The 55,576-nt window shown below is 73.2% G+C and carries 54 protein-coding genes and 2 pseudogenes (1 of these 56 cut by a window edge); 23 read left to right on the forward strand and 33 right to left on the reverse strand.

The window, feature by feature from the left end; genetic code table 11:
- Positions 1 to 363, reverse strand: a pseudogene (locus tag ACFOYX_RS08530) (hypothetical protein); the annotation flags it as partial.
- 531 nt (positions 364 to 894) lie between these two features.
- On the opposite strand from ACFOYX_RS08530, the gene ACFOYX_RS08535 reads away from it, so the two are divergent.
- Positions 895 to 1,911, forward strand: coding sequence for an NAD-dependent epimerase/dehydratase family protein (locus tag ACFOYX_RS08535; RefSeq protein ID WP_322443988.1), 1,017 nt, complete (start codon positions 895 to 897; stop codon positions 1,909 to 1,911).
- 60 nt (positions 1,912 to 1,971) lie between these two features.
- On the opposite strand, the gene ACFOYX_RS08540 is transcribed toward ACFOYX_RS08535, so the two are convergent.
- Complete coding sequence (locus ACFOYX_RS08540; RefSeq protein WP_322443989.1) at positions 1,972 to 2,946, reverse strand: Acg family FMN-binding oxidoreductase; 975 nt, start codon at positions 2,944 to 2,946, stop codon at positions 1,972 to 1,974.
- Between the two features lie 187 nt (positions 2,947 to 3,133).
- Between ACFOYX_RS08540 and ACFOYX_RS08545 the strand changes: the two genes are divergently transcribed.
- On the forward strand, positions 3,134 to 3,772 hold the full coding sequence (locus ACFOYX_RS08545) for a response regulator transcription factor (protein WP_322443990.1): 639 nt from the start codon (positions 3,134 to 3,136) through the stop codon (positions 3,770 to 3,772).
- Between the two features lie 30 nt (positions 3,773 to 3,802).
- Here the strand turns inward: ACFOYX_RS08545 and ACFOYX_RS08550 are convergent, their stop codons facing one another.
- The 10 genes from ACFOYX_RS08550 to ACFOYX_RS08595 form a co-directional block, all read right to left on the reverse strand.
- Positions 3,803 to 5,527 (reverse strand): GAF domain-containing sensor histidine kinase, encoded by a 1,725-nt coding sequence (locus ACFOYX_RS08550; RefSeq protein WP_322443991.1) that lies wholly within the window; start codon positions 5,525 to 5,527, stop codon positions 3,803 to 3,805.
- 42 nt (positions 5,528 to 5,569) lie between these two features.
- Complete coding sequence (locus ACFOYX_RS08555; protein WP_322443992.1) at positions 5,570 to 6,580, reverse strand: Acg family FMN-binding oxidoreductase; 1,011 nt, start codon at positions 6,578 to 6,580, stop codon at positions 5,570 to 5,572.
- Positions 6,581 to 6,766: 186 nt separating this feature from the next.
- Positions 6,767 to 7,633: a universal stress protein gene (locus ACFOYX_RS08560; protein WP_322443993.1), complete on the reverse strand. Its 867-nt coding sequence runs from the start codon at positions 7,631 to 7,633 to the stop codon at positions 6,767 to 6,769.
- A gap of 31 nt (positions 7,634 to 7,664) precedes the next feature.
- Positions 7,665 to 10,067: a phosphoketolase family protein gene (locus tag ACFOYX_RS08565; protein ID WP_322443994.1), complete on the reverse strand. Its 2,403-nt coding sequence runs from the start codon at positions 10,065 to 10,067 to the stop codon at positions 7,665 to 7,667.
- Between the two features lie 128 nt (positions 10,068 to 10,195).
- On the reverse strand, positions 10,196 to 11,026 hold the full coding sequence (locus ACFOYX_RS08570; RefSeq protein WP_322443995.1) for a universal stress protein: 831 nt from the start codon (positions 11,024 to 11,026) through the stop codon (positions 10,196 to 10,198).
- Positions 11,027 to 11,116: 90 nt separating this feature from the next.
- Positions 11,117 to 11,488: a hypothetical protein gene (locus ACFOYX_RS08575; protein WP_322443996.1), complete on the reverse strand. Its 372-nt coding sequence runs from the start codon at positions 11,486 to 11,488 to the stop codon at positions 11,117 to 11,119.
- Positions 11,431 to 12,765 (reverse strand): transposase, encoded by a 1,335-nt coding sequence (locus ACFOYX_RS08580; RefSeq protein WP_322443997.1) that lies wholly within the window; start codon positions 12,763 to 12,765, stop codon positions 11,431 to 11,433. The genes ACFOYX_RS08575 and ACFOYX_RS08580 overlap by 58 nt, the downstream gene beginning before the upstream one ends.
- A gap of 73 nt (positions 12,766 to 12,838) precedes the next feature.
- The gene (locus tag ACFOYX_RS08585; protein WP_322443998.1) at positions 12,839 to 12,991 is read right to left on the reverse strand and encodes a hypothetical protein; all 153 of its coding nucleotides are present in this window, start codon (positions 12,989 to 12,991) and stop codon (positions 12,839 to 12,841) included.
- Complete coding sequence (locus ACFOYX_RS08590; protein ID WP_322443999.1) at positions 12,988 to 13,323, reverse strand: hypothetical protein; 336 nt, start codon at positions 13,321 to 13,323, stop codon at positions 12,988 to 12,990. The genes ACFOYX_RS08585 and ACFOYX_RS08590 overlap by 4 nt, the downstream gene beginning before the upstream one ends.
- Before the next feature lie 110 nt (positions 13,324 to 13,433).
- Positions 13,434 to 14,231 carry a PP2C family serine/threonine-protein phosphatase gene (locus ACFOYX_RS08595; RefSeq protein WP_322475161.1) on the reverse strand — a complete coding sequence of 266 codons (798 nt, stop codon included), beginning with the start codon at positions 14,229 to 14,231 and terminating at the stop codon, positions 13,434 to 13,436.
- 122 nt (positions 14,232 to 14,353) lie between these two features.
- Between ACFOYX_RS08595 and ACFOYX_RS08600 the strand changes: the two genes are divergently transcribed.
- From ACFOYX_RS08600 to ACFOYX_RS08625, 6 genes are all read left to right on the forward strand, one after another.
- Complete coding sequence (locus ACFOYX_RS08600) at positions 14,354 to 14,590, forward strand: HTH domain-containing protein (protein ID WP_089010418.1); 237 nt, start codon at positions 14,354 to 14,356, stop codon at positions 14,588 to 14,590.
- Positions 14,590 to 15,168: a Clp protease N-terminal domain-containing protein gene (locus ACFOYX_RS08605; protein WP_322442737.1), complete on the forward strand. Its 579-nt coding sequence runs from the start codon at positions 14,590 to 14,592 to the stop codon at positions 15,166 to 15,168. Before ACFOYX_RS08600 ends, ACFOYX_RS08605 begins: the two co-directional genes overlap by 1 nt.
- 237 nt (positions 15,169 to 15,405) lie before the next feature.
- On the forward strand, positions 15,406 to 16,407 hold the full coding sequence (locus tag ACFOYX_RS08610) for a diacylglycerol kinase family protein (protein ID WP_322442736.1): 1,002 nt from the start codon (positions 15,406 to 15,408) through the stop codon (positions 16,405 to 16,407).
- Complete coding sequence (locus ACFOYX_RS08615; RefSeq protein ID WP_322442735.1) at positions 16,400 to 17,401, forward strand: YihY/virulence factor BrkB family protein; 1,002 nt, start codon at positions 16,400 to 16,402, stop codon at positions 17,399 to 17,401. Before ACFOYX_RS08610 ends, ACFOYX_RS08615 begins: the two co-directional genes overlap by 8 nt.
- An 80-nt stretch (positions 17,402 to 17,481) precedes the next feature.
- Positions 17,482 to 18,972 (forward strand): phosphatase PAP2 family protein, encoded by a 1,491-nt coding sequence (locus ACFOYX_RS08620; RefSeq protein ID WP_322442734.1) that lies wholly within the window; start codon positions 17,482 to 17,484, stop codon positions 18,970 to 18,972.
- A 9-nt stretch (positions 18,973 to 18,981) separates the two neighbouring features.
- Entirely contained in the window at positions 18,982 to 19,785 is an 804-nt protein-coding gene (locus ACFOYX_RS08625) for an endonuclease/exonuclease/phosphatase family protein (protein ID WP_322442733.1), read from the forward strand.
- 99 nt (positions 19,786 to 19,884) lie between these two features.
- Here ACFOYX_RS08625 and ACFOYX_RS08630 read toward each other — a convergent pair whose 3' ends face one another.
- The 10 genes from ACFOYX_RS08630 to ACFOYX_RS08675 form a co-directional block, all read right to left on the reverse strand.
- Positions 19,885 to 20,214, reverse strand: a complete 330-nt coding sequence (locus tag ACFOYX_RS08630) for a GAP family protein (protein WP_322442732.1) — start codon at positions 20,212 to 20,214, stop codon at positions 19,885 to 19,887.
- A 150-nt stretch (positions 20,215 to 20,364) separates the two neighbouring features.
- Entirely contained in the window at positions 20,365 to 20,514 is a 150-nt protein-coding gene (locus ACFOYX_RS08635) for a hypothetical protein (protein WP_322442731.1), read from the reverse strand.
- A gap of 177 nt (positions 20,515 to 20,691) precedes the next feature.
- A complete protein-coding gene (locus ACFOYX_RS08640) occupies positions 20,692 to 21,585 on the reverse strand; it encodes an alpha/beta hydrolase (RefSeq protein ID WP_322442730.1) in 894 nt (297 codons plus the stop codon).
- On the reverse strand, positions 21,582 to 22,544 hold the full coding sequence (locus tag ACFOYX_RS08645; RefSeq protein WP_322442729.1) for a TIGR03557 family F420-dependent LLM class oxidoreductase: 963 nt from the start codon (positions 22,542 to 22,544) through the stop codon (positions 21,582 to 21,584). Before ACFOYX_RS08645 ends, ACFOYX_RS08640 begins: the two co-directional genes overlap by 4 nt.
- 217 nt (positions 22,545 to 22,761) lie before the next feature.
- The gene (locus ACFOYX_RS08650; protein ID WP_377533869.1) at positions 22,762 to 23,985 is read right to left on the reverse strand and encodes an RNA polymerase sigma factor; all 1,224 of its coding nucleotides are present in this window, start codon (positions 23,983 to 23,985) and stop codon (positions 22,762 to 22,764) included.
- A 69-nt stretch (positions 23,986 to 24,054) separates the two neighbouring features.
- A complete protein-coding gene (locus ACFOYX_RS08655; RefSeq protein WP_322442740.1) occupies positions 24,055 to 24,447 on the reverse strand; it encodes a YciI family protein in 393 nt (130 codons plus the stop codon).
- Positions 24,448 to 24,573: 126 nt separating this feature from the next.
- On the reverse strand, positions 24,574 to 26,796 hold the full coding sequence (locus ACFOYX_RS08660; RefSeq protein WP_322442728.1) for an alpha-galactosidase: 2,223 nt from the start codon (positions 26,794 to 26,796) through the stop codon (positions 24,574 to 24,576).
- Positions 26,793 to 27,704 (reverse strand): carbohydrate ABC transporter permease, encoded by a 912-nt coding sequence (locus tag ACFOYX_RS08665; protein ID WP_322442727.1) that lies wholly within the window; start codon positions 27,702 to 27,704, stop codon positions 26,793 to 26,795. The genes ACFOYX_RS08660 and ACFOYX_RS08665 overlap by 4 nt, the downstream gene beginning before the upstream one ends.
- The gene (locus ACFOYX_RS08670; protein WP_109801818.1) at positions 27,701 to 28,657 is read right to left on the reverse strand and encodes a carbohydrate ABC transporter permease; all 957 of its coding nucleotides are present in this window, start codon (positions 28,655 to 28,657) and stop codon (positions 27,701 to 27,703) included. Before ACFOYX_RS08670 ends, ACFOYX_RS08665 begins: the two co-directional genes overlap by 4 nt.
- A gap of 20 nt (positions 28,658 to 28,677) precedes the next feature.
- The gene (locus tag ACFOYX_RS08675) at positions 28,678 to 30,009 is read right to left on the reverse strand and encodes an ABC transporter substrate-binding protein (RefSeq protein WP_322442726.1); all 1,332 of its coding nucleotides are present in this window, start codon (positions 30,007 to 30,009) and stop codon (positions 28,678 to 28,680) included.
- 279 nt (positions 30,010 to 30,288) lie between these two features.
- On the opposite strand from ACFOYX_RS08675, the gene ACFOYX_RS08680 reads away from it, so the two are divergent.
- The 5 genes from ACFOYX_RS08680 (at position 30,289) to ACFOYX_RS08700 (ending at position 36,225) form a co-directional block, all read left to right on the forward strand.
- A complete protein-coding gene (locus ACFOYX_RS08680; RefSeq protein ID WP_322442725.1) occupies positions 30,289 to 32,355 on the forward strand; it encodes a beta-galactosidase in 2,067 nt (688 codons plus the stop codon).
- 421 nt (positions 32,356 to 32,776) lie between these two features.
- Positions 32,777 to 32,977: a hypothetical protein gene (locus tag ACFOYX_RS08685; RefSeq protein ID WP_322442724.1), complete on the forward strand. Its 201-nt coding sequence runs from the start codon at positions 32,777 to 32,779 to the stop codon at positions 32,975 to 32,977.
- A 74-nt stretch (positions 32,978 to 33,051) separates the two neighbouring features.
- On the forward strand, positions 33,052 to 34,389 hold the full coding sequence (locus ACFOYX_RS08690; protein WP_322442723.1) for a transposase: 1,338 nt from the start codon (positions 33,052 to 33,054) through the stop codon (positions 34,387 to 34,389).
- Between the two features lie 15 nt (positions 34,390 to 34,404).
- Complete coding sequence (locus tag ACFOYX_RS08695; protein ID WP_238453612.1) at positions 34,405 to 35,181, forward strand: DeoR/GlpR family DNA-binding transcription regulator; 777 nt, start codon at positions 34,405 to 34,407, stop codon at positions 35,179 to 35,181.
- A gap of 96 nt (positions 35,182 to 35,277) precedes the next feature.
- Positions 35,278 to 36,225: a sporulation protein gene (locus ACFOYX_RS08700; protein ID WP_109801822.1), complete on the forward strand. Its 948-nt coding sequence runs from the start codon at positions 35,278 to 35,280 to the stop codon at positions 36,223 to 36,225.
- Positions 36,226 to 36,295: 70 nt separating this feature from the next.
- Here ACFOYX_RS08700 and ACFOYX_RS08705 read toward each other — a convergent pair whose 3' ends face one another.
- Both ACFOYX_RS08705 and ACFOYX_RS08710 read right to left on the reverse strand, forming a co-directional pair.
- Entirely contained in the window at positions 36,296 to 36,673 is a 378-nt protein-coding gene (locus ACFOYX_RS08705) for a hypothetical protein (RefSeq protein WP_109801823.1), read from the reverse strand.
- A gap of 170 nt (positions 36,674 to 36,843) precedes the next feature.
- Entirely contained in the window at positions 36,844 to 38,886 is a 2,043-nt protein-coding gene (locus ACFOYX_RS08710) for a glycerophosphodiester phosphodiesterase family protein (RefSeq protein ID WP_322442722.1), read from the reverse strand.
- 185 nt (positions 38,887 to 39,071) lie between these two features.
- Here ACFOYX_RS08710 and ACFOYX_RS08715 point away from each other — a divergent pair, with 185 nt between their 5' ends.
- Positions 39,072 to 39,494 (forward strand): hypothetical protein, encoded by a 423-nt coding sequence (locus ACFOYX_RS08715; protein WP_109801831.1) that lies wholly within the window; start codon positions 39,072 to 39,074, stop codon positions 39,492 to 39,494.
- Positions 39,495 to 39,597: 103 nt separating this feature from the next.
- On the opposite strand, the gene ACFOYX_RS08720 is transcribed toward ACFOYX_RS08715, so the two are convergent.
- A complete protein-coding gene (locus ACFOYX_RS08720) occupies positions 39,598 to 41,817 on the reverse strand; it encodes an AAA family ATPase (RefSeq protein ID WP_322442739.1) in 2,220 nt (739 codons plus the stop codon).
- Positions 41,818 to 42,290: 473 nt separating this feature from the next.
- Complete coding sequence (locus tag ACFOYX_RS08725; protein WP_322442721.1) at positions 42,291 to 43,421, reverse strand: sigma-E factor regulatory protein RseB domain-containing protein; 1,131 nt, start codon at positions 43,419 to 43,421, stop codon at positions 42,291 to 42,293.
- Positions 43,422 to 43,517: 96 nt separating this feature from the next.
- Here ACFOYX_RS08725 and ACFOYX_RS08730 point away from each other — a divergent pair, with 96 nt between their 5' ends.
- On the forward strand, positions 43,518 to 44,174 hold the full coding sequence (locus tag ACFOYX_RS08730; RefSeq protein ID WP_109801828.1) for a response regulator transcription factor: 657 nt from the start codon (positions 43,518 to 43,520) through the stop codon (positions 44,172 to 44,174).
- Positions 44,171 to 45,922, forward strand: coding sequence for an ATP-binding protein (locus tag ACFOYX_RS08735; RefSeq protein ID WP_322442720.1), 1,752 nt, complete (start codon positions 44,171 to 44,173; stop codon positions 45,920 to 45,922). The genes ACFOYX_RS08730 and ACFOYX_RS08735 overlap by 4 nt, the downstream gene beginning before the upstream one ends.
- 4 nt (positions 45,923 to 45,926) lie before the next feature.
- Here the strand turns inward: ACFOYX_RS08735 and ACFOYX_RS08740 are convergent, their stop codons facing one another.
- Both ACFOYX_RS08740 and ACFOYX_RS08745 read right to left on the reverse strand, forming a co-directional pair.
- On the reverse strand, positions 45,927 to 47,525 hold the full coding sequence (locus tag ACFOYX_RS08740) for a tetratricopeptide repeat protein (protein WP_322442719.1): 1,599 nt from the start codon (positions 47,523 to 47,525) through the stop codon (positions 45,927 to 45,929).
- A gap of 57 nt (positions 47,526 to 47,582) precedes the next feature.
- Positions 47,583 to 48,044, reverse strand: coding sequence for a MarR family transcriptional regulator (locus ACFOYX_RS08745; RefSeq protein ID WP_322442738.1), 462 nt, complete (start codon positions 48,042 to 48,044; stop codon positions 47,583 to 47,585).
- Between the two features lie 50 nt (positions 48,045 to 48,094).
- Between ACFOYX_RS08745 and ACFOYX_RS08750 the strand changes: the two genes are divergently transcribed.
- A complete protein-coding gene (locus ACFOYX_RS08750) occupies positions 48,095 to 48,616 on the forward strand; it encodes a VOC family protein (RefSeq protein ID WP_109802278.1) in 522 nt (173 codons plus the stop codon).
- A gap of 24 nt (positions 48,617 to 48,640) precedes the next feature.
- On the forward strand, positions 48,641 to 49,531 hold the full coding sequence (locus ACFOYX_RS08755) for a hypothetical protein (protein ID WP_322442718.1): 891 nt from the start codon (positions 48,641 to 48,643) through the stop codon (positions 49,529 to 49,531).
- Positions 49,532 to 49,633: 102 nt separating this feature from the next.
- On the opposite strand, the gene ACFOYX_RS08760 is transcribed toward ACFOYX_RS08755, so the two are convergent.
- The gene (locus ACFOYX_RS08760) at positions 49,634 to 49,813 is read right to left on the reverse strand and encodes a DUF4236 domain-containing protein (protein ID WP_322442717.1); all 180 of its coding nucleotides are present in this window, start codon (positions 49,811 to 49,813) and stop codon (positions 49,634 to 49,636) included.
- Between the two features lie 183 nt (positions 49,814 to 49,996).
- Here ACFOYX_RS08760 and ACFOYX_RS08765 point away from each other — a divergent pair, with 183 nt between their 5' ends.
- Entirely contained in the window at positions 49,997 to 50,137 is a 141-nt protein-coding gene (locus tag ACFOYX_RS08765; protein WP_322442716.1) for a putative leader peptide, read from the forward strand.
- Positions 50,138 to 50,652: 515 nt separating this feature from the next.
- The gene (locus ACFOYX_RS08770) at positions 50,653 to 51,069 is read left to right on the forward strand and encodes an LLM class flavin-dependent oxidoreductase (RefSeq protein ID WP_322442715.1); all 417 of its coding nucleotides are present in this window, start codon (positions 50,653 to 50,655) and stop codon (positions 51,067 to 51,069) included.
- 147 nt (positions 51,070 to 51,216) lie between these two features.
- Here ACFOYX_RS08770 and tnpA read toward each other — a convergent pair.
- Positions 51,217 to 51,632: pseudogene (tnpA, locus tag ACFOYX_RS08775) on the reverse strand (IS200/IS605 family transposase).
- 23 nt (positions 51,633 to 51,655) lie between these two features.
- Between tnpA and ACFOYX_RS08780 the strand changes: the two are divergent.
- Positions 51,656 to 52,888: a transposase gene (locus ACFOYX_RS08780; protein ID WP_322442714.1), complete on the forward strand. Its 1,233-nt coding sequence runs from the start codon at positions 51,656 to 51,658 to the stop codon at positions 52,886 to 52,888.
- Between the two features lie 17 nt (positions 52,889 to 52,905).
- Here ACFOYX_RS08780 and ACFOYX_RS08785 read toward each other — a convergent pair whose 3' ends face one another.
- Positions 52,906 to 53,070 (reverse strand): hypothetical protein, encoded by a 165-nt coding sequence (locus tag ACFOYX_RS08785; protein ID WP_322442713.1) that lies wholly within the window; start codon positions 53,068 to 53,070, stop codon positions 52,906 to 52,908.
- A 53-nt stretch (positions 53,071 to 53,123) separates the two neighbouring features.
- Here ACFOYX_RS08785 and ACFOYX_RS08790 point away from each other — a divergent pair, with 53 nt between their 5' ends.
- Positions 53,124 to 53,462 carry a hypothetical protein gene (locus ACFOYX_RS08790; protein ID WP_322442712.1) on the forward strand — a complete coding sequence of 113 codons (339 nt, stop codon included), beginning with the start codon at positions 53,124 to 53,126 and terminating at the stop codon, positions 53,460 to 53,462.
- A gap of 82 nt (positions 53,463 to 53,544) precedes the next feature.
- Here ACFOYX_RS08790 and ACFOYX_RS08795 read toward each other — a convergent pair whose 3' ends face one another.
- Both ACFOYX_RS08795 and ACFOYX_RS08800 read right to left on the reverse strand, forming a co-directional pair.
- Complete coding sequence (locus ACFOYX_RS08795; RefSeq protein ID WP_089010393.1) at positions 53,545 to 54,000, reverse strand: Rrf2 family transcriptional regulator; 456 nt, start codon at positions 53,998 to 54,000, stop codon at positions 53,545 to 53,547.
- Positions 54,001 to 54,007: 7 nt separating this feature from the next.
- Positions 54,008 to 54,922 (reverse strand): AraC family transcriptional regulator, encoded by a 915-nt coding sequence (locus ACFOYX_RS08800; RefSeq protein WP_322442711.1) that lies wholly within the window; start codon positions 54,920 to 54,922, stop codon positions 54,008 to 54,010.
- 157 nt (positions 54,923 to 55,079) lie between these two features.
- Between ACFOYX_RS08800 and ACFOYX_RS08805 the strand changes: the two genes are divergently transcribed.
- A protein-coding gene (locus tag ACFOYX_RS08805; protein ID WP_322442710.1) for a glucose 1-dehydrogenase crosses the window boundary here: on the forward strand, positions 55,080 to 55,576 show its 5' portion. It continues 280 nt past the right edge of the window; 497 of the gene's 777 nt are visible here — the first part of the coding sequence; its start codon is at positions 55,080 to 55,082; its stop codon lies beyond the right edge, outside the window.

The following is a 55,576-nucleotide window of genomic DNA, read 5'->3' on the forward strand; positions in this document are numbered from 1 at the left end:
CAGCGAGTCGTGGTCGTTGCGGTCACCCAGGTGACCCAGGTTCTCCAGCTTCGACTCCTGCAGCGAGGTGGCGATCGAGATGACGGCGGCCCGCTCCGGCAGACCGGCCTTCTTCGTCGCCGCGATGATCGCCTTCGCGTTGGCGGTCTGCTCGTCGTTCAGGTCAATGTGCGACTGGGCGCCCTGCACACCATGCGGAATCAGCTTCGAGCTGTCCGGCTTGTCGGCCTGCACCGCCACGGCGGCGGGCTTGGCGGTGACGGGGCCGGTGTCGGCGTGCGCGGCGATCGGACCGGCGAACACACCACCGGTGAAAGCCAGACCAGCAATACCGAGAACGCTCTTACGCAGCATCGTGTTCATGACAAAGCTCCTTGGGGGGTTGGCGCACACCCGGTGGGGGCCGGGAGGTGCGCAAGCACCGTCAGGCGCTCAAAAAGAGTGCAAGGGGGAAAGTCTCTGCCCGGTGCCAGCCGCGGGGCGGGGGCCTCGTCACGGCGCCGGGACCATCTGTAACGACCACCGGCCCGCTATCATTCCGGGGCCCGTCCGACCCGGTCGAGCGGGCCAGGTACTCGGTCGTACGCGAGATATAACGACCCGGGCCCCGCCACGATTCCGGCCTCAGGATGCCGCCGGTCACACCCGGAACGGACATCCGGCGCACCCGGGCAGCCGCCAGCCGGCCGGGACCGGACAGCCCGGACCATATCCCCGATCCGGCGGTATCCACGCCCAACGGACACCGCCACATCGGCGACACGGAGCCGATGTCGCCATCGGGAGGCCCCGTGCCCGGCGACATCCCCCGGACCGGCTCCCTTCTGCCCAGGGCAGATCCGCTCAACGTGAACACCCCTCCCCGTTGACCGTGGCCACCGGCAGGCTGGACGCATGAGACTGCTGGTGCTGGGCGGAACGGGATTCGTGGGTGGGGCCACCGTGGCCGAGGCGGTACGCCGCGGCTGGTCGGTGACGGTGTTCAACCGGGGGCTGCACGGCGACGCGCCGGCGGGCGTACACCGGTTGCGGGGTGACCGGACCGCGCCGGGCGGGCTGGCGGCGCTGGTTGGTGGCGAGTGGGACCTGGTGGTGGACACCTGGGATGGTGCGCCCCGGGCGGTACGGGACGCGGCGCGGGCGCTGGTGGATTCGGTGCCGCACTACGTCTACGTGTCCAGCGGTTCCGTCTACGCCGAACCCGTCGAACCGGGCTCGGACGAGGACGCGCCGACGGTCGAGGCGGCCGCCGACGCGGTCGACGGCGACTACGCGCAACTGAAGGCCGGCGGTGAGCGGGCGGCGGTGGAGGTCTTCGGTGATCGGGCGTTGCTGGCCCGGGCCGGGCTGATCCTCGGGCCGGGGGAGGACATCGGGCGGCTGCCCTGGTGGCTGGGGCGCGTCGCCCGGGGCGGCGAGGTGCTGGCGCCTGGGCCGCGCGACCTGCCGCTGCAGTACGTGGACGTGCGTGACCTGGCCAGGTGGCTGCTGGACCGGGGCGCGGAGGGCGTCGGCGGGGCGTACAACGTGGTGGGTCGCACCGGGCACGCGACGATGGGTGAGCTGCTCGACGCGGCCGTGGCGGTCACCGGCTCGGGCGCGGTGCTGCGCTGGACGGACCCGGAGCCGATCCTCGCCGCCGGCGTGGTGCCCTGGAACGACCTGCCGGTCTGGATCCCGCTCGGCCATGAGTACCGCTGGCTGCAGGAGCGCGACGTGACCCGGGCGTACGCGGCGGGGCTGGTCTGCCGTCCGGTGGCCGAGACGGTCGCCGACACCTGGCGCTGGCTGCGGGAGGTGGAGCGGGTCCCGCCGCGCGCGGGCCGACCGGCGCGGGCGGCGGTGGGCCTGGCCCCGGAGCGGGAGGCCGCGCTGCTGGCCGCCGTGTCGGGCGGTGTCATGCCGGCCTGACCGGTCCCCGCACCCGGGCTCCCGCCGGCGGCGGCCGGAGCGGGGCCGTCGCGGTCCGGGTCAGGCCGGCACCACCGGCAGGTCGAGCACCTCGTCCACGGAGCGGCGCGGGGTGGCGGCGGCGGGCTGCCCGTACCCGATCCGCGTCACCATCTGCGGCATGCCGAACCGGCCGAGGGACAGCCGCAGCGCCTCCCGCGCCCCCGGCACCTCGATCGGCTGGGAGAGCATCGACACGCTCAGCCCGGAGTCGGTGGCGGTGAGCAGCACCCGCTGCAGGGCCTGGCCGGCGACGACCTGGTCGGTGGCGGTGTTCCCCGCCGATCCGAGCACGGCGACCAGGGGCTCCGGTTCGAAGTCCCGCCCCGGCGCGCGGTTGCGCCCGCCGAAGCCGCGCTGCGGCAGCAGGTCCTGCGGTTCGCTCCGCGGACCGCCGGCGGCGGCCGGCACCCCGTCCGGGGAGGGCTCCGAGCGGATCCACGCGCGCCGCTCGGCCACGTACGCGGGGTCGCGTTCGAGCACCCGGTGGGCGCTGCGGGCGATCTCGGCGAACGCGTTGACCGCGCTGGTGCCGATGACCAGCTCCAGCCAGCACTGTTCGGCCCGGGCCGCCTCGCCGAGCCGCCAGCGGGCGTCGGCGGGGACCGGGTCGGGCCAGAACGGCGCGCGGTTGCTGAACCGGCGGCGGATGGCCCCGTGCAGGCTCTGCTCCGTCGGGGTGGGGCGGCGCGGCAGGTCGGGGACCAGCCGGGCCACCACGTCCGGCTCCGCCGGGTACGGGCGCAGCCGGACCGTGGCCGGCGTGCCGGCCACCGCGAGGGCCAGCCGCAGGTTGAACAGGGCCGCCCCGCAGGCGATCCGGGCGCCCCAGCCGGTCGGGTCGGTGGCGGGCAGCCGGCGCAGCGGGTCGACGGAAAGCTCGATCCCGCCGTCCCGCAGCCGGAACCGCCACGGCTGGGTGTTGTGCAGTGACGGCGCCCGGACGGCGTCGGAGACGGCGGCCCTGAGCTGCTCGACGGTGAAGCCGGTGTTCATGGTCTTGCTCCTTCCGTGGCAGGTCGTGCCGCCCTCCGGGTGTTCCATCCCCACGGTGCGGCAGACCGGGCCGGCCCGGGCAGGGCCGGAGGTCCCCCCTGGTGGGGCCGACCGCCCGGCGGCGGGGCGGCACGGTAGGGACCTTCGGCCCGTGCGGAAGTCGGCGGCGACCGGGTAGAAACGAGGGATGATCCGGGTGTTCCTGCTCGACGACCATGAGGTCGTCCGTCGTGGCCTTGCCGATCTGCTCCAGAGCAGCGGCGACATCGAGGTGGTCGGTGAGTCCGGCTCCGCCCAGGAGGCGGCCCGCCGCATCCCCGCGCTCCGTCCCGACGTGGCGATCCTCGACGCCCGGCTGCCCGACGGCAACGGCATCGACGTGTGCCGGGACGTCCGGGCCGTGGACTCCTCGATCAAGGGATTGATCCTCACCTCGTACGAGGACGACGAGGCGCTCTTCGCGGCGATCATGGCGGGCGCCGCCGGGTACGTGCTCAAGCAGATCCGCGGCACCGACCTGGTGGACGCGGTGCGCCGGGTGGCGGCCGGGCAGTCGCTGCTCGACCCGGCGATCACCACCCGGGTGCTGGAGCGGATCCGCAACGGCGTCGAGCAGCCGCGCGAGCTGAAGTCCCTCACCGAGCAGGAGCGGCGGATCCTGGAGTACGTGGCGGAGGGGCTCACCAACCGGGAGATCGCCGGCAAGATGTTCCTGGCGGAGAAGACCGTGAAGAACTACGTCTCCAGCGTGCTGGCCAAGCTCGGCCTGGAACGACGTACCCAGGCCGCGGTGCTCGCCACCCGGCTGCTCGGCAAGACCCACTGACCCCGGCCCGGCCCCGCCCGGACACCCGGATCAGTCGCGCAGCGGGACGCTCCAGCGCACCTCGGTGCCGTGCGGGATCACCCGGCTGAGCTGGAAGTCGCCGCCGAGGCGGTCGGCCCGCTCGCGGAGGTTCACCAGGCCGCTGCGGGCCGCCTCCGGGTCGCAGCCGACGCCGTCGTCGGTGACCGTCACGCTCACCCAGCCGGCGTCGGCCTTGACCGCCACCGTCACCCACTCGGCGTGCGCGTGGCGTACCGCGTTGGACAGCGCCTCGCGGAGCACGGCGGTGAGTTCGGGGCGCAGCGCGTCCGGGACGGCGCTGTCGATGGGGCCGGTCAGCTCCAGCGCCGGCCGGTAGCCGAGGGACTCGGCGGCCACCTCGATCGCGTCGCGGATCTCGGTGCGCAGGGCCGCGCTCATCGGGGTGCGCAGCTCGAAGATGGTGCGGCGGATGTCCCGGATGGTGGCGTCCAGGTCGTCGACGGCCGCGTTGATCCGCTTGGCCACCTCCGGGCGGACGTTCATCGGGGCGGCGCTCTGCAACTGCAGCCCGGTGGCGAAGAGCCGCTGGATCACCACGTCGTGCAGGTCCCGGGCGATCCGCTCGCGGTCCTCCAGGACCACCAGCAGCTCCCGTTCCTCCTGGCCCCGGGCCCGCTCCATGGCCAGCGCCGCCTGGCCCGCGAAGCTGCCCAGCAGCGCGACGTCGTCCTCGGCGGCCCGGCCGCTGTCCGGCCGGTGCGCGATCACCAGCACACCGTGCAGGACGTCCGCCGCGGCGAGCGGGGAGACCACCGCCGGACCGGCGACCACCGGCGCCGGCCAGGGCGCGGCGCCGGCGAGATCGTCCAGCAGCTGGTGGCGGCGCTCGGTGACCGAGCCGGCGAAGCTGGTCTCGGCGGCGGGCAGCACCGCGCCGACCAGCTCCCGGGCCCCGTCGTCGGCCCCGTCGACCACCTCGACGGTGAACTGGCCCTCGTCCTCGTCGTAGAGCAGCACCAGCGCCAGCTCCGCCTCGGCGACCTCGCGGGCGCGGCGGGCCACCAGGGTCAGCGCGTCGGTCCGCCGGACCTCCCCGAGCAGCACCGAGGTGATCTCGGCGGTGGCGGCCAGCCAGCGTTCCCGCCGGTGCGCCAGCGCGTAGAGGCGGGCGTTCTCGATCGCCACGCCGGCCGCGGCGGCGAGCGCCACCACGATCTCCTCGTCGTCCTCGGTGAACTCGGCCGCGCCCTGCTTCTCGGCCAGGTAGAGGTTGCCGAAGACGTGGTCGCGGATGCGGACCGGCACGCCGAGGAAGCTGTGCATCGGCGGGTGGTGCTGCGGGAACCCGTACGACTTGGGGTGCTGGGTGATGTCCGGCATGCGCAGCGGCCGGGGGTCGTCGATGAGCAGGCCGAGCACGCCCCGACCGTGCGGCAGCTCGCCGATCTTGGCGTGCAGCTCGTCGTCGATCCCGTGGATGATGAAGTCGTGCAGCAGCCGGTCCGGGCCGATCACACCGAGCGCTCCGTACCGGGCCCCGACCAGCTCGCACGCCGACTGCACGATCCGCTGGAGGGTGCTGCGCAGGTCGAGGTCGGAGCCGATGCCGACCACCGCGTCGAGCAGGGCGCGCAGCCGCTCCCGGCTGGCCACCACGTCACCGACCCGGTCCAGCATCTCCTGGAGCAGCTCGTCCAGGCGGACCCGGGACAGCGGGCTCAGGCCCAGCGACGGGGTCACGTGCTCGGGCCGGGGGTTCGGTGCGCTGGCCATCGGGCGATGCTATCGCCCGGTGACCGTACGGGACGAGCCGTGTTACGAGAGCTGGTCGCGTACCGCCGAGGTGTCGACGGTCAGCGCGGCGTCGAGCCGCGGGGTGTGCGGGGGCCCGGCGTGCGTCGGGTCCGCGATCCCCAGCCGCAGCGCGAGGTACGGGAAGCCGAGACCGGACAGCGTCTGGCGCAGCACCTGCCGGGTGCCCTCCACCTCGACCACCCCGCTCAGCGGCACCAGCGAGACCCCGAGCCGGGTGGCGGTCAGCCAGGCGGCGGAGAGCGTCTCGCCGGCCCGCAGCCAGCTGTCCGGCTCGTCCTCGGTGCCCCAGAGGATCCCGTAGACGGCGGCGCGGTCGTGCCCCGGGCCGACCGGCAGGCTGCCGGGGCGCCCGAAGTCGCGGGCCGGGACGGTGGTCTGCGGCGCCTGCTCGGGCAGCACCTCGGGCGGCAGCCCCGTGCCGGTGCCGGCCCGGCTGGTCCAGTACGCCAGCTCCTCGCGCAGCTGCGGTTCCTCCGCCTCGACCTCGGCGGCGTGCTGCGCCGCGGTGGCCAACTGGAGCTTCTGCCCGTCGTCGAGCAGTTGCAGGTTGACGCCCTCCCGGGTGGCCGCCCGGTCGATCTCGCCGAGGGCTGTCGTCGGCACCGGTTCCTCGCTGACCGGTCGCCGGTCGGTGTGCCGGACCTGCATGCACTGCACCAGGTGCATCGCGTCCGGGTCCGCCCCGGTGTGCCCGAACCCGGTCAGCCGGGCCATCAGGTCCGGCTGGGCGGGGTCGGGCAGCCGCTCCACCACCGGCGTCCAGCCCTCGGCGGCGAGCGCCACCCGGGCGTGGTGCAGCGCGGTGCCACAGCTGATCGTCAGCAGTCGGCCCTCCGGGTCGGTGGCGGTGAGCTGGCGGTCCCGGACCATCCGCAGCTCCAGCGCGTCGGGGAGGACCTTCCAGCGCCACGGCTGGGTGTTGTGCACCGAGGGCGCGTGGCTCGCCGTCCCGGCGGCCTCCGCGAGGGCGGTGGTCAGCGGGCGGTTCGTGGCCGGCGTCTGGTGGCTCATCGTCACGACCTTTCCGTCTCTCCCGGCCCCCGGGCAGGGGGCGGGGTTCCGGTTCCATCCTCGGGTGCGGGGCGGCCGGTCGCACGGTGCGCAGGTCCCCCGCCACCGGGCCCTTCGACCCCTCCCAGCTGGTCGACTTGTTCCCGCGAGCCCGGCGAGCGGTGGGCCGGGCTGCTGGCGGCGTGTTCAGCGTTCCCGGACCACCGCGACCGGGCAGTGCGCGTGATGCAGCAGCTGCTGGCTCACCGAGCCGAGCAGCATCCCGCGCAGCCCGCCCCGACCGCGGCTGCCCACCACCACGAGCTGCGCCTCGCCGCTCGCGTCGACCAGCAGGCCGGCCGGGTTGCCGGGCGACACCCGCAGGTCGACCTCGACGTCCGGGAAGCTCTCCCGCCACCGGGCCAGCTCCTCCTCGGCCGCCGCCCGCTCGGTGGCGGTCGCCTCCTCCGGGTCGAAGCCCGGCGGCACCCACCGCTCGTCGGGCGGCTCCCACACCCGGATCACCCGCAGCGGCACGTCCCGCTGCGCCGCCCGCTCGACGGCGAAGCCGAGCGCCCGGAGCGAGGACTCCGAGCCGTCCACGCCGACCACCACCGGCCCGGAGGTGGCGGTGTGGCCGTCCCGGACCACCACCACCGGGCAGTGCGCGTGGGCGGTGACGGACACCGCGGTGGAGCCGGCCAGCAGGCCGCCGAATCCGCCGCGCCCGCGGCTGCCGAGGACCAGCATCCCGGCCTCGGCGGACCGTTCCTGCAACACCAGGGCGGGTGGGCCGTCGTAGACCTCGGCGTGCACGGTGAGCCCGGGCCGCTCGGCGGCGGCGTCCGCCGCCGCCTTTCGGACCAGTTCCTCGACCTGCCGCCGGGCGTGCTCGTCCGGCCAGACGCCGGGCGCCAGCCCGGGACCGATCCAACCGGCCACCGTCAGCCATTCGAAGACGTACGCCAGGCGGATCGGCCGGCCGGAGCGGCCCGCCTCGTCCAGGGCCCAGTCCAGGGCGACTGTGGCGTCGGCGGAGCCGTCGTAGCCGACCAGGATCTCGTCCCCGCTCACCGGGCTGCCCCCGGTTCGCCCGCGAGCCCGCTCACTGCCCGCTCCGCAGGCCGGGTTCGGTCTCGCGGATCCAACGCCACTCGGCGACCAGGGGGGCGTCCTCGCCGTACCGGCGGGTGTAGTCGCGGCAGGCCTGCCGGGCGTCGACCATCTTCTGGCGGAGGTGGGCGGCGCGCGAGGCGAGCCCGGGCACCCGGTCGATGACGTCGATGACGAGGTGGAAGCGGTCCAGGTCGTTGAGCATCACCAGGTCGAACGGCGTGGTGGTGGTGCCCTCCTCCTTGTAGCCGCGTACGTGCAGGTTGTCGTGGTTGGTGCGGCGGTAGGTGAGCCGGTGGATCAGCCACGGATAGCCATGGTACGCGAAGATGATCTGCCGGTCGCGGGTGAAGATGGTGTCGAACTCGCTGTCCGGCAGGCCGTGCGGGTGCTCCGAGGGCGGTTGGAGGCGCATCAGGTCGACCACGTTGACCACCCGCACCTTCAGCTCGGGCAGGTGCTGGCGGAGCAGGCCGGCCGCGGCCAGGGTCTCCAGGGTCGGCACATCGCCGGCGCAGGCGAGCACCACGTCCGGCTCGGTGCCCTGGTCGGTGCTGGCCCAGTCCCAGATGCCCAGGCCCCGCCTGGCGTGCTGGACGGCCTCGTCCATGCTCAGCCAGTTCGGCGCCGGCTGCTTGCCGGCCACCACGACGTTGATGTAGTGCCGGCTGCGCAGGCAGTGGTCCATGGTGGAGAGCAGGGTGTTGGCGTCCGGCGGCAGGTAGACCCGGACCACCTCGGCCTTCTTGTTGACCACGTGGTCGATGAAGCCCGGGTCCTGGTGCGAGAAGCCGTTGTGGTCCTGCTGCCACACGTGGCTGGAGAGCAGGTAGTTGAGCGAGGCCAGGGGCTGCCGCCACTGGATGCCGCGGGTCACCTTCAGCCACTTGGCGTGCTGGTTGACCATCGAGTCGACGATGTGGATGAAGGCCTCGTAGCTGGTGAAGATGCCGTGCCGGCCTGTGAGCAGGTAGCCCTCCAGCCAGCCCTGGCAGAGGTGCTCGGAGAGCACCTCCATCACCCGGCCGTCCGGGGAGAGGTGGTCGTCGCCGGGGACCGTGTTGCCGACGAACGCCCGGTCGGTGACCTCGAAGACGGCGCCCAGCCGGTTGGAGGCGACCTCGTCGGGGCCGAACAGGCGGAAGTTCTGCGGGTTGGCGGTGATCACGTCGCGGACCCACTGGCCAAGCACGCCGGTGGAGCCGACCATGGGCTCGCCCGGCTGCTTGACGTCGACCGCGTAGGCGCGGAAGTCCGGCAGGTCCAGGTCGCGCAGCACCTGGCCGCCGTTGGTGACCGGGTTGGCGCTCATCCGCCGGTTCCCCCTCGGAGGCAGCGAGGTCAGCTCGGCGACCGGGGCGCCGGTGGCGTCGAAGAGTTCCTCCGGCCGGTAGCTGCGGAGCCAGCGCTCCAGCTCGGCCAGGGCCTCCGGATCCTTCCGCACCCCGTCGATGGGCACCTGGTGAGCGCGGAAGGTCCCCTCGACCTGCTTGCCGTGGACCTCCCGCGGGCCGGTCCAGCCCTTCGGCGTCCGGAGGATGATCATCGGCCAGCGGGGGCGCTCGACATCACCGCCTGAGCGGGCCCGGCGCTGGATCTCGGCGATCTCGTCGACCGCCCGCTCCAGCGTGGCGGCGAGGCTCTGGTGCACCCGCGTCGGGTCGTCGCCGGAGACGATGTACGGCTCGTATCCGTAGCCGCGCATCAGACCGAGCAGGTCCTCGGTGGGGATCCGTTCCAGCACCGTCGGGCTTGCGATCTTGTAGCCGTTCAGGTGCAGGATGGGCAGCACCGCGCCGTCGCGGGCCGGGTTGAGGAAGACGTTGGACAGCCAGCTTCCGGCCAGCGGGCCGGTCTCCGCCTCACCGTCGCCGATCACGCAGGCGACCAGCAGGTCCGGGTTGTCGAACGCGGCGCCGTACGCGTGGCTGAGCGCGTACCCGAGCTCTCCGCCCTCGTGGATCGAACCCGGCACCTCCGGCGCCACATGGCTGGGGATGCCGCCGGGGAAGGAGAACTGGCGGAACAGCCGCTGCATGCCCACCTCGTCCCGGCTGACCGAGTGGTAGAGCTCGCTGTAGGTACCCTCCAGCCAGGTGTTCGCCACCAGGGCCGGCCCGCCGTGCCCCGGGCCGGTGATGTAGATGACGCTGAGGTCGCGGTTGACGATGATCCGGTTGAGGTGCGCGTAGATCAGGTTGAGGCCGGGGCCGGTGCCCCAGTGGCCGAGCAGCCGGGGCTTGACATGCTCCGGCTTCAGTGGCTCGCGGAGCAGCGGGTTGTCGAGCAGGTAGATCTGCCCGACGGTGAGGTAGTTCGCCGCCCGCCAGTAGGCGTCAATCCGGCGCAGCTCGTCTTCGGCCAGTGGGCTGTGCAGGTCGAGAGCGGTGTCCATGCTGCGTTAGCCTCTCGCGGCTCGGGGTCTTCTGCCACCCGAAGGCGGGAATCCGCCCCCGGGCCCGTCCAGCTTCGCCCCAGGCCCGGGGATCTGATCAGGGTCGTTGGTCCCGGGACCGGAGGGCGTCATGTCCCGACCGGCGGTGCGGGGTCCAGTCCACGGACGACGATCACCGGGGCCGGTGAGTGGTAGAGCAGGGCCTGGCTGACCTCGCCGAGCATGCCCCGCCACGGTTCGTCCCCGCGCGCGCCGACGAGCGCCACCTGCGCGGACCGGGACTGTTCGATCAGGACGGCGCCGGGGTCCCCGCGGACGGTGTGGCACTCCGCGGCCACGGACGGGTACCGCTGGGCGTGCCGGGCCACCGCCGCGGTGAGCACCTCTTCTCCGTCGTCCGGCCGGTCGGGCTCGACCACCCGCACGGCGAGCAGCCGGGCGCACCGGCGTCGGGCGCAGTCGAAGGCGAAACCCAGGGCAGCCTGGGAGCTCGACGAGCCGTCCACTCCGACCAGCACCGGTCCCTGCGGTGCCGGCCCGGCCCGGCCGACCAGCACCGGGCAGCCGGCCCGGGCGGCGAGTTGCACGGCGGGCGCGTCGGCCGGTACGCAGTCCGGGCAGTCGGCCATCCCGCCGTCACCGAGTGCCACCATGAACGCCGAATCCGAGGCGCGGATCAGGGCGTCGACGGGGGAGCCCTCGACGATCTCGCCGCTCACCGGGACCGCCGGCTCGACCTCGCCGGCGACCTGGCCGGCCCGTTCGAGCAGGTCCTCCGCCGCGGCGCGCGACCCGGCCACGGACGGCGCCTCCAGCGCCGCCGTCCAGTTGAAGGCGTGCAGCAGGTGCAGCGGGCGGTCGTGGGCGGCGGCCTCGCCAGCGGCCTCCCGGACCACCTGGAGGTCCTCCCCCGACGACCCGACGCCGACCACGACGGCCCCGTGGGTGGGTGCGGCCATCCCGCCTCACCTCCCCGGCGCCGCGTACGGCACGACCACGATTTCCTTACCCACGGTAGTCGGGGCCGTGCCCACCCGGGGCGGGATCGGTCAGCGGAACTGGAGCCGGTTCACCGCGTCGAACACCCGGGCGCCGAGGAGCCGCCGGGTGTGCACCATGGCCCAGGCGGCGGCGGTGACCAGGTAGCGGGTGCGCGGCCGGCGGGCGGTCACCGCCCGTTCGATCACCCGGGCCACCGTTTCCGGCGTGGCCGACAGGGCCCGGTTCCGGTACGACTTCGCCATCACCGCGTCGACGGCGGCGACCATCGTCCGATACGGCCCGGTCGGGTCGGAGCCGGCGCCGAGGGAGGAGCTGGCGACCGCGCCGAAGCCGGTCCGGATCAGCCCCGGCTCGACGATCGTCACGTCGACGCCGAACGGTCGGACCTCCTGCCGCAGCGCGTCGGAGATCGCCTCCACCGCGTACTTGCTGGCGTGGTATTGACGTTCTCTCCGCCCTGACGGGCAGAGATTCCCTCCACGCTGCGCGCGGAACAGCGCGCAGCGCCCGGGTGGATTCCTGCTTCTCGGCGCGGTGCCGGCACGGGTGCCGGTCTTACCTGCGCTCCACAGGCGTTTAGGCTCTCCCAGCGTCCCTGGGCGAGGATGTTGATCGCCGCGTTGATGTCCCGGTCGTGGGCCGCCCCGCAGGGGCAGGTCCACGACCGGACGGACAGCGGTTTGGGTCCGTCGAGCCGCCCGCACGTGGAGCATGTCTGCGATGTGGGCGCGAACCGGCCGGTGCGGCGGAAGGTGCGACCGTACCGTGCGGCCTTGTACTCCAACATCGCCGTGAACGATGCCCAGCCGGCGTCGTGCACCGACTTCGCCAACCGGGTACGGCCCAGACCGGTCACGCACAGGTCCTCGACGTACACCGCTTGGTTGTCGCGGATGATCCGTGTCGAGAGCTTGTGCTGCCAGTCCCGCCGGCTGTCGGCCACCCGGGCGTGCGCCTTGGCGACCTTGACGACGGCTTTGGTGCGGTTGGTGCTGCCCCGCTGCTTGCGGGACAGGTCCTGCTGCAGTCGGCGCAGCTTGCGCGCCGCCCGGCGCAGGAACCTCGGCGCGGTGATCTTCTTGCCGTTGGACAGGACCGCGAAGTGCGTCAGCCCCAGGTCGATGCCCACCTCGGGCTCGACCCGCGGCAGCGTCTCCTCCTCAGTCGTTTGCACCACGAACGAGGCGAAGTACCGACCCCCCGCATCCTTGATCACCGTCACTGAGCTCGGCTCAGCCGGCAAGGCCCGGGACCAACGTACCGGCACGTTCCCAACCTTCGGCAACCTGAGCCGGCCGTTGTCCAGCACAGCGAATCGAGAATTTCTGGTGAACCGGATGGCCTGCCGGTTGTCCTTGCGAGACCGGAACCGCGGCGGCGCGACAGTGCGGCCCTTCCGCTTACCGGACAGCGAGGTGAAGAAGTTGCGGTACGCGTTGTTCAGGTCCGCGAGGGCCTGCTGGAGCACGACTGCGGACACCTCGCCCAGCCACGCCCGTTCCGGCGTCCGCTTCGCTTGGGTGATGACCCGCTTTGACAGCTCACCATCGGGCAGGTACGCCTCGCCCGCCTCGCGGGCTTCCTGGCGTGCGCGCAGCCCGTCGTTGAACACCACCCGCGCGCACCCGAACGCCCGCGCCAGCGAAGCCTGCTGGCCGGGCGTCGGGTAGACGCGGTAGTTGTACCGAAGCTGCACATCGGACAGTCTGGCATCGGCATATGACAGACAGCGGCAGCGTCCGCACTGCCAGGCACTGCGTCTTCGTCCTTCACGCCCACTTGGCCTTCGTGACGAAGTTCCGGTACAAGGTGTTCACCCTGGTAGCGGTGGCGTAGACGGTCAGGTCGGGGCGGCGGGCCAGGCGGCGGACGGTGGCCCGGCCGATGCCGGAGGAGGTGCCGGTGATCAGGACGGTGGTCATGACGGGGCTCCAGGGTGGGGGGCGAGGCCCGCGACGACCAGCGCGACACCGTCGCGAAGCCGCCGTCGGGGCAGGTCGGGGTCGGTGAGGTCGGCCTCCAGGCCGCGGGTGAGCGCGACCAGCACGTCGGCGACGGCCCGGGCCCGCGGCCCGGCGGCGTCGGCCAGCGCGCCGGCCACCACGTCGGTCAGTTCCCGGGTGTACGCCTCGGCGAGGTCCCCGGTGAGCCGGGTGCTGGTGTCGAGCAGTTCGGCGGCGTGCCGGCTCTCCCGGTGCAGGCGCAGCGTCAGCTCCAGCTTGGCCGCGAGCACGTCGTGCAGCCGTTGCGTCACTTGCACAAAACGTCAGAGCGTCAATGGCGGTCGCGGTCACGCCCGGACCGCGACGGTCGGGACCGGTGCGGGTGGTGCGGTGGAGGGCGGGCGGCGGGGGAGGGCTGCCCTCAGCGCGAGGTGGGGATGGCCGGGTGCACCCGGACGAGCACGGCGGTGGCGTTGTCGTCGCCGCCCGCGGCCAGGGTGGCGGCGAGCAGGGCGCGGGCCGCCCGCGCCGGGTCCCGGTCGGCCAGCAGGTCGCGGAGGCGGTGGTAGTCGACCTGGTCGCTCACCCCGTCGGTGCAGAGCAGCCAGGTGTCGCCGGGGCGCAGTGGGACGGCGAGCAGGTCCGGGTCCGGCCGGTCGGGGTGGCCGACGTAGCGCAGGAGCTGGTAGCGGGCGCGGGCCGCCTCCGGGGACGTCGCCGGCCACCAGCCGTGCAGCACGCCCAGCCAGGCCATCGTGTGGTCGACGGTGAGCAGCTCCAGGAGCCCGCCGTGCAACCGGTACGCCCGCGAGTCGCCGAGCTGGACGATCCAGGCCTGCTCGCCGTCCGGCTCGGCGACCAGGGCGGTGATCGTGCAGCCGGTCAGCTCGGCCAGGCCGGCGCCGGCCTGGCGTACCCGGGTCTGCGCCGCGGCCGTCGCGGCGCGCAGCTCGCGCGGCCCGACGGTGGGCCAGCTCTCGCGGAGCCGTTCGGTCAGGGTGTCCATCGCGGTGCGCCCGGCGACCCGGCTGCCCTCGCCGGCGCCCATCCCGTCGGCCACCGCGGCGATCGGCAGCTCGGGGTCGACGTGCAGTACGTCGAAGTTCTCCGGGTAGCGGTGCCCGACGACGCTGCCGGCGACGATCTCCAGCGTGGCGTGGCCGACGGTCAGCCGGCGGGTCGCCTCGACGGGTCGGTCCAGAAAGCGGCGACGGAACACCAGCGGACGTTAGCACCGCCGCAGGTCGCGGCCGGGGTGTCCGACGCGTGTCGGTGCGCGCCCGGCGAAGAACCCTGTCAACCACGGTTGACGGGGTTGCGGCGTCAACGTAAGTTGACACCATGAGTCAGGCAACGGAACTCGCGGCGGCCGCCGGCAGCACCGACCCCAAGGTCGGGCTCCGGGCCGTGCTCGCCCTGCGCCGGCTGCTCGAACGGCTGGAGGTGGTCCAGGTGGACAACGCCCGTCGACAGGGCTGGTCCTGGCAGGAGATCGCCGACGCGCTCGAGGTCAGCCGGCAGGCGGTCCACAAGAAGCACGCCGGGCGACCGGCGGTCCGAGGCAGCTGGGAGGCGTGATGTTCGAACGGTTCACCGACCGCGCCCGGGACGTCGTGCGGCGCGCCCGCGACGAGGCCCGGGCCGAGGGGCAGCGACCGGTCGGCACCGAGCACCTGCTGCTCGGCGTCCTCGCCGACGACGGCAACCTCGCCGTGCGGGTCCTCACCGACCTCGGTGTCCGGGCCGACGACCTGCGGGCCGCCGTCCGGCGGCACGTGGCGCGCGGTGGCGTCGGGCTCGGTGACGCCGACGCGGCCGCGCTGCGGGAGATCGGCATCGACCTGGCCGCCATCGTGGCCCGGATCGAGGAGTCCTTCGGCCCCGACGCGCTGCGCGAGGCGGTGCCCGCCCCGCGTCGCCGCTGGGGCCGCCGCCGGTACGCCGGCGGTCCGTTCTCACCCAGGTCCAAGAAGGTGCTGGAGCTGTCGCTGCGGGAGGCGATCCGGCTGCGGCACCACCACATCGGCACCGAGCACATCCTGCTCGGCCTGCTCCGCGAGGGGCAGGGGCTGGCCGCGCTCGTCCTCACCGAGGCGGGTGTCGACCTCGACGACCTGCGCCGGCGGGTGGAGACGGCACTGCGGACGGCGGCCTGACGCCCGAGGACGCCGAGCGGTACCACCCGGCGAGCGCCGCGGAGTGGGGCGAGGGGCGACCGGCTGGCTCGGCACCACCAGCGGCCGACGATCTCGCGACCGCTTGTGACCGAGGCCGCCGAGCGCACCACCCGGCGCGAGCGGCCACGGTGACCGATTCTGAAACCTTTCCGCCGTGCGCGCATCATCACCGTCGGCCGAGTCGCCGCCCCACCGGAGTTGCTGCACACTGACGCCGTGGACAGCGGACAGGACAAGCCGACGGCAGCTGACGCCGGGCTGCGCTCGGCCGTGGTGGTCAACCCGGTCAAGGTGGCCGATCTGGACGAGTTCCGCCGCACCGTGGACGGCGCCCTCACCGCCGCCGGCTGGCCGGCGCCGACCTGGTACGAGACCACCGTCGAGGACCCGGGGCGCGGCCAGACCGAGCAGGCCGTGCGGGCGGGCGCCCAGGTCGTCTTCGCCTGCGGCGGCGACGGCACGGTGATGGCCTGCGTCACCGCGCTGGCCGGCACCGACGTCGCGCTCGCCGTGCTGCCCCTGGGCACCGGCAACCTGCTCGCCGCCAACCTGGGCCTCTCCAACGACCTGGCCGCCGGCCTGCAGATCGCCGTCGAACGCGGACGCCGCCGGCTGGACGTCGGCGTCGTCGACGACCAGTGCTTCGCCGTGATGGCCGGGATGGGCTTCGACGCCCAGATGCTCGACTCCACCTCCGAGACCACGAAGGCGCGGATCGGCTGGCCGGCGTACATCGTGGGGGCCGCGAAGCACCTGCGGGACCGGCCGATGCGGGTCTCCATCCGGATCGACGACCGGCCGCCGCTACGCCGCCGGGCCCGTTCCGTGCTGGTCGCCAACGTCGGCCGCCTCCAGGGCGGCGTACGGCTGCTCACCGACGCCGAGCCGGACGACGGCTGGCTCGACGTCGCCGTGCTCACCCCCCGCACGCTCGGGCACTGGCTGGCGATGGGCTGGGCCCTAATGCGCCGGCGGGGCAGCGTGCCCCGGATGGAGGTCCTCAGGGGCCGCAAGGTCGAGATCACCAGCAACCGGGCCCAACCCCGGCAGCTCGACGGAGACCTGATCGAGCCGGGCCGGTCGCTCAAGGCCGAGATCAAACCGGCGTCGCTCTGGCTCTGCGTGCCGCGTCCCGCGCAGCACCCCGACCTGTCGGTGGACGCCGACGCGGCGGCCGAGCGCGGTGAGCGCCTGGTCGAGGAGGCCCGACGTGAGTAGCACCCGGATGGTGCCGGAGACCCGGCTGATGGCCCAGGAGGAGCTGTCAGCCGACGACGCCTGGCACACCCTGCGCCGCCACGGCGGCTGGCGCCTGCTGCGGGACGCCTTCATCCGGTTCCGCTACGGCGACGGGTTCAGCCACTCCCGAGCGTTCGCGCTCCAGTTCTGCCTGGCCGTGGTGCCCTTCCTGATCGCGCTCACCGGTCTGATCACCGACCTGGGCGCCGACGAGGGGGGCAAGGTCGTCGCCGACACCGTGCTCGCGCTCACCCCCGGGCAGAGCGAGTCGGTCGTGCAGGACCTGCTCGGCGACAGCGAGCGGACCGAACGCGCCGGCGAGCTGGCGCTGACTCTCGGCCTGCTGACCGGCCTCGTCGCGCTCACCACGACCATGGCCCAGATCGAGCGCGGCGCCAACCGGATCTACGGGGTCGAGCGGGACCGTCCGGCGCTGGCCAAGTACGTCCGGGCCGCGATCCTCGCGGTGACCGCCGGCGTGCCGGCACTGATCGGCTTCCTGATCCTGGTCGGCGGCCGGGCGATGGGCGACTCGGTGCAGCGGCACTACGAGTGGGGCGGCCTCGCCAACGCCGCCTGGGACGTGGTCCGCTGGCCGCTGAGCCTGGGGCTCACCGTGGTCGCCGTGGCGGTGCTCTTCCGGCACGCGCCCCGACGCAACCAGCCCGGCCTGTCCTGGCTCTACTTCGGTGCCGGCATCGCCACCGTGCTGTGGTGGCTGGCCAGCCTGCTGCTGGCCGCGTACGTCAAGCTCAGCGGCGGCTTCGGGCAGACCTACGGCGCGCTGACCGGGATGATGGCCCTGCTGCTCTGGGCCAACCTCACCGGGATGGCGCTCTTCGGCGGGCTGGCCTTCGCCGCCCAGCTCGAGGCGATGCGGATCGGCGTGGCGGAGCCGGCGCAGCCGGACCTGTGGGAGCCGGAGGCCGAACGCGAGGAAGTCCTCGACACGGGGGAAATGACCTCGCTCTGACCCGGACGCGCCGCGGGCCGCGTGTATCCGGTGCGCGAATCGGGTACTGCGCGCCTCGCAGAGGACAAGGGAGGTGCGGGGTGACCGCGGTCAAGGAGACGATGCGACGGCCGCTGGGGCATTTCGCGGAGCGGAGCGTCGCGGGGCTGCTGGCCGTCGTCGGCGCCGGCGCCGGGTTCGGCGTGCTGCTGATGCTCGTCCGGTTCAAGTGGGGCCCCCTGTACCACGCCGACCACGAGGCGGCCGAGTGGTTCAACGGTCTCGTCGCGCCGCACCACGCCCTGGTCACCGTGCTCCAGGCGGTCACCGACCTCGGTGGCCGTCCGGTGCTCATCTGGCTGGTCACCATCGCCGTGGTCGGCCTGCTGATCCGCCGGCAGTCCCGGCTGGCGGTCTACCTGATCATCACCGGGGTCGGTGGCCTGATCCTCGACCCGTCGCTGAAGGCGCTGGTCGGTCGGCTCCGGCCGGTGGTCGACGTGCCGATCACCCACGCGCCGGGCAACAGCTTCCCCAGCGGGCACGCGCTCGGCTCCTTCGTCGCGTACGGGGCGCTGCTGCTGGTGTTCCTGCCGGCCATGTCGCCCCGCTGGCGCAAGCCCGCCGTCGCGCTCGGCGCGGTGCTGGTGGCGCTGATCGGGCTGACCCGGATCGCGCTGGGCGTGCACTTCGTCTCCGACGTGATCGCCGGCTGGCTGCTCGGCGCGCTGTGGCTGGGCGTCACCGCGTACGCCTTCCGGCTGTGGCGCCGCGAGCGGGGCCGGCCGGTGCCGCCGCTGACCGAGGGCCTGGAGCCGGAGGCGGGCGAGGAGATCAGCCCCGCGCCGGCCGAGGAGCACGTGCTGGAGCACCCCCGCTCCGCCGTCGCCGAGCTGCTGGTCGGCTGGGTGATCGTGTTCGGCGCCCTGTACGCCTTCGGCATGTTCGTCAGCTATCACGCCAAGGGCACGTTCTTCGACACCCTGGACACCGCGGTGCCGCAGTGGTTCGCCGCGCGGCGTACCGACTCGCTGACCGGGTTGAGCTGGTGGTGGAGCAAGTTCGGTGACACCCACGCGATCCTGCTGGTGTCGCTGGTCTTCTGCCCGCTCGTGCTGGCGGTCTGGAAGCGCTGGCGTCCGGTGCTCTTCGTGGTGCTGGCGATGTTCGGCGAGCTGAGCCTCTTCCTCGCCTCGGCCCGGGTGGTGCAGCGGCCCCGCCCGGCGGTGGAGAACCTGGACGGCCACCTGCCGACCTCGTCCTTCCCGTCCGGCCACATCGCCGCGACGATCTGCCTGTGGAGCGCGATGGCGATCATCGTGTTCGCCCGTACCGACCGCTGGTGGCGCTGGCTCTTCGTGGCGCTGGCCGTGATCATGCCGGTCGGGGTGGCCACCTCCCGGATGTACCGGGGCATGCATCACCCGACCGACTTCATGGGCGCGATCCTGCTCGCCGCGCTCTGGATCGGGCTGCTCTACTGGGTGGTGCGGCCCAACGCCGACGTGCACCGGGGCAACCAGCCGGCCATCAAGTCCGAGCAGGTGCGCGAGCTGGACGACGAGCTGGCCAAGGCCGGCCGGGAGGACTGACCGGCGCCCATGCTGCGGGTGATGACCTGGAACATCCGGACCGGCGGCCGGGACCGCGGCGGGGACGACCGACTGGACCGGATCGTCGCGGTCGTCACCGCGCAGCGGCCCGACGTGCTGGCCCTCCAGGAGCTGCGCGACTTCGACCGGGGTGGGCTGCTGGCCGACGTGGCGGACCGGCTGGGCATGGCGCCCCACCTGGCCCGCTCCTGTCTCGGGCAGCCGGTCGCGGTGCTGGTCCGCCCGCCGCTGCGGGTGCTGACGTCGGGCCGGGTCCGCCGGCCGTTCCACCACGCCGCCGCGAAGGCCGTGGTCGCCACCGTGGCCGGACCGTTGACCGTGGTCAGCACCCACCTCGACCCGTACTCCGGTGGGCGGCGGCGGATGGAGGCCGACTGGCTGGCGGCGGCGGTGCGGCGCGCCGACGGCCCGTTCACCCTGGTCGCGGGCGACCTGAACACCCTCGACCCGACCGTCGACCACACCGAGCGGCTCGCCGGCCTGCCCGACCGCTACCGCCGTCGGCATCTGCGCCGCGACGGCCGTACCGTCGACACCCGCGCGGTGTCCCGACTGCTCGCGGCCGGCCTGGTCGACCTCTGGCCGCACGCCGGCGGCGCGGAGCCGGACGGGCAGACCGTGCCGACCCGGCACGGCGGGGCCGAGTTCGCCGCGATGCGCCTGGACTATCTGCTCGCCACCCCGGCGGTGGCCGCGCTGACCCGCCAGGTCCGGGTGGTCCGCGACGGGGAGACCGACCGGGCCTCCGACCACTACCCGGTGGTCGCCGAGCTGGAGCTGGCGCCCGGCTGAGCGGGATGGCGGCCGTTGCCCCGACCGACGACCGTGCTCGACCCGATCCGGCTCGCCTCCTGCGAGGCGCTGACCGCCGTCCGCTTCCGGCGGGGGAGGTCACCTCGCCAGGTCCGCGGCCACGATCGCGACGAAGACCAGCGTGACGAGTCCGCTGACCACCCAGGAGTGTGCGTTCGCCCAGCCGCGCACCCTCGGCAGGGCCGCCCTCGCGCGGTGGCCGAGGAGCAGCAGCGCCAGCAGGGGCAGGGCCAGCAGGAGCAGGGTCAGCACCAGAAAGGGGAGCAGGTGCCACCAGGGCCGGTCGTGCCCGGCCAGGCTGCCCGCGACGGAGGCCATGATGACCTCGTTGCTCGGGGTCGCGGCGAGGAGCAGGAGACCCAGCCCGAACGCGAACCGCGGCCCGGGTCCTCCAGCTTCGTCATCCACGCCGGCGTCTGGTCACGATGCCGGCGGAGGAAGACGATCACCAGCAGCACCAGCAGCAGTGCCAGGACGAGTCGACGAGGCGCCGGCCGCTGCCCTCCTGGTCGCCGCCGACGCTGCGCTTCACCCGGCGGAAGACGACGTACCAGACGGTCAGCGCGACGAGGAGGCCCAGCGCCGCCCCGACAGGTACGCCACCGAACTGCGGCGCGGTTGCCGGCCGGCGGCCAGGAAAACGGCGCTGATCAGTTGGGGTCCGGCGACCATGACCAGCGCCAACGGCAGGACGGTCAGCAGGTTCATCCGGTCGTCGCCTCCTCACCCACGCTGGGCCCCGGCCGGGGCGGGGCCGTGGTTCAGAGCAGCAGGTTGAGCAGGACGGTCAGCACGACCGAGGCGACGATCGAGAAGAGGATCATCAGGAGGCAGCCGAGGCCGCCGCCCAGGGGACGGATCTCCGTGTTGCCGATACGCATGGACTCAGCCTCCCAGCGCGGGCGCCAGCAGGGCGCGGATCGCGTCGGCGACCTGCGCCGGGGCGGTGGTGGCGACGTTGTGCGCGGCGGCCGGCACGGTGACCGTACGGGCGGCGGGGACGAGCCGGGCGACCTGCCGCCGCCAGGCCGGCGGGACGACCGGATCCCGGTCGCCGAACACCACCAGGGTGGGGGCGGTGACCTGGACCAGGTCCGCCTCGATCGCGTTGCGCACCGAGTGGGTCAGGGAGGCGTACACCCGCCACGGGCGGGCGTCCCGGACGTCCCGGAGCAGGATCGGGGCCTGCAACGGGGCCTCCCGCAGGGTGTCCACCAGCCACCGGCCGAACTGCCCGAGGCGGGACCGGGCCGCCGGATCGCTGGTCGGGCCGGCCAGCACCAGCGCGTGGACCAGGTCGGGCCGGTCGGCGGCGAGCCGGGCGGCGACCTCGGCCCCGAAGGAGTGCCCGAGCAGGCAGACCGGGCCCAGCCCGTACGCGGCGAGCCAGGCGGCCAGGTGCGCGGCGTGCCGGGACACGTCGTACGCCGTGCCGGGGCGCTCGGTCAGCCCGAAGCCGGGCAGGTCCGGGACGTACACCGGATGGGTGGCCGACAGGGTCAGCGCCAGCGGGGTGAGGTAGCGGTGCGAGACGGCGAGGCCGTGCACCAGCACCACGGGCGGCACGCCGGCGCCCGGGTCGGCCGACCGCCGGGTGTGCGTCCGCAGCCCGTCGACGAGCCGGAACTCGCTGGTCAGGCCGGCGGCGGGCCGGGGCGCCGCCAGCGCGAGCCGCAGCTCGGCCACGCCGAACCGCCCCGGCGCGGACACCGCCCCGAAGCCCGCCGCCCCGAAGCCCGCCGGCCCGGTGCCCGCCGGCCCGGATCGCGTCAGGCTCACAGCTCGCGCAGTCGCGGCAGCAGCTGCTCCTGCGCCCAGTCCAGGAACATCGGCTGGGTGTCGCCGCCCACCTGCACGATCGCCACGTGGGTGAAGCCGGCGTCGACGAACTTCTTGAACGCCGCGACGTGCTTGTCCAGGTCCGGGCCGCAGGGGATGCCCTCGGCGACGTCCTCCTCGCGGACGAACTGGGTGGCGGCGGCGAACGACTCGGGGCCGGGCAGGTCGGCGTTGACCTTCCAGCCCATGCCGAACCAGCGGAACTGGTCGTGCACGAGCTTGCGGCATTCGGCCTCGTCCGGGCCGTAGCAGATCGCCACCTGGCCGTAGCGGGGCTGGCCGGCGCCGCCCGCGTCGTCGTACATCTGGATGAGGTGCGGGTCGGGCTCGGTGGCGACCAGGCCGTTGCCGTACTCGGCGGCGAGGGTGGCGGACTGCCGGCCGGAGGCGGCGACGGCCATCGGCACCGGGCGGTCCGGCCGGTCCCAGAGGTACGCGTCGGGGACGTCGAAGTGGTTGCCGGAGAAGGTCAGCGTCTCGCCGTTGAGCAGGGGCCGGATGATCTGCAGGGCCTCCTCGAACATCTCGTGCCGCTGCTGCACGTGCGGCCACCCGCCGATCACGTGCTCGTTGAGGTTCTCCCCGGCGCCGAGGCCGAGGGTGAACCGGCCGTCGGAGAGCACACCGATGGTGCTTGCCTTCTGCGCGACCACGGCGGGGTGGTAGCGGCGGATCGGGCAGGTCACGAAGGACATCAGCTCGGCCCGGTTGGTGGCGTGCGCGACGGCCCCGAGCACCGACCAGGCGTACGGGGAGTGGCCCTGGGAGTCCAGCCACGGGTAGTAGTGGTCGGACATCACGAGCTGGTCGAAGCCGGCCGCCTCGGCGCGTACGGCGTGGTCGACCAGCTGCTTCGGGCCGATCTGCTCGCACATCAGGGTGTAACCGACCTTGACCATGGTGTGGCCCTCCTTCCGGGCGGATCGTCACCGGATACCCCGCCGGCGGGCGGTCAACCCTGGCGTCCGCTTGCCCGGCCGGACGTCTTACCGCACGGCCGATGCTGCCTACAGTCCCGCCTTGACCGGGTCAGGGAGCGGCGCAACATCGTGTGGTGGGGATGATCGCCCGTGTGGCGGCCCGCGATGTCCTTCGAGGAGCGCCGGTCGACCCGCGTCAGGGCAGCTGTCCGGCCGGCGGCTCACCGTCGGTCGTCCCGCTCGCCAGGCGGGCGGCCCGCATCGTCAGGTAGCGCTGCTCGGGCAGGCTCGTGGTCCGCGCGGCCGCGGCCCGGTAGTGGGCCGTCGCCCGGGGCGGGTCGCCGGCCATCTCGTGCAGGTGGGCGCGGGCCGCGTCGAGCCGGTGGTGCCCGGCCAGCCGGGGGTCGGCGTCCAGCGCGTCGAGGGCGGCCAGCCCGGCGGCGGGGCCGTGCACCATCGCGGTCGCGACCGCCCGGTTGAGCGAGACCACCGGGTTGGCGGAGAGGCGCTCCAGCACCTGGTAGAGGGCGAGGATCTGCCGCCAGTCGGTCGCCGCGGCGGTGGGCGCCTCGTCGTGCAGCGCGGCGATGGCGGCCTGGAGCTGGTACGGCCCGACCGGTCCGTGCGCCATCGCCCGGGTGACCAGCGCGGTGCCCTCGGCGATCGCGGCCGGGTCCCACCGGTTGCGGTCCTGGTCGGCGAGGGAGATCAGCTCGCCGGACGGGCCGGTCCGGGCCGCGGCCCGGGCGTCGGTGAGCAGCATCAGCGCGAGCAGCCCGGCCACCTCGCTGTCGTCGGGCAGCAGCGCGTGCACGCCCCGGGTCAGCCGGATCGCCTCCTCGGACAGGTCCACCCGGCGCAGGTCCGCACCGCCGCTGGCGGTGTGCCCCTCCGTGAAGATCAGGTAGAGCACGTGCAGCACCGTCGCGAGCCGGTCCTGCCGCTCACCCTCGTCCGGCATCCGGAAGGGCAGTCCCGAGGCGCGGAGGCCCTGCTTGGCACGGCTGATGCGCTGCGCCATGGTGGCCTCGGGGACGAGGAAGGCGCGGGCGATCTCGGCGGTGCTGAGCCCGCCCACCGCCCGCAGGGTCAGCGCGATCGCTGACGCCGTCGACAGCGACGGGTGGCAGCAGAGGAAGAGCAGGACCAGGGTGTCGTCCCGGTCCGCGATGAGCGGCTCGTCCGCGGCCGGCGCGGTCCGCCGGTCGTCGCCCTCCCGCCGGGCGGCGCGGTCCTCCCGGTCGCGGCGGGCCGCCTCGGCCCGGACCAGCTCGATCATGCGGCGGTACGCGACCTGGACGAGCCAGCCGCGCGGATTGTCCGGCAGCCCGTCGACCGGCCACTGCGTCGCCGCGGCGAGCAGCGCCTCCTGCACCGCGTCCTCGGCGGTGGCGAAGTCACCGAACCGTCGGGTGAGCACGCCGAGGACCTGCGGCGCCAGCTCGCGCAGCAGGTCCTCGACGACGATTGGTTCCGGCGTGTCCAGGCGTCAGATCTCCTGCGGTGGCGCCGACATGACCGGGTGCACCTCGATCGGCATGTTCAGCGGCCGGCCGCCCGGACCGGGCGCGGTGGAGATGTGCGCGGCGATCTCGACCGCCCGCTCCGGGGTCTCGCAGTCGACGATCCACCAGCCGGCGAGGAACTCCTTGGTCTCCGCGAACGGGCCCTCGGTCACCACCGGCGCGCCGCCGGCGCCGGCCCGGACGATCCGCGCCTGCTGCGGCCCGCCCAGGCCCTCCGCCTGGACCCACTCGCCGTCGGCGGTGAGCTTCGCGTTGACCTCGTGCATGAACCCGATGTGCGCCTGGATCTCCTCCGGCGTCCAGGTGTCGATCGACGGGAAGTCTGTCCCGGCGGCGCTGAACTGCATCAGCAGCATGTACTTCACGGTTCGCTCCTCACGCCTGTGCACCGATTCTCGGTGCTTCCACCCTCCGGTAGAAGCTGCCACCCCGGTTCTCGACATCCGTCGGCGAAGATTCCGAAAAACTTCGTCGGGAACCCCTCACTCGACCGCCCTGGCCTCCAGCAGCAGCGCCTGCTCCGGATGCAGGGCGGGCAGCTGAAGCCCCACGGAACCCAGCACCGACCCGCTCAGCGTCACCCCGTCGTCGGAGGCGAGCCACCCCGGCGGGCTGAGCTGCAACAGCGCCGGTTCCGGCACCCCGCCCGGCGGGCGGACCAGATAGCGGCGGGACGGGTCCAGGCCCGGCAGGCGCACCATCCCCGGCACCTGCGCCACGGAGGTGGTGAGCCGGGAGACCGCGTACACCGCGTGGGAGCGGTCGTGGGCGACCACGCCGTGCGCCTGGACGGCCGGGTCGGGGTGGTCGACCCGGACCACCCGGCCGCCGTGCAGCAGCGGGCGGAGCCGCTTGTGCAGCGCCACCCAGGCGGCGAGTTCCGCCCGCTCGGTCGCGGTGATCCCGCTGATGTCCCACTCGATGCCGTGGTGGCCGAAGAGCGCGGTGACCGCCCGGAAGCCCAGCTCGTGCACCCGGTGGGTGGTGTGCGAACGCTGCGGTCCGATGTGGGTGCCGATCAGCTCGGGCGGGAGCAGCAGGCCGGTCCAGCGCTGGATGGCCAGCCGTTCCAGGGCGTCGTTGCAGTCGCTGGCCCACACCCGGTCGGTGCGGCGCAGGATCTCCAGGTCGACCCGGGCGCCGCCGGAGGAGCAGCTCTCGATCTCCACGCCCGGGTGCCGGGCGCGCAGCTCGTCCAGCAGCCGGTAGACCGCCAGGGTCTGCGCGTGCACCCCGGGCCGGCCGGCGTGCCCGGCCTCGGTGAGGTCCCGGTTGTGGTCCCACTTCAGGTAGGCGATCCCATCGTGCTCGCGGAGCACCGCGTCCAACCGGGACAGCAGGTGGGCGTACGCGTCGGGGTGGGCCAGGTCGAGCACCTGCTGGTGGCGCCACTCCGGCGGCAGCCGCCCGGGCACCTGGAGCAGCCAGTCCGGGTGGGCGCGGAACAGGTCGGAGTCGGGGTTGACCATCTCCGGCTCGACCCAGAGCCCGAACTGCATCCCGTGCTTGCGGACGTGGTCGATGAGCGGTTGCAGGCCGTCCGGCCAGACGTCGTCGTCGACCCACCAGTCGCCCAGGCCGGCCCGGTCGTGCCGGCGGCCCCGGAACCAGCCGTCGTCGAGGACGAAGCGTTCCACGCCCACCTCGGCGGCCCGGTCGGCGAGGTCCTTGAGGCGGTCCAGGTCGTGGTCGAAGTAGACCGCCTCCCAGACGTTGAGGGTGACCGGCCGGGGGGAGTGCGGGTGCTCGGGACGGGCGCGCAGGTGGGCGTGCAGCACGTCGCTGAGCCCGTCCAGCCCGGTGGTCGAGTGGACGGCGTAGAGCAGGGGAGTGGCGTACTCCTCGCCGGCGGCGAGCACGATCTCGCCGGGGGCGAGCAGTTCCCCACCGCCCAGCGTGGATTCGCCGGTGGGGCGGCGTTCGGCGACGGTGACGTGGTCGCCGCTCCACGCGGTGTGCACCGCCCACATCTCGCCGTGGCCGAAGCCGAAGCCGGCCGTGCCGGCGACCAGCAGCAGCGTCGCGTCGTGCCCGGTCCGCCCGTGCCGGCCCTCCCGTACCCAGGCGCCCATCGGCCACGGGTGCCGCTGCGGCGCGCGTTCCCGGCACCAGCGGCCGGTCAGGTCGAGCAGTTCGGTGGCGACCGCCGGCACCGGCAGCACCGGGGTCAGCTCGCGCACCTCGTAGGGGGCGTCGCCGTCGTTGCGCAGCCGGTGCCGGACCGTCAGCAGGCCGTGCGGGTCCAGGCTGATCTCGATGGTCAGCGACAGCGTCGCACCCGGGTCCGAGGCCCGCACGGTCACCCGCGCGGCGCCGGGCCCGTCGTGCGCACCGCCCTTCCCCGGTACGCCCACCGCGCCGCCGCCCCGCGCCACGCGGCTCGGGTCCGGGCCGGGGTCGGCCACGTCGAGCCGGTCGAGGCGGTCGAGGCGGAAGGCCGTCGACCAGTCCCGGCCGTTCCGGTGGCCGGCGAGACCCGGTCGCCCGCTCCAGCCGGCGCTCGCCTCGGGCAGCAGGGACAGCACGGTGGGCGCGTCGAAGCTGCTCGGTACGACCGGTGGGATGGTGGCGTCGACCAGCGCCGCCAGGTCGTCGTCGTGGAGCGGGCCCAGGTCGGCGCCCCAGTGCACGACCCGGGGCAGGCCGGGGCCGCGCGCGTCGAGCACCAGGCTGGTCCGCGCGCGGCGCAGGTGGACGATGGTCATCCCTTGCTGGCTCCCAGAGTGAGGCCCCGGACGAACTGCTTCTGCAACAGGAAGAAGATCACCAGGGTGGGGACGGCGACCAGCACCGAGCCGGCCGAGACGAGGTTGTTGTCGGTGAAGAACTCGCCGCGCAGGTTGTTCAGCGAGCTGGTCACCGGGAACTTGTCCCCGCTACGCATCAGCACGGTGGCCCAGAAGAACTCGTTGTAGATCCAGGTCACCTCCAGGGTGGCGAGCGCGGCCAGGGCCGGCCGGCACAGCGGCATCGTGACCTGCCAGTACTGCCGCCAGACGCTCGCCCCGTCGACCATCGCCGCCTCGTACAGCTCGTGCGGCAGGGCCTTCATGTAGTTGCTCAGCACGAAGACGCAGAAGCCGCACTGGAACGCGACGTTGACCAGGATCAGCCCCCAGTAGCTGTCGTACAGCAGTTCCGAGTCGCTCATGAACTCCGGCAGCGGCACCTCGGTGAAGAGCCGGAACAGCGGGATCAGCAGGGCCTGCTGCGGCAGCAGGTTCGCCGCGGTGAAGAGGCCGAGCAGGACGATGTTGATCTTCCAGCTGAACCGGGCGATCACGAACGCCACGCAGGAGGCCAGGAAGAGGGTCAGCAGCACGGCCGGGACGGTGATGTAGACCGAGTTGAGGAAGTGCTTGCCGAACTCGGCGGTCTGCCAGGCGGTCACGTAGTTGTCGAGGGTCCAGCCGCCGAACGAGACGTACCCGTGGCTGGCGGTGTACTGGTACGAGCGCAGCGAGGTCAGCACCGCCCAGAGGATCGGGAAGAGCCAGCCGACAGCGACCGCGGCCAGGAAGAGGTGCAGGACCACCCGGGCGGGCCGCAGCGGCCGGCGGCGGGGCGCCGAGGCGGTGGCCGCGGACTCACGGGTCAGGGTCGCGGTGCTCATCGCCGGTCCTCCCTCATCACGGTGGCCAGGTAGAGGGTGATGAAGACCAGGGAGACCACCAGCATGATGGTCGCCAGCGCGGAGCCGAAGCCGATCCGGCTGGCCTCGCCCACCACATTGGAGGTGACCAGCGCGGAGATCAGCTCGAGCCCGTTGCGACCCTTGTTGATGACCCAGACCAGGTCGAACGCGCGCAGCGACTCGATCACCGTCACCACCAGCACGATGATGTTGATCGGCCGCATCACCGGGAAGACCACCCGGAAGAAGGTGCTCGCCTCCGAGGAGCCGTCCACCGCTGCGGCCTCCCGCAGCGACGGGTCGACGCCCTTCAGGCCGGCCAGGTAGAGAAGCATGATGTAGCCGACGTGCCGCCAGCCGGCGGCGACGAGCACCGCCCAGATGTTGACGTTCGAATCGCCGTACCAGTCGGTGCTCGTGCCCAGGACGGCGTTGAGCAGACCCTGGTCACGGCTGTAGATGAGCTGCCAGACGAACCCGATCAGGGCCAGCGAGAGCACCACCGGCAGGTAGAGCGCGGTCTGGTAGAACCGGCTCCCGCGCAGCTCCTTGTCCAGCAGCACGGCGAGGAACATGCCGAACGGCGTCGCCACCACGAAGAGCGCGGCCAGCCAGAGCAGGTTGTTCTGCACCGCGGGCACGAACGGCGGGTAGATGTTCACCACGTCGTCGTAGTTCTTCAGCCCGACCCAGTCGATCTCGCTCACCGGCCCGATGCCGTCCCAGTTAGTGCCGGAGAGCAGCACGGTGGCCAGGGCCGGCAGCCAGACCAGAGCGATGACGAGCAGCAGGGGTACGAGCACCATCAGCGTGATCACCACGCGGTCGGTGCGGGACAGGAGCCGTAGCCGGCGGCCACGACCACCCGTGGAGGTGGTCGCGGCCGGCGGCGGCACGGCGCGATCCGCTTGGATCAGGGGCAGGTCGGACACGATGTCCTCCCCTCTCGCCGTCAGCTGGTGAAGATCGACTTCTTCTGGTTCTCGACGCTGGTCAGCAGTCCGCCGATGTCCTTCGGGTTCTTGATGAACTGCTGCAACGCCGGGATGATCACGGTCGAGGCGAAGTCCGGCCGCGTGTCCCGGTCGAGGAACTGCGCGATCTCGGTGGCCGAGCCGACCAGTTCCGCGGCCTTCTTCTTCAGTGCGGTGTAGCCGCTGGTGTCCGCGCCGGTGTTGGCCACCAGGGTGCCGGGGTCGTTCTTCACGGTGATGTTCGCGGCGTCGACGCCGCCGATGTACTCGAGCAGCTTCTTGGCGTTCGCCTCGGACTTCGGCTTGCGGGCCATCATGTAGCCGTCGATCGGCGCGTCCAGGGCCTTGGCCCCGATGGTCGAGTCGACCTCGGGGAAGGTGAAGAAGTCGATGTCGTCCTGCTCGTCGTTGTTGAACTGCTGGGCGACGAAGAGACCGAGCAGGTACATGCCGCTCTTCTTCTGCTGCAACGACTGGGCGGCCTCCTGCCAGGTCCGGCCCAGGGCGTCCGGCTGGTGCAGCGGCAGCAGCCCGGCCCAGGTGTCGAAGACCTTCTTCACCTTGTCGGAGGTCCACGCCTCCTTGCCGGCCATCAGGTCGACGTGGAACTGGTAGCCGTTGATCCGCAGGTTGAGGATGTCGAAGGTGCCCATCGCCGGCCAGCCGTCCTTGTCGGCGAAGGCGATCGGGTTGAGGCCGTCCTTCTTCATCTGCGCGCCGAGCGTGTTCAGGTCGTCGAGGGTCTTCGGCACCTGGTAGCCGTGCTGCTGCCAGACGGACTTGCGGTAGAAGACCGCCCACGGGTAGTACGACATGGGCACGAAGTACTGCTTGCCGTCGTCACCGGTCGAGGCCTTCTTGAAGGCGTCGGAGTAGCCGGAGAGCTTGCCCCAGACGTCGCTGACGTCGCCGGCCAGGCCCTTGGCGGCGAAGAACCGCATCCGGTAGCCGGCGAACCAGGTGAACACGTCGTCCGGCTTGCCCTGCAGGTAGTTGTTGATGTTCTCCTGGAACGTGTTGTGGTCGACGGTGTTGACCGCGACCTGGATCCCGGACGAGCTCTGGAAGCCCGCCGTCACCTTGGCGAGTACGTCCTTCGGCGTCGGGTCCGAAGCGTTCGAGCCGAGCGAGACCGTCTTCGAGCCCGCGCCGGAGTCGGAGTCGGAGCCGCCGCAGCCGGCGAGCAGTCCCGTGCCAAGCAGCGCGCCGGTGCCGGCCGCGCCGGCCAGCAGCGAGCGGCGGTTCAGGCCGGCGACGGACGGGGGTACGAGTCGGGCGAGGTACTCGGCTTGCGATCTGGGACGGGACATTGTGCCTCCTGCGTGGAAGAGGTGCGCTGCGCCCAAGGGCCGTGAGTGGTGGCGGGGATCGGTGTTCGCGCGGGCCAGGATAGATCCACCGTGAATCCACATGTCCGAACACAAACAGCCGGTGGCTCGTCAAGCTACCCCTCCGTGCGGCGCTGTCAAGAGGGTCGACGGGCACTGATAACCCAGTCGTGACACGGCCGGGACAAGGTAAACGTTGGAAAATCCGTCGATGTTGGAAAGTGTTGACTTGGGTGTCGTCGAGGTGCACGCTCTGCTCTCATGCGGAGCTGGCACGGCGACGGAATCTGGTACGGCGCGGACTACAACCCGGAGCAGTGGCCCGAGCAGACCTGGCTCGAGGACGTCGCGCTGATGCGCCGGGCCGGGGTCAACCTGGTCTCGGTCGGCATCTTCTCCTGGGCCTTGCTGGAGCCCGCCCCCGGCGAGTTCGACTTCGGCTGGCTGGACCGGGCCCTCGACGTGCTGCACGACGGGGGGATCCGGGTGGACCTGGCCACCGCCACCGCCAGCCCGCCGCCGTGGCTGGCCCACCGGCACCCGGAGACGCTGCCCCGCCGGGCCGACGGGGCGATTCTCTGGCCGGGCGGCCGGCAGGCCTACTGCCCCAGCTCGCCGGTCTTCCGCGAGCGGTCGCTCGCCCTGGTCGAGGCGGTGGCCGGCCGGTACGCCGCGCACCCGGCGGTGGTGATGTGGCACGTCTCCAACGAGCTGGGCTGCCACAACGTGCACTGCTACTGCGACGTCAGCGCCGAGGCGTTCCGCCGCTGGCTGCGCGACCGCTACGGCGACCTGGCCTCGCTCAACGCCGCCTGGGGCACCGCCTTCTGGAGCCAGCGCTACCACGACTGGGCCGAGATCAACCCGCCGCGCACCGCGCCCACCTTCGCCAACCCCACCCAGCAGCTGGACTTCCTGCGCTTCTCCTCCGACGAGCAGCGGGCCCAGCTCCGCGCCGAGCGGGAGCTGCTCACCCGGCTGGCCCCGCAGCCGGTCACCACCAACTTCATGATCGGCACCGGCGTCAAGTACCTGGACTACCACTCCTGGGCCGCCGACGTGGACGTGGTCGCCAACGACCACTACCTCGTCGCCGCCGACCCGCAGCCGCAGGTCAACCTCGCGCTCGCCGCCGACCACACCCGCGGCGTCGCCGGCGGTGACCCGTGGCTGCTGATGGAGCACTCCACCAGCGCGGTCAACTGGCAGCCGCGCAACGTGGCGAAGACCCCCGGTCAGTTGCGCCGCAACAGCCTCGCGCACGTGGCGCGCGGCGCCGACGGGGTGCTCTTCTTCCAGTGGCGGGCCTCCCGCGCCGGCGCCGAGAAGTTCCACTCGGCGCTGGTGCCGCACGCCGGCCCGGAGACCAAGGTGTTCCGCGAGGTCTGCCGGCTCGGCGCCGACCTGAAGGCGCTCGCCGAGGTACGCGGCAGCCGGGTCGACGCCGACGTGGCGATCCTGTTCGACTACGAGGCCTGGTGGGGCGCGGAACTCGACTCGCATCCGAGCGTCGACGTCACCTATGTAGACCGGCTCGCCGCCCTGCACGGCGCGCTCTGGCGGGCCGGGGTCACCGCCGACGTGGTGCACCCGTCGGCCGACCTGTCCCGCTACCGGCTGGTCCTGGCGCCCACCCTGTACCTGGTCCGCGATGCCGACGCCGAGGCGCTGCGCCGGTACGTCGAGGCCGGCGGGACCGCGCTGGTCACCTACTTCAGTGGCATCGTCGACGAGCACGACCACATCCGGCTCGGCGGCTACCCCGGCGCGTTCCGGGAACTGCTCGGCCTCCGCACCGAGGAGTTCTTCCCGCTGCGCGAGGGCGAGCAGGTGACCCTCGACGACGGCGCCACCGCCGACGTGTGGACCGAGTGGCTGCACCCGGAGGGGGCGGAGGTGCTCGCCTCGTACACCGACGGGCCGCTGCCCGGCGTGGCCGCGCTGACCCGGCACACCGTCGGCGCCGGCGCCGCCTGGTACGTCGGCACCCGGCTCGACGAGGCGGACACCGACCGTCTCGTGGCCCGGCTGCTCACCGAGTCCGGCGCCCGCCCGCCGGTGGCCGCGCCCCCCGGCGTCGAGGTGGTCCGCCGCCGCGACGCCGACCGGAGCTGGCTGTTCGTCATCAACCACACCGACGCCGACGCCCGGCTGGCGGTCACCGGCGCCGAACTGCTCGGTGGCGGCCGGTGCGACGGCGAGCTGGTCGTCTCGGCCGGCGATGTGGCGGTGGTCCGCGAGGTGTCGGAGCGCGCCGCCGAGCAGCAGGCGCCGAGCGGGGCGCAGCCCGGCGATCCGGTGTTGGGCCGGACGGTCGAGGCTGCCTGACCCCGCATGCCGTACCCGCGCCCGAAGGAGGAGTGATGAGTTGTCGACTTCCTTTACACACCTATTTTGCTCGTTTGTTGTGGTTGGCATCCATCGGGTCGATGGATTTCGCGGGGTCGGGAAGAACTGGCCGGGGACGCCGAGCGGGTGGGCTCGGTGAGCATGATGCGTCGGTGGGAGGCGGAGGGCCGGATCAAGCCTCGCTTTCTGCCGTCGGGGCAGCGGTATTTGGACGATTCCGACACGGGCAGGGTGCTGCAAGCCGGGTTTCGATGTCGGGCGGCGGAAGGTGGTGCCCCGGTCTTGTCACCCGGCCAGTAACCCCGCCCGGCCTCGCAGGTCGCGCTTATATCGCAGTTTGTCTGGCTCGCGGCCTCGCCCCGGACGGGTGGGCCGCGGCGAGGTTGGCGGTGGGACCAACTTGCGCGGCGAGAGGTTTCTGACGTTGATGGACGCGTGCGCTCGGGAGGAGGTCGCGATACTCGTGGTGGGCACAGGGATCGGCTGGTCCGGTTCGGCTTCGATTTCCTGCGGGCCCGTGGCGGTGCGCGGCGGCTGTGAGATCGTCGTCGCCAAGGAGGAACTCGACGGGGCGGACCTGACCGTGGAGGGTGACCGGTGAAGATCACCCGGATTGCTTACTCGACAGGCCTGAACCCGGGTAAGTACGCGGCTTTGCTGGAGCAGGCTCGCCGTTTGGGTCAGGTTCGCGGCGAGGTGTGGCAGCGGTACGGCTCGATCGCGGGTGTCGGGTCCGGGTTGAGGGACCGGCAGGTGCGGGACCGGTGGTTGGCCGACGGCACGCACGTCCGTTTCGGCGTGCTGGCGAATGCGTGGAAGGAAACCGTCCGCGATGCGACGGCGGACATCGCGGCGAACCTGGCGTCGGCCAAGGTCGAGGTGCGCCGGGCGATCTCCCGGCGCGCCGGGGATCCGGCCGAGCGCAGGCGGCTGCTGACCGCGCTGAAGGCCGACCGGTGGGCCGGCGACCCCTTCCTAGCTCGACAGATGCGCAAGCACTGGAAGCGTGGCCAGAACCGCACGCACGATCAGATCGTTGTGCGCGCCGATCAGCACAACACCGCCACCGACGGGCGCGGCCAGTTGTGGCTGGCGGTTCCGGGTCTCCAACGCCGCCAGATGGTCAGAATCCCGCTGTCCACGACCGTCGCCCCGATGGGCACGCTGCGGCTGATCCTGCGCGGTGGCCGGGTCGAGGTGCACTACCAGACCGACGCATCGCAGATGCGGTCGTCGCAGCGGCCGTGCGGCGACCGGACGATCGGCGTCGACAAGGGCTACACCGAAGCCCTGACCGACTCCGACAGCGAGCGCCACGGTGTTCGGCTCGGCGAACTGCTGACCAGCGAGTCGGACCGGTTGAAGCAACGCAACCGGCGCCGGGCGAAGCTGCGCTCGATTGCGAATAGCGCCGCCGGTCGTGGTGACCACGCGAAAGCGCGCCGGATCACGGCCAACAATCTCGGCACGGTCAAGCGGGACCGGCAAGCCGCCCGGCACCGCGCGCGGGTGCGCACGGAGATCTTCACCGCCGTGCACCGGGTCGTCGACAAGGCCGCCACCGTGGTCGCCGAGGACCTCACCAAGACCTTCGCCGGGCGCACCACGCTCGGCAACAACATCAACCGGCGCCTCGCCGCGTGGACCAAAGGAGTCACCGCCGAGGCGCTGACCAACGTGTCGGAGCGCAGAGGTTCTGCGCTCGTGCACGTCAACGCCGCCTACACCTCACAAGCCTGTCACCGCTGCGGCGGCCTCGGCCGACGCAGCGGGGACCGGCTTCACTGCACTGCGTGCGGGGTGGTGTGGCAGGCCGACGTGAACGCCGCGATCAACATCCTGCAGCGAGCCGGCGACCCCGACATCGCCCTGCACACCCCGCACCATGTGGTGAGGCAGATCCTGCAGGACAGGACCGATCGCCGCCGGACCAGACTGCCGGTCCAGGACTCCAGCCCGGCCACCGCCGAGCGGAGAGCGAATCATCCGAACCGCTCAGCAATGAGCAACTAGTAGGAAGCAGGTCCGATGCTCGCCCAGCAACGGCAGAGCGCCATCCTGGAGCTGATCCGCCAGCGCGGCGGCGTCCGGGTCAGCCACCTGGTCAGCCGCTTCGGGGTGTCCGACATGACGATCCGGCGGGACCTGGAGGTGCTCGCCGAGCGGGGGCTGGTCGACAAGGTCCACGGCGGGGCGACCCTGGCCGGTCCGGGTTCCGCCGAGGAACCCGGCTTCGCCGCGAAGTCGATCCGCCAGCAGGCCGAGAAGCAGGCCATTGCCGACCGGGCCGCTGCCATGGTCGAGCCGGGCATGGCGATCGCGCTGTCCGCCGGCACCACCACCGCCGCCCTCGCCGCGAAGCTGGCCGACGTCCGCGGGCTGACCGTGGTGACCAACTCGATCCCGGTCGCCGACGCGCTCTACCAGAACCCGCGCGCCGACCAGACCGTGGTGCTGACCGGCGGCATCCGTACCCCGTCGGACGCGCTGACCGGGCCGGTGGCCGAGGCGGCGATCGCCGCCCTCAACGTCGACCTGCTCTTCCTCGGCGTGCACGGGATGAGCCCACGAACGGGATTCACCACCCCAAACCTGCTGGAGGCGGCGGTCAACCGCCGGCTGATCAGCTCCGCCCGCCGGCTGGTGGTGCTCGCCGACCACACCAAGTGGGAGACCATCGGCATCGCCACCATCGCCCCGCTGGAGGACGCCGACGTGTTGGTCACCGATGCGAAGCTGCCCCCGGAGGGGCGCCGCCAGATCGGCGAGCAGGTCGGCGAGCTGATCGTCGTCGACGCCGCCTGACCGCGTTCACAGGCACTTCACAGGGGCTCGCGTTAGGGTGCCCTGAGCAATGGCTCCGACGTTCCACGGTGGAACGCCGTTCCGCGGGAGTGACCGATGGTCTTCAAGAAGATGTTGAGCGCGTTCGGCGTGGGCGGCCCCAGCGTCGACACCGTGCTGACCAACCCGAACACCCGACCCGGGCTCACCCTCGACGGGCACGTCAACCTCGTCGGCGGGGACGCGCCGGCCAGCATCGAGCAGATCACCGTCGGCCTGGTCACCCGGGTCGAGATCGAGGGCGGCGACTCCGAGTACGCCGGCATCATGGAGTTCCACCGGATGGCGGTGAGCGGGCCGCTGGAGCTGGCCCCGAAGCAGCAGCTCGCCATCCCGTTCCAGCTGCCGGTGCCGTGGGAGACTCCGGTCACCGACGTGTACGGCCAGCGCCTGCACGGCATGACGATGGGGCTGCGTACCGAGCTGGCGGTGGCTCGCGCGGTGGACAAGAGCGATCTGGACCATGTGGCGGTGCACCCGCTGCCGATCCATGAGCGGATCCTCGACGCCTTCCAGGCGCTCGGTTTCCGCTTCAAGCACGCCGACCTGGAACGCGGCCACATCCGCGGTGTGCAGCAGACGCTGCCGTTCTACCAGGAGATCGAGTTCTTCGCCGCGCCGCAGTACGCCCGGACCGTCACCGAGGTCGAGCTGACCTTCGTGACCAGCCAGCGGGGCGTCGAGGTGATTCTGGAGTGCGACAAGCGCGGCGGCTTCCTCAGCGCCGGCCACGACGTGGTCGGCCGGTACGCCGTCCCGCACACCGACGCCGACCGGACCGACTGGGTCCAGGTGGTCGACGGCTGGCTGCGCGAGACCACCTCCCGGTACGGCAACCTGCGCGCCCAGGGCTTCGGCGCGTCCCACGGCCACGGCCGGGGTCACGGGATGGGCGGGCTGGTCGCGGGCACCGCGCTCGGCGTGGCCGGCGGCCTGGTCGCCGGTGAGCTGATCGGGGACGCCTTCGAGGGCGACTTCGGTGACTTCGGCGGGGACTTCGAGTAGGACGACCGACGACGGTGGCCCCGGGAGGTTTCCCGGGGCCACCGTCGTACTCAGGTGTTGATCTCGTCGGTCAGTGTCGGGCCTTGCGCTCCTCGCCGCTGCGGAAGTTGCTGCCGGCCTTGGCCAGACCGCGGCTACCCAGGTAGCCGATGGTCAGCAGGGTGATGAAGAACCACGCCTGCGGGGCACGGAAGATGTCCACCCCGACCGAGTTCTTGCCGACCAGATAGGACGCCACCAGCACAGCCGCGACGGACGCCAGGTAGACCCAGAATTCGGTCGTCGCGAACGACGGCTTGGTCTCGGTGCCCGGTGCCCCCATCGGCTGCCGGTGTCCGTCCTGCGCCATCGGCATCGGACGTGTCGGCGCCTCCTGCATGGCGCCGCGGTTCTGCGCTTCCTGCACCGGCCGGTTCATCGGCCTGGTGGATGCAGCCTGCGTGCTCATCTGGTCCTCCTCAGGATGCGATGAGTCGTTCCCTGCACTCCCTCGCCCCGCTACCGCGTTTCGGCCACGGCACGGTTCGCGTTCATGGCGCGGGCACCGCCCGTCTACCCGTCGCCCCGGCGAGGTAACACCGACCGGTGGTCGAATGCCGCCCCGCCGGGGCCGTCCGCTCAGCGCAGGCCGTTGCGGATGGCGACGGAGATCAGCAGTTCCGGGTCGTCGGTGATGATCCCGTCCACGCCGAGGTCGATGACCCGCTGCATCACCGCCGCGTCGTCGACGGTGTACGGCACCACGGTCAGCCCGTACCGACCCTGGAGGGCGCGGACGTCCGGTCCGTGGAAGTATGCCGGGTTCTGCCGCAGGTACCAGTCGGCCGACGGCACCGTGCCCTGCGCCGGGTCGTGCACCTGCCAGTTCGCCGACACCGTGGTCGCGCCCGACCGCCGGACCAGCTCGCCCAGGTCCTGGTGCTGCCACCAGTCCAGGCCCGCGGTCCACGGGCTCCTGACCGACGAGTCGTCGTAGACCGCGCGCAGCGAGCACTCGTCGGCGAGGCCGGCGCACTCGGCCGCGCCGTACTGCCAGACCAGGGCGACCGTGTCGATGCGCGGGTTCAGCCGGTGGGCGTACCGGATGGTGCGCCAGTCGAAGGACTGGATGGTGGCGCGCCGGGTGAAGCCCGCCGCCTCGATCGCGTCGACCAGCTTGCGGGTGAAGCTCGGGTACGGCTCGGTGTCCGCCACCAACGGGCTGAGCTTCGTCTCGATGTTCATCCGCACGTCGTCCCGCCCGCTCGCCCGCACCAGCGCGAAGACCTCGTCGAGGGTGGGGATCCGGGCGCCCGGCACGGCCACCTGGGCGGGGAACTCGGCCAGCGTCTTCGACCCGCAGTCGATCGTCTTGATCTGGGAAAGGGTCAGCTCGTGCACCAGCTTGCCCACGTACGGGTACTTCGGGTCACCGGCTCGCGCCGGGGCGGTGTCGACGCAGTGCGAGCCGTTGATCGTCCGGTCGTGCAGCACCACCAGGTGCCCGTCGGCGGTCACCCCGGTGTCGAGTTCCAGCGTCGAGATGGCCCGGTTCTCCAGCGCGTGCGCGAACGCGGGCAGGGTGTTCTCCGGTCGGGTGGACCGGCCGCCGCGGTGGGCCTGGATGTCGAACGGCGACGCGTACGCCTTCGGCAGTCGGTAGCCGCGCGCGGCGAGCAGGTCGCGCAGCCGGTCGGGGTAGTCGGTGATGAGGCCGTCCACGCCGTCGTCGATCAGCTTCGCCATGGTCGGCACGTCGTCCACCGTCCACGGGATCACCTTGATCCCGTTGCGGTGCGCGTGCGCCACCATCTCCTTCGTCACGTACGGGCGGTAGCCGGGGTCGGTCACCCTGCCGTCCTGCGGGAAGCCGTGCACCGGGGAGAACGCGGACGCGCCGAAGCTGCGGATCGCCGCGATCGGGTCCCCGCCGAAGTCGTCGATGTCCAGCCCGCCGAGCCACGGCGAGGCGCCGGGCTCACCCACCTGGAGGAAGTCGTAGTTGGTCAGGGCCACCAGGGGCAGCCGGGGCTCGACCTGGCGCATCCGGATCAGCGCGCCCCAGTCGAAGCTCTGGATGGTGACCTGCTTGAGCAGCCCGGAGTTGCGGATCTCCCGGGCGGTGACCTGCACGAACTGCTCGCGCGGCGCGGTCTCGGTCGGCGCGCCGGCCTCCACCTTGGTCTCCACGTTGAGCTTCACGTCATCCGCGTGGTAGCGCTTGACCAGCGCGAGGACCTCGCTCAGCAGCGGCATCCGGGCACCGGGCACGGCGAGCTGGCCGGGCTTGTCGGGCAGGGTCTTCGATCCGCAGTCCAGAGTGCGCAGCTGGGCCAGAGTGAGCGTGTTGACGTACTTGCCGACGTACGGGAACTCCGGGTCGCCCGGGGTCACCGGTGCGGTGTCGGCGCACTTGGCGCCGGTGATCTTCCGGTCGTGGGTGACCACGGCCTGCCCGTCGGAGGTGATCTGTACGTCCAGTTCGAGGGTGCTCACCCCGAGCTGGAGGGCGTTGCCGAACGAGGCGAGGGTGTTCTCCACCCGCAGCCCGAGGCCACCGCGGTGGGCCTGCAGGTCGAAGGTCCGGTCCGGCCGCGGGCTTGCCTCGGCGGGGGCCGGGAGGCCGGTGGTCACGGTCGCCGCCACCAGGGCGGCGATGGCGGTACGGCGTACGACTCGCACGCTGTCTTCCCTTCGGGGGCGGGCGGTTCCCGCCAACCCGCCGGTCAGCATGGGCAGCCGGGACGGCGGGCGGGCGAGCGGCGGGAGTCGTCCCGGTGAACCCCGGGGGACGACCCGCGTCCGGGGTTTGTCCGGCCGGTCGACGGGCACGCAGAACGATCCGAGACAGCTGCGAGGTGGTTGACGTGCGTGAGGACGACATGCGGCAGGAAGCCGCCCGCCGGGCCGAGGAACGGGTCGCCGGGGGCGTGTACGGCGAGGGCGCGCTCGACGAGGTCACCGTGCCGCAGACCGACGTGCTGCGGGTCATCCAGGACGAGGACCCCGACGACCCGGCGCACGCCCCGGTCGACCCCACCGTGCTGCGGGACGGCGGCCCGACCCGGGGGCAGGGCGCGATCACCACGACCGGTGGCACGGCCGGCCCGGCCAGCGCCCGACGGCTGGCGCGGCAGCCGGAGCGGCACCCGGGCAAGGTCGCCCCGACCACGACCGGGGGTGCCGGGACCGGCGGGATGAGCACCCCTTCCGGCGGCTCCACCAGTGACGAATCGAGCACCGCCGCCCAGGTCGGCAACTTCACCGACGAGGGAGCCAACCCGGGTTGACCGGAGCACGTTCCGACGTGCCGGTGGTGGCCTCCCGACCGCGGGAGGCCACCACCGGATGGATCGCGCACCGACCAGGCCACGGTGTCGGGACGGGGGCCGGTCAGGCGGCGCGGAGGATGCCCAGGCGCTGGGTGGCCCGGGTGAGCGCGACGTACAGGTCGCTGTGCCCGCGCGGCGACTCGGCCACGATCCGCTCCGGGTCCACCACCAGCACCGAGTCGAACTCCAGCCCCTTGGCCTGCCCGACGGTCAGCACCACCACCCGGTTCTCCAGCTCCGGCTGCTCGCCGACCGCGGCCTCGGGCAGGGCGGCGGTGACGGCGGCGCCCAGCTCGTCGACCCGACCGCTCGGCACGATCACGCCGAGCCGCCCGTCGTCCAGCCCGGCCGCCTCCCGCGCGGTCACCTCGACCAGTTCGGCGGCGAGCCGGTCCGCGTGGACCGTACGGTCCCACGGCGGGATGCCGCTGGCGCGGACCGAGCGGGGTGGGCGCAGCGCCGGGTCGATCTCGGCGAGCACGTCGGCGGCGACCGCCATGATCTCGGCGGGCGTGCGATAGCTGACGGTCAGCTCCTCCAGCCGCCACCGCCGCGCCACGTACGGTTCGAGCGCCTCCCGCCAGGACGGGGTGCCGGACAGGGCGCCGGTCTGGGCCACGTCCCCGACGATCGTCATCGATCGGCTCGGGCAGCGGCGCATCAGCAGCCGCCAGGCCATCGGGGACAGCTCCTGTGCCTCGTCGACGATGACGTGCCCGAACGCCCAGCTCCGGTCGGCGGCGGCCCGCTGCGCGGTGGTCAGCCGTTCGGACTCCTCCTGCCGTTCCAGCAGCCGGTCGGCGTCGATCAGGTCGGTGACGCCGAGGATCTCGCCGCCGTCCGCCTCGTCCTCGACGTCGATGGAGCGGGAGCCGCGGGCGATCTCGAGAACGCCCTCGGCGTACTCCCGTTCCAGGGAGCGGATCCGCTCCCGGCGGGCCGCCGCGGCGCGCTCGTCCTCGCCCAGCAGCTCGGCCGCCTCGTCGAGCAGCGGCACGTCGGCCGGGGTCCAGCCGCCCGGCTCCCGGTGCAGCGACGCCCGCTCCGCCTCGGTGAGCATCGGCGCGGCGGCGGCGATCCGCTCGGGCGCGGCGTACAGGTCGGCGAGCAGCCGCTGCGGAGTGAGCACCGGCCAGAGCTCGTCCAACGCGGCCCGTACCTCCGGTTCCTCGCGCAGCTCGCGGCGGATCTCGGCCAGGTCGGCCTCGGACAGCAGGTTCTCCCCGCCCAGCGGGTCGGCGCCGATCCGCTCGGCGACCTGGGCGGCGAGCGCGTGCACGATCTCGACGTCGAAGAGCGCCCGGGCCAGGTTGTGCGGGCGGCCGGCGCGGCGGGCCCGCTCCCGTGCCGCGCGGACCGTCCCGGGGTCGAGGGTGAGGATCTCCCGCTGCGGCAGTTCGATCTCCAGCGGCTCGTCGGGCACCCACTGCCGGTCCCGGACGGCGGCGGCGAGCACCTCGGTCATCTCCACGCGGCCCTTGAGCGCCGCGGTCTCCGCCGGCTCGGTCCGCCGGGCGCTCACGCCGGGGAAGAGGTCGGCCTGGGTACGCAGCAGCACGCCCGTCTCGGCCAGCGCCGGGAGCACCTGGGAGATGTAGCGCAGGAAGGTGGCGTTCGGCCCGACCAGCAGCACGCCCCGGGTGGCGAGCGGCTGCCGGTGGGTGTAGAGCAGGTACGCCGCCCGGTGCAGCGCGACCGCCGTCTTGCCGGTGCCCGGGCCGCCCTGCACCACCAGGACCCCGGGCAGGTCGGCGCGGATGATCCGGTCCTGCTCGGCCTGGATGGTCTCCACGATGTCGCGCATCCGGCCGGTCCGGCCGGCGTTGAGCGCGGCGAGCAGCGACGCCTCGCCGGTCAGCTCCTCGTGGGCGGTGGGGGAGGCGGTGGCGAGGTCGAGCACCTCGTCGTTGAGCCCGGTCACCTTCCGCTGCCGGGTGCGCAGGTGCCGCCGCCGGCGTACGCCCTGCGGGTTCGCGGCGGTGGCCAGGTAGAAGGCCCGGGCCGCGGGGGCCCGCCAGTCCATCAGCAGCGGGTCGTAGTCGCCGCCGGTGTCGAAGATGCCGATCCGGCCGATGTAGCGGGCCGCGCCGTCGTCGCCGTCGAGGCGGCCGAAGCAGAGGCCGTTCTCCACCGCCGAGAACTGCTCGACCTGGTCGGCGTACATCTGGACCGCCGAGTCGCGCTGCGAGCGGGCCTGCAACGTGCCGCCGGTGGCGCGCAGTTCCTCGGCGAGCCGGCGGGCGGCCTGGTCCCGCATGCCGTCCAGCCGGCCGTAGAGCATCGAGACGTACTCCTGCTCCCGGCCGATCTCGTCGTCCTGGTGCAGCTCACCGGTGGAGTGCGTTGACAAGCCGGCTCCTCATGGGCTAAAATCGGCACAGGAATGGCGTCTCGCGCCATTCCTTTTTGTGTTTGAACTGAGAAAGATACCGCGCGGCAGGCCGCCGGACCAAGCCTGCCCGGCCGCCCGCGCCCGCGCCCACGTCACACCGCCGCGCCGTCGCGTGATGCCAGTCGACCAATCACCTAGCGACGGGGGACTTCGGTGCAGTTCTTCGGCACGTCATCGCCGGCGACCGGAAGTCCCCGCAGGTGAGGAAGCGATCGTTGAACCGGCCAAATGCGGTCCACGACGCGCGCAAGGGAACCTGACTCGCTGGCCGGAATGACAAACCGCACCAGGGTGAGCAGGAGCGCAAGCCGCACGCCAGGGGGCCCGGACGGCATCGCCGTCCGGGCCCCCGATCCGTCAGATCAGCTTCGCGCCGCCTGATAGAGCCGCTCCGGGGTGACCAGGCCGGCCAGCACCCGGCCGTCGTCGGTGAGCAGCACGCTGAACAGCTTCCCGGTGAGCAGCCGGCCGCTGCCCCAGTCGCCGCTCACCTTCGGCACCGCCGCGAGCAGTCCCGCCGCCTGGTCCGCGCCCGCCGCGTCGCCCGCCTTGGCGCCGCCGGCCTTCGCGCCGCCGGCCGGGCCGGCCGCGTCGAGCCGCGCGACCAGCACCGTGGTCCAGCCCGTGCCGACGGTACGCACGTCCGTGCCGTCCGGCCGGTGGCCGGTCCTGCCGTCCGGCGCGGCCTTCCCACCCGGCAGGGCCTTGTCGGCCGGCTCCTCCTTCACGGTCACCCCCGGCGGCGGGTTGAACCGGAACTGGTCCGCCTCCGGCCGGTTGAAGTCGATCTGGGTGAACGCGACCTCGAAGGCCGGCTTGTCGGCGCCGTCGGCGAGCACCTCGAACCGCAGCGGCACGTGCTCCTTCGCGTCGAGGGCGATCCGCACCTGATGTACCAGGGAGTCGGCGTCGCGCGGGGTGAGCACCAGCTCGTACGCGTCGCGGCCGGCGACCCGGGCGGACCGGCCGACGGTGACCGCGGTGGTCGGGTCGACCGCCGCGAGCGCCTGGCCGGCCGCTTCGGCCGGGGTGGCCGGCAGGGAGGCCGGCGCGGTGCGGTCCTGCGGCAGGACGCGGTGCGTGGCGCTGTTGGTCCGGCTGTCCCAGGACCAGACGTCCCGGCCGTCGCGGATCAGGTCCCGTTCGCCGAGGGTGTCGAGCAGCGCGATCCGCTGCCGCTCCTCGCCGGAGTACCAGACCCGCAGGGTGTGGGTTCCGGTCAGCAGGGTGGTCAGCTCGTTCCCGCCGGCCAGGCCGGCGAGGTTGGCCAGCGCGGGCAGGCCCAGGTCGGCCCGCTGCACCACGGTGCCGGAGAGCCCGTCGAGGCGGGACGTCTGCAGGTCGACCAGGAGCTGGGCCGCGGTGCGCGGCGGCAGCGCCGGGTCGGCGTCGGCGGCGAACGTGCCGACGGCCGCTCCGCCACCGATCACGGCGACCCCCGCGGTCACCGGGACCAGCCAGCGCAGCACGGCGCGGTTCTTCAGTACGGACATGGTGGCTACCTCCTGACTGCCATGCTGCACCCCGGTGGCTGTGAGCGTGCTGAGGACAACCCGTACGGGTGTCATCCGGGTGGCACTCTTGGGGGCGTGCGGTTGCTGGTGGTGGAGGACGAGTCGCGGCTGGCGGCCGCGTTGCAGCGGGGCCTGCAGGCGGAGGGCTTCGCGGTGGACGTGGCACCCACCGGCCCCGCCGGCCTGGACGCCGCCCGGCACGGCGACTACGACGCGATGATCCTGGACGTGATGCTGCCCGGCCTCTCCGGGTACGAGGTGGTCCGCCGGCTGCGGGCCGAGGAGCGCTGGCTGCCGGTGCTGATGCTGTCGGCCAAGGACGGCGAGTACGACCAGGCCGACGGGCTGGACTGCGGCGCCGACGACTACCTGACCAAGCCCTTCTCGTACGTGGTCCTGCTGGCCCGGCTCCGGGCGCTGCTGCGCCGGGGCGCGCCGGAACGTCCCGCCGTGCTGGCGGTGGGCGACCTGCGACTGGACCCGGCGCGGCGCCGGGTGACCCGGGCCGACGCCGAGGTCGCCCTGACCACCCGCGAGTACGCGCTGCTCGACTACCTGATGCGCCGTCCCGGCGAGGTGGTCTCCAAGACCGAGCTGCTCGACCACGTCTGGGACGCCAGCCTGGAGACCGCGCCGAACGCCGTCGAGGTCTACGTCGGCTACCTGCGCCGCAAGATCGGCCGGGAGCGCCTGGAGACGGTCCGGGGCGCCGGCTACCGGCTCGCCACATGAGCCGCCCGCACCGGCTGCTGTCCGGTCTCGGCCTGCGGGTGCGGCTGATCGCGATCGGGGTGCTCGGGCTGACCGCGGGTCTGGCGCTGGGCGGGGCGCTGCTGCTCGGCGCGCTCGGCTGGACGCTGCAGCGCACGGTCGACGCGGAGGCGCTGCGGACGGCGGACGCGGTCGCGCTGCTCGCGGAGGAGGACGTCCTGCCCGACCCGCTGCCGGTGGCCGGCGGTCAGCTCCGGGTGCAGGTGCTCGACGCCCAGGGCCGGGTCCGCGCCGCCTCGATCGACGCCGACCGGCTCATCCCGATGCTCCGACCGGACCAGCTCGAACCGGGTACCCGGCAGCGGCTGGTGGTCGGCGGGCAGCGGCTCGGCCTCGCCGGCCCGGTCCGGGTGGTGACCGTGCCGGCCGGCGGCCCGGGGGAACCGCTCACCGTGGTGGTCGGCAAGTCGATGGCGGACGTGCGGCACAGCCTGGACGTCGTACGCACCCTGCTGCTGGTCGGCTTCCCGCTGCTGGTGGCCGGGTTGGCCGTGGTCGCCTGGCGGGTGGTCGGCGCGACGCTGCGCCCGGTGGAGGCGCTGCGCAGCGGCGCGGCCGAGATCACCGGGCGGGCCGGGCCGGGCCGGCTGCCCGTACCGGAGGGCCGGGACGAGATCCACCGGTTGGCGGTCACCCTCAACGACATGCTGGACCGGCTGGAGTCGGCCCGGGACCGGCAGCGGGCGTTCGTCGCCGACGCCGCGCACGAGCTGCGCAGCCCGCTGACCACCATGCGTACGGAGCTGGAGGTGGCCCGGCGGCTGGCGGACCGGACGGACTGGCCGGCGGTGGCGGAGAGCCTGCTCGCCGACACCGAGCGGCTGGCCCGGCTCGTCGACGACCTGCTGCTGCTGGCCCGGCTGGACGAGGCGTCGAGCAGGGGGGACGACCCGGTGCGCCAGACGGTCGGTCCGGTGGAGCTGGGGGAGCTGCTGCGCGCGGTTGCCGCTCGGCACCCGTCCCCGCTGGTGGAGCTGGTGCCGCCGACCGCGCCGCTGTGGACCGAGGGGGAGCCGGACGAGCTGCGGCGGATCGTCGTCAACCTGGTGGAGAACGCCGTCCGGCACGCCCGCTCCCGGGTCACGTTGACCGTCACCGGCCCGCATCCCGCCGCCGTCCCGGTCCCGTCGGCCGGCCCCGTCGCGCCGGTCGGCCGGGTGACGCCTGCCGTCCCGGTCGTCCCCGCCGACCCGACGCTTCCTGCCGGCCGGGTCTCGCCCACCGGCCGAGTCCTGCCCGACGGCCGGGTCCTGCCCGACGGCCGGTTGGCGCCCGCCGGCGCGGTGGCGCCAGCCGAGGCGGTGGCGCCCGCCCGACCCGGGACGCCCGCCCGGCCCGAGCCGCCCGCCGGCCGGAGAGCCGCTGCCCCCGGGCAGCGGACGGCGGCGGGCCCGGGGGCGTACCACCTGGTGACCGTGACCGACGACGGGCCGGGCATCCCGGCGGCCGACCGGGAGCGGGTGTTCGACCGGTTCACCCGACTCGACGACGCCCGGGCGCGCGACGACGGGGGCGCCGGCCTGGGGCTGGCCATCGTCCGCGAGCTGGTCCGGCGGGCCGGCGGCACTGTCGAACTCGCCGACGCCGACGCGCGGGCCGGATCGTCCGCGCCGATGCCGGCCGCCACTGCGGAGTCCGCGTCCGGCGGCGGACCCGGCCTGCGGGTGAGCGTCCGGCTGCCGGCGCTGGTCGAGCCGGACGCGGGCTGAGCGGTCAGCCGCGGCGGGTGCAGACCGGCTCGGCCCGGGCCACCGTGTCCGTGGACCAGACCAGCGCGACGGTGAAGCAGTAGTCGGTGGTCCGGCTGAGGCCGTAGGCGATGTAGCTGTCGGTGCCGGCGGGCAGTTGCTCGAAGGTGTGCTGCCCCTCGCCGGCGCGGCCACCGGCGATGACCACCGGCCCCTCGGCGCCCGCCGGGTACGTCCAGCGCAGCGCGATGCTGTCCCGCCGGTCGGTCAGCCGTACCGCGCCGGGCGGGGTGCCGGGGGAGGCGGGTGGCGCGGCGCGGGGCGTACCGGTGGTCGGGGCGGGTGAACCGCTGGCCGGCGCGCCGGTGGTGGCCGGCGGGGACGGTGGGGTGTCCCGTCCTCGGTCCACCCGGGACACTCCGGCGATCACCGCCCCGGCCCCGAGCAGCACCACGACCACGCCGGCCGCGGCCAGCGGCAGCCACCGGTTGGCGCGCGGCTCGGCCTCGGACGGCCGGGGCACGTGCACCGGCAGGTGCCGCGACGGCGGTTCCGGCTCGGCGGCCCGCGGGACCCGGCGTACGCCGTCCGGCTCTTCGTCGGTGAGGCCGACCACCGTCGGGGGCAGCGCGCTCTTCTCCCCGGCGCGGTACAGGTCATCGAGGTGCTCCTCCGGCGGCCACCAGGCGTCGTCGGCGGTCGGCTCGCCGAACGGCTCGTCGCGGGCCTCGGGTGGGAGCCGTGGCGTGGGCACGGTCGGGTGCGGGGCCGCCCGGTCCGGCGGGTGATACAGCGGCTGCTCGGGCGGGTGGTGCGGTGGTGGCTCGGGTGGTCCCTCGGCCGCCGGCGGCATCCGGGCGGCCGGTACGACGGGCGTCTCCCGGGCGGCGGGCGCCACGGGTGCCGGGCGGGCGGGCGGCTCCGGGTCGGCGCAGACGTGGTCCGGGTCGGCGGCGGCCCCGGAGAGGGCGGCCACCTGCGCGGCGAGCGGGTCGTCGGCCGGCAGGTACGCCCGGCACAGTTCCTCGGCGAGCGTCAGGTGCTCGTGCGAGGCGGTGTACCGGCCGCAGTCGCGTTCCATCGCGCCGAGCTTGGCCAGCATCTTGATCCCGCTGGGGTGGCCGTCGCCGTACACCTCGCGGTGCAGCTCCCAGGCGTCCTGGAGCCGGTCCCGGGCGACCTCGCACTGGCCGCGGGCGTACTCGACGGTGGCCAGGTCGGCGTGGGCGGCCAGCACCCGCATCGACTCGGGCCCGTCGCGGGCGGTCAGCTCGATGATGACGTCGGAGTAGAGCCGGGCGGCCCGGGCGTCGCTGCCGACCCGGTGCAGCACGGCGGCCAGGGTGGCGGCGGCGGTGATCGTCCGTTCGTCGGCGCGGCCGTAGAGGCGGGTGGCCGCCGCGTACGCGAAGGCGGCCCAGCCGCGGGCCGAGTGCGGTTCGCCGAGCGCGACCAGCACCCGGGCCTGGAGCCCGGCGGCGTCGGCCAGCTCGGGGGAGGCGTTGGCCGGGCGGGGATCGGCGTCGGTCAGCGCGTCGGCGAGCAGTCGTTGGGCACCGGCCAGGTCGCCCGCGGACACCAGGTGGTGCGCCTGGACGGTCAGTTCACCGAAGCCGGAGGACACGCCCCATCGTGGCCGCCCGGCGACGGTAAGTACAACCCCCGGAGGTGATCGAATCGGTCAGGAACCGGTCAGGTGGTCGGCCAGGGTCTCGCTGATCCGCCGGAGCTGGTCGACCTGGGCCGGGCTCAACGCGTCGAACAGGTGCCGGCGTACGCCCTCGACGTGGCCGGGGGCGGCGGCGGCCAGGGCGGCGAAGCCGGTGTCGGTGAGGACGGCGAGCTGCCCGCGCCGGTCGGTCGGGCACTCCTCGCGGCGGATCCAGCCGGCCGCTTCGAGGCGGGCGGCGGCGTGCGAGAGGCGGCTGCGGGAGGAGCCGGTGGCCTCGGCGAGGTCGCTCATCCGCAGCCGCCGGTCCGGCGCCTCGGAGAGCCGGACCAGGATCTCGTAGTACGCGTGCGGCATGCCCGCGTCGCGTTGCAGCTCGCGGTCGAGGGTGTCCATCAGCGCCCGGGAGGCGGTCAGGAACGCCCGCCAGGTGCGCTGCTCGTCGGGGTCCAGCCACCGGGTCATGACGCCCATCATAGCCGCACTGGTTGAACGCTCAACTAAACCGCGTTACCGTGGTGGCCATGGGAATCCACCGGCTCAACCACGCCGTCCTCTACGTCAGCAACCTCGAGCGCAGCGTCGCCTTCTACCGCGACGTGCTGGGCTTCCGTCCGGTGGCGATGACCCCGGACGGATTCCGCGGCGCGGCCTTCCTCCAGGCGCCCGACTCCACCAACGACCACGACCTCGGCCTCTTCGAGATCGGCGCGGCGGCCGGCCGCTCGCAGGCCGGCCGGGCCACCGTCGGCCTCTACCACCTCGCCTGGGAGCTGGACACCCTGGACGAGCTGGCCGCCACCGCCGAGCGCTTGGCCGCCGCCGGCGCCCTGGTCGGCACCTCCGACCACGGCACCACCAAGAGCCTCTACGGGCAGGACCCGGACGGCCTGGAGTTCGAGATCGTCTGGATCATCCCCGCCGACCTGCTCGACGACGACGCCCTCGCCGCCCGCAAGCGGATCGGCCGGCTCGACATCGACAAGGAGCGACAGCGCTACGGCGGCCAAACCCGCGGCGGGGTGGGTATCTCCATTCCGGCCTGAACCGCCGTGCGGTAGAACGGCAGGATGTCCACCGAAGCCGTCCTGCGCGAACTGCTCGTCCGGCAGCTCGACCACTGGCTCCCGGGGGCGCTGCACCGCTCCCGGCGGGCCACCCTCGCCCTCGCGTACGCCGGCGGCGACGCCGGCGGCGCGGACGCGGCCCTGGGAGTCGTGGCCGAGTTCGCCGACCGGCTGCGCGGCCGGCGGCTGACCGTGCTGGTGGTCGCCGACGACCCCGACCTGCCGGCCCGGCTCGGCCCGGTGGAGGCGACCCTGCCCGCGGACGTCGCGGTGCACGTGGTGCCCGGGCACCCGGACCGGCTGCCGGTGGTGCTGAAGGCCGCCGGCGCGGCCGGCGCGCCGCTGCTCACCGTCGTCGACGGGGCCGAGCCGACGCCGGCCCTGCTGGCCGCCGCGGCCTCCGGCCGCCCGGCCGAACTGCTGCTGGTCACCGACGTCGGCCGTTCGCCGCGGCCGGCGCTGACGGCGGCCGGCTTCCCGCTGGTCACCGAGGTCGACCTCGTTCCCGCCGACGACGCCCCGGCCCGGCTGTTCGCCTACGCGACCGGCTCCGACCGCAGCCTGGAGGCGGTGAAGGACGCACTCTGGGCGGTCGACGAGTACGCCGGAGTGCGCTACCGCGACCCCGCCGACCCGGCCGGACGGCTGCTGGACATCACCCTCGACCCGGAGCCCGGCCCGCTGCGCCGCGAGCTGCTGGGCGAGCTGGCCCGCTCCGGCCCGCGTACGGTGACCGAGCTGCGCCGCTTCACGCTGACCTCGACGGTGTACCGGGCCGCCGACGCGAACCGGGCATTGACCTCGCTGCTCGCCTCGGGCGCGGTGACCCGCGACCCGGAGCACGGCCGGCTCGGCGGCGAGGTGCTGGTCAGCGCCGCCGGGTCCACTGTTTGACCGCGATGAATGCGCCGGTGGTGATCCCACCGATGCCGAACACCTGCTGGACGCCGGGCGGGGTGCCGGTGAGCCACCGGCACCCCGCTCGACCTCGGGACGTCACGCCCGGGACTTGTCCTGCTTCCAGGAGAGCGGCCCCGGCAGGTCCACGCGGTGGGCGCGGGACTTCGAGTTCCAGGACCAGCGGCCGATCTTGATGCTCCAGGAGGAGAAGCCGTTCTCGGTGAAGTTGAGCACCAGCGGCCCGTACTTCTGACGCTTGCGGAACTGAATGCCCATCACGGGGCTCCTCTCGTCGTCTCCGTGCCTCTGCGGCATCGAACATGCCCGAAACCGCGTGTCGCGAAACCCCGTCGGATCCGCACTGGACGGTGCCCCCGACGCCCGCCAGAATCTCTAGTCAACGGGTAGGTGTTGATGGGTGATAAATACTGGTGGAGACGGGTTGTAATAAAGCACGCGATGCGCATCCCACTCTGTGGAAGGGCGTTGACCGGGCCGGCGAGCGCCCGGCAGCATGAGGTCATGTCGCAGCGGGACGAGCTTCTCCTCACCGCTCGCGTGCACGTCGACCTGGTCCGGCACGCGAGCGCGCTCTGTTGAGCTGACCGGTTCCACCGGCTCGGCTCCCCGTCCTCGCACCCTCTCCGCCCGTCCGCTCCCGCCGCCGGCGCACCGCCCGGCGCGGCGCGTCGCGTCGACGTCACCGCCTGAGAGGAAAGCCGATGTCCCGAACCCTGCACCTCAAGGCGCTCCTGATAGGCGTCGGCCACCACGAGGCGGCTGGCCGCACCCGCGCACCGACCCGCGCCGGGTCGGCGACGTCCGGCACTTCCAAGAGCTGGCCCGGATCGCCGAGCGGGCCGCCCTCGACTCGGTGTTCCTCGCCGACTCGCTCGCCGTCGGGCCGGCCGTCCGGCACAACATCCAGGCTGTCCTCGAACCGCTCACCCTGCTCGCCGCGCTGGCCACCGTCACCGAGCACATCGGCCTGGTCCCGACGTCTCCACCACCTACAACGAGCCGTTCAATACCGCCCGCAAGTTCGCCTCGCTGGACCACCTCAGCGGCGGCCGGGCCGGCTGGAACATCGTCACCTCCGCCCAGTCCCGGGAGGCGTGGAACTTCAACCCGGACGATCACCCGCCCGCGCCGGCCGGTATCGGCGGGCCGCCGAGTTCGTCCATGTGGCGATCAAGCTCTGGTACAGCTGGGAGGACCACGCCCTTGTCCTGGACCCCGCCGCCGGGATCTTCGCCGACACCGACCGGGTGCACGGGGCCGCCCACACCGGGGAGACCTTCGAGGTCCGCGGCCCGCTGAACACGCCCCGGCCGCCACAGGGCCGACCGGTGCTGGCGCAGGCCGGCTCGTCCGCCGACGGCATCGCGTTCGCCGCCCGCTACGCCGAGGCCGTCTTCGCCGCCCAGCAGACCCTCGCCGACGGTCAGGCGTTACGCCGCGCTCAAGCGGGATCGCCGCAGCCGGCCGTGATCCGGACCTGGGCAAGGTGCTGCCGGGTATCGCAGCGATGATCGGGGGTACGGAGGCGGAGGCCCAAGCCCTCGCCGACGAACTGGAGGCGCTGATCGTGCCCGAGCACGCCCTCGCCCCTCTCCGGGATGACCCGTCTCGACCTCGCCGGTCTGCCGCTGGACGGGCCGTCAAGGCTCGAGCGTGTTCTAGCCCGGCTGGTTCTGCTGTTCGATGTACTGGCGCAGGACGGTCAGCGGTGCGCCGCGTAGGACCCGGCGAAGTACGAGCCCGACCAGAGCCGGTTGGCCCGGTAGTAGTGGCGGACCAGGTCGGGGAACTCGTGGCGCATCCGGCGCGAGGACACGCCCTTGAGGCTGTTGACCAGCTTTGACAGGGCGACCTTGGGTGGGAAGTTGACCAGCAGGTGCACGTGCTCGCCATCGCCGGTGAACTCGACCAGCTCCCACTCGAAGTCGGCGCTCACCGCGCGCATGATCTCTTCCAGCCGGGTCAGATGCCGGTCCGCGAACACCCTGTGCCGTCATTTCGTCACGAAAGCCAAATGGGCGTGTAGGACGAAAACGCAGTGCCTGCCGGTGCGGACGCGGCCGATGTCTGTCATAGGCGGCTGCCAGACTGTCCGATGTGCAGCTTCGGTACCACTACCGCGTCTACCCGACGCCTGCCCAGCGGGAAGCGCTGGCGCGGGCGTTCGGGTGCGCGCGGGTGGTGTTCAACGACGGGTTGCGCGCACGTCAGCAGGCCCACGAGGCGGGCGAGCCGTACGTTTGCGACGGGGACCTGTCGAAGCAGGTCATCACCCGGGCCAAGCAGACGCCGGAGCGGGTGTGGCTGGGCGAGGTGTCGTCGGTGGTGCTCCAGCAGGCCCTCGCGGATCTCAACACCGCGTATCGCCACTTCTTCGCCTCGCTGTCGGGCAAGCGCAAGGGGCGCAAGGTCGCCCCGCCGCGGTTCCGGTCGCGTAAGGACAACCGGCAGACCATCCGGTTCACCAGGAACGCCCGGTTCGCGGTGCTGACCAACGGCCGGCTCCGCCTGCCGAAGATCGGGGACGTGCCGGTGCGCTGGTCCCGGACCTTGCCGGCCGAGCCCAGCTCGGTGACGGTGATCAAGGATGCGGCGGGCCGGTACTTCGCCTCGTTCGTTGTGACCACCTCCGATGAGCCGTTGCCGCCGGTCGCCTCCGAGGTGGGCATCGACCTGGGCCTGACCCACTTCGCCGTCCTTTCCGACGGCACGAAGATCACGGCCCCGAGGTTACTGCGCCGGGCGGCCCGCAAGCTCAAGCGGTTGCAGCGGGACCTGTCCCGCAAGCAGCGGGGCAGCAGCAACCGCGCCAAGGCAGTCGTCAAGGTCGCCAAGGCGCACGCTCGGGTGGCCGACACCCGGCGGGACTGGCAGCACAAGCTCTCGACAGAGATCATCCGCGACAACCAAGCGGTGTACGTCGAGGACTTGTGCGTCGTCGGTCTCAGCCGGACCCGGCTGGCCAAGTCCGTGCACGATGCCGGGTGGGCGTCGTTCACGGCGATGCTGGAGTACAAGGCCGCCCGGTACGGGCGGACTTTCGGTCGAGTCGATCGGTTCTTCCCCTCGACCCGAATGTGCGCTGATTGCGGGCGGATCAACGCCAAACTGCCGCTCAGCGTTCGGTCGTGGACCTGCCCCTGTGGGGCGGTTCACGACCGGGACGTCAACGCGGCCATCAACGTGCTCGCGGCGGGACGCGCCGAGAGGCTAAACGCCTGTGGAGCGCAGGTAAGACCGGCATTCGTACCGGCACCGCGCCGAGAAGCAGGAATCCACCCGAACGCCGCGTATTCCACACGCAGCGTGGAGGGAATCTACGCCCTTTAGTCAGGGCGCAGAGAACGTCAAACCACCACGTTCGGGCCGTGGCCGTCGCCGTGGTGACCGCGGCGGCCGAGGACCTGCTGGCCCTCGACCGGGCCGCCCAGGACCTGTTGTTCCGGGCGGCCCGCACGGCCAACGCGTTCACCGACGAGCCGGTCGACGACGCGCAGGTCCGGGCGATCCACGACCTGGTCCGGTACGGCCCGACCGCGCTGAACGCCCAGCCCCGCTGGTGGCGGTGTTCGCCGCGGACGTCGACTGGCACGAGCGGCTGCCGGAGCTGTTCCCGCACCGGCCGGGCGCTCGGGACTGGTTCGCCGACGACCCGGCGGGCCGGGAGGCGCAGGCCCGGTTCAACGCCGCGCTGCAGATCGGCTACTTCCTGGTCGGGGTGCGGGCCGCCGGGCTGGCGGCCGGGCCGATGGCCGGCTTCGACGCCTCGGGTGTGGAGCGCGAGTTCTTCCCGGACGGGCGGCACCGGGTGCTGCTGCTGATGAACATCGGGCGGCCCGCCGTGGGCGCCTGGCGGGAGCGGCTGCCCCGGCTGGACTACCCCGAGGTGGTCTCGACGCTGTGACGGTGGGCCGGCGCCGGCGGGCGGGGCGCCGGTGCGGTCGCTGTGAAGCTGATGTCGTAAACGAATCAGCTCTGGGGGCCGGTCAGCGGGGCTCCCAGGCGTCGGGGCGGGCGATCAGCTTGCGGACGTGTCCGGGCAGCTTCCCGCTGGCCATCTCGGCCAGGCTCACCTCGTCGACGACCTGGCGGACGGCGGCGCGGACGGCCACCCAGAGCCGGGGGAGGTTCTCCGCCGCGCCCGCGTACTGCGTCTCCTCGGGGCGCAGCCCGCGCACGCCGGCCAGCGGGCCGTCGACGGCGCGGAGGATCTGCCCGATGGTGACGTCGCGGGGCGGGCGGGCCAGGGTGTAGCCGCCCTCGGCGCCACGCTGGGCGCGGACGATCCCGGCCCGGCGCAGGTCGGCCAGGACGGCCTCGAGGAACTTGCGGGGCATGTCCTGCTCGGCGGCGATGGCCTGGGTGGACAGCAGGGCGGGGTACGCGGTGGCCAGGCTCAGTGCCGCCCGGACCGCGTAGTCGCCACGCGCGGAGATCTGCACCTTGTCATCATGCCCGGCCGTTGGGCACCGGCGCGTCGGCGGGCGGGCGCGGGCGCACCATCCGGACAGGTAGGGGCTGTTCCCGGACGGCCCGGAAGGCGCCCGGGCTGACCCCGACCTCGCGGGTGAAGAACCGGCCGAAGTTGGTCGGCTCCGGGAAGCCGAGCCGGCGGCCGATCCGGGCGATCGGCTCGTCGGTGGCGGCGAGCAGCCGGCTGGCCTGCAACGCCACCCGCTCGTCGATGACCTGCTTGGCGCTGCGGCCGGTCACCGCCAGGCAGGCCCGGGTGAGGGTACGCACCGAGCAGCCGAGCTGCGCGGCGTAGTCCTCGACCCGGCGGGTGTGCTGGTAGCCGCGTTCCACTTCCCGGCAGAGCCGGCGGAAGGTCTCCGACTCGGGGCGCGGCGCGGGCCGCTCCTCCGCGCCGCCGAGCAGCCTGAGCCGCAGCAGCAGCACGGCGAGCTGGTGCCGCAGCAGCGCCCGGGCGGCGGGCACCCCCCGATGCCGGTCCGCGTCCACCGCCAACTGGGTGACCTCACCGATCACCGCGTCCTCGTCCTCGCCGGCGAGCTGCCGGTACGTCGGCACGGCGTCCGGGTCGACGTCCAGCCCGCGCAGCGTGCCGGCGCCCCAGCGGACCACCGTCGCGTCCAGCTGGGCGCCGAGGCAGCGCAGCACCTGGCCGGGGCGGGCGCGCAGCAGGGTGCCGGGTCGGCAGGGCAGCGCCCGGAAGTCCAGTTCGGCGCTGCCGTGTCCGCCGCTGACCAGGACCAGCAGGTCGGCGTCGAGCAGCGCCGGGCGGCGCCAGCCGGGTTCGGCCGCCAGGTCGCCGAGCGCGCCGATGGTGATGTCGTCGGCGTCCCCCTCGGCGGGGGACAGGTCGGTACGGGTGGCCGGGGAGAGCTGACCGGGAGTGACCATCGTCCCGACGTTAACGGTCTCCTGCCCAGCTTGCATCTCGACGCCACGACTGCGGGGTTGGGCTTGTCGCCGCAGTCGCCCGCCGACTAGGTTACCGATCGGTAGCGCCCGGGTCGGCGGACCACCCCCGGCCCCGCCGACTCGCGATGGGATGGGCATGACGGATCTGTTCTCGGTCGAAGGCAAGACGGTCCTGGTCACCGGCGGCTCGCGGGGGATCGGGCTGATGATCGCCCGGGGCTTCGTGCGGGCCGGCGCGAAGGTCATCATCTCCTCGCGGAAGGCCGATGTCTGCGAGCGGGTGGCCAAGGAACTCTCCGCCGAGGGCCGCTGCGAGGCGATCCCCGCGGACCTGAGCCACGACGAGGGCGCGCAGGGGCTGGCCGCCGCGGTGCGGGAACGTACCGACCGGCTCGACGTGCTGGTCAACAACGCCGGCGCGACCTGGGGCGCACCGCTGGAGGACTATCCGGAGGCCGCGTTCGACAAGCTCTGGGCGGTGAACGTCAAGGCCGTCTTCCGGCTCACCACCGCGCTGCTGCCGGCGCTGCGCGCGGCAGCCAGCGCCGACGACCCGGCCCGCGTGATCAACATCGGGTCGATCGACGGTCTCCGGGTGCCGTTCATGGAGGTCTACGCGTACTCGGCCACCAA

The organism is Micromonospora sp. GCM10011541, assembly GCF_042650725.1.
GTDB lineage: Bacteria > Actinomycetota > Actinomycetes > Mycobacteriales > Micromonosporaceae > Micromonospora > Micromonospora sicca.

Coding starts and splice junctions, on each gene's coding strand:
- ACFOYX_RS08540 (WP_322443989.1), bottom strand. CDS start 2,946: ATGAACACCGGCTTCACCGTCGAGCAGCTCAGGGCCGCCGTCTCCGAC.
- ACFOYX_RS08585 (WP_322443998.1), bottom strand. CDS start 12,991: ATGACCACCGTCCTGATCACCGGCACCTCCTCCGGCATCGGCCGGGCC.
- ACFOYX_RS08660 (WP_322442728.1), bottom strand. CDS start 26,796: ATGACCATCGTCCACCTGCGCCGCGCGCGGACCAGCCTGGTGCTCGAC.
- ACFOYX_RS08700 (WP_109801822.1), top strand. CDS start 35,278: ATGGTCTTCAAGAAGATGTTGAGCGCGTTCGGCGTGGGCGGCCCCAGC.
- ACFOYX_RS08735 (WP_322442720.1), top strand. CDS start 44,171: ATGAGCCGCCCGCACCGGCTGCTGTCCGGTCTCGGCCTGCGGGTGCGG.
- ACFOYX_RS08535 (WP_322443988.1), top strand. CDS start 895: ATGAGACTGCTGGTGCTGGGCGGAACGGGATTCGTGGGTGGGGCCACC.
- ACFOYX_RS08675 (WP_322442726.1), bottom strand. CDS start 30,009: ATGTCCCGTCCCAGATCGCAAGCCGAGTACCTCGCCCGACTCGTACCC.
- ACFOYX_RS08600 (WP_089010418.1), top strand. CDS start 14,354: ATGAGTCAGGCAACGGAACTCGCGGCGGCCGCCGGCAGCACCGACCCC.
- ACFOYX_RS08635 (WP_322442731.1), bottom strand. CDS start 20,514: ATGAACCTGCTGACCGTCCTGCCGTTGGCGCTGGTCATGGTCGCCGGA.
- ACFOYX_RS08800 (WP_322442711.1), bottom strand. CDS start 54,922: ATGGTCACTCCCGGTCAGCTCTCCCCGGCCACCCGTACCGACCTGTCC.
- ACFOYX_RS08760 (WP_322442717.1), bottom strand. CDS start 49,813: ATGGGCATTCAGTTCCGCAAGCGTCAGAAGTACGGGCCGCTGGTGCTC.
- ACFOYX_RS08680 (WP_322442725.1), top strand. CDS start 30,289: ATGCGGAGCTGGCACGGCGACGGAATCTGGTACGGCGCGGACTACAAC.
- ACFOYX_RS08755 (WP_322442718.1), top strand. CDS start 48,641: ATGTCCACCGAAGCCGTCCTGCGCGAACTGCTCGTCCGGCAGCTCGAC.
- ACFOYX_RS08705 (WP_109801823.1), bottom strand. CDS start 36,673: ATGAGCACGCAGGCTGCATCCACCAGGCCGATGAACCGGCCGGTGCAG.
- ACFOYX_RS08745 (WP_322442738.1), bottom strand. CDS start 48,044: ATGGGCGTCATGACCCGGTGGCTGGACCCCGACGAGCAGCGCACCTGG.
- ACFOYX_RS08570 (WP_322443995.1), bottom strand. CDS start 11,026: ATGGCCGCACCCACCCACGGGGCCGTCGTGGTCGGCGTCGGGTCGTCG.
- ACFOYX_RS08720 (WP_322442739.1), bottom strand. CDS start 41,817: ATGCTCTACGGCCGGCTGGACGGCATGCGGGACCAGGCCGCCCGCCGG.
- ACFOYX_RS08550 (WP_322443991.1), bottom strand. CDS start 5,527: ATGGCCAGCGCACCGAACCCCCGGCCCGAGCACGTGACCCCGTCGCTG.
- ACFOYX_RS08665 (WP_322442727.1), bottom strand. CDS start 27,704: ATGAGCACCGCGACCCTGACCCGTGAGTCCGCGGCCACCGCCTCGGCG.
- ACFOYX_RS08555 (WP_322443992.1), bottom strand. CDS start 6,580: ATGAGCCACCAGACGCCGGCCACGAACCGCCCGCTGACCACCGCCCTC.
- ACFOYX_RS08765 (WP_322442716.1), top strand. CDS start 49,997: ATGCGCATCCCACTCTGTGGAAGGGCGTTGACCGGGCCGGCGAGCGCC.
- ACFOYX_RS08625 (WP_322442733.1), top strand. CDS start 18,982: ATGCTGCGGGTGATGACCTGGAACATCCGGACCGGCGGCCGGGACCGC.
- ACFOYX_RS08695 (WP_238453612.1), top strand. CDS start 34,405: ATGCTCGCCCAGCAACGGCAGAGCGCCATCCTGGAGCTGATCCGCCAG.
- ACFOYX_RS08750 (WP_109802278.1), top strand. CDS start 48,095: ATGGGAATCCACCGGCTCAACCACGCCGTCCTCTACGTCAGCAACCTC.
- ACFOYX_RS08645 (WP_322442729.1), bottom strand. CDS start 22,544: ATGGTCAAGGTCGGTTACACCCTGATGTGCGAGCAGATCGGCCCGAAG.
- ACFOYX_RS08545 (WP_322443990.1), top strand. CDS start 3,134: ATGATCCGGGTGTTCCTGCTCGACGACCATGAGGTCGTCCGTCGTGGC.
- ACFOYX_RS08565 (WP_322443994.1), bottom strand. CDS start 10,067: ATGGACACCGCTCTCGACCTGCACAGCCCACTGGCCGAAGACGAGCTG.
- ACFOYX_RS08655 (WP_322442740.1), bottom strand. CDS start 24,447: ATGCTGCTGATGCAGTTCAGCGCCGCCGGGACAGACTTCCCGTCGATC.
- ACFOYX_RS08725 (WP_322442721.1), bottom strand. CDS start 43,421: ATGTCCGTACTGAAGAACCGCGCCGTGCTGCGCTGGCTGGTCCCGGTG.
- ACFOYX_RS08605 (WP_322442737.1), top strand. CDS start 14,590: ATGTTCGAACGGTTCACCGACCGCGCCCGGGACGTCGTGCGGCGCGCC.